Here is a 56,916-nt window from a genome sequence, read left to right on the forward strand (position 1 = left end):
TCCGTGTGCACCAGCGTTCCTATGAACAGCTCGGTGACCTGGGGAGGTGTCAATGGCTCTTGTGCTTGTGCGCCAGCCACCATGAAAACGGCGATGAACGATGCGGGTAATGCTTTGATGAAACTCATTGGCCTGATGAAAAAAGTCCGATGCTTCGCTTATAGCCGCATTCACCCAGGCTGCCGTGCGAACCGCGGGGCATTTCCTTGAATCACGTGGATTCGCCGCGCTGACCGGACGCATCCAGCACGCCTTTCAATGCCAGTTTTTCCAGCAGCACCAGTTGTTCCCGCTGCAGCGCAATCAACTCCGTCCATTGCTGCTGCTGCAGCAAGTCCATTTTTTCGTGCAGCATCATGATTTCCAGCTCGGCCTTGAGATTGACTTCGTAGTCGTGCTCACCGCGGATGCGATCCCGCTCGGATTCGCGGTTCTGGGACATCAGGATGATGGGGGCCTGGATCGCGGCCAGCATCGACAGGAACAGGTTCAGGAGAATGTACGGGTAGGGATCGAACGTGCTGCCGTGCAGCAACAGCAGCACCGCATTCACCACCACCCAGGCCAGCATCGTTGCCGAAAACAGACCCACAAACGTCCAAGACCCGCCAAACCGGGCCACGGCGTCGGCGGCGCGCTGGCCCAGCGTGGACGGGGTCGCAGACGCATCCTCCAGATTGCGCGAAATATGCTTTCGCTTGGCAATGTGCTGGGCCACCTTCAAGGTGCGCGCGTCCAGCGACTCGCTGGGACGGCCCAGCAAGCGCTCAACGGCAGGGATAGACGTATGCATGTGCATCTCCGGGTGAAAGGCCGTGGCCGCGTTCAATCATCCAATACGAATACGCTTTGGCCCAGCAATCGACTTTAAACGCAATGCACGCTTGTCCCCCTGCCCGCAAGCAGCCCATCACGCAGCTCATCCACCGTTGGGCGGCACCCGGAAATTGTCAGTGACGCGCTTTTGTGCACGCTCCAGAACAGACCGGGCTGATTCCAGCCATGCTTGCCACCGCTCGCCCGGGGAAGGCGCGGCCGCTGCGTTTTGTTGCGTGGAATCAGCAGACTTGCTGTGCGATGGGGGGTAGGTTTCGTGGGACATGGCAAGCCAATGCTCAGCTTTGCCTTAACATCTGTAAAGTTGAATTCAATGAACATCAAAGTCAGAAATCCTGATGCGTAACCTGAATCTTGATCAGCTGCAAACGCTGATTGCCATCGCCGATCTGGGCACGTTTGCGGCCGCCGCCCAGGCCCTGCATCTGGCGCCGCCCACCGTCAGCCTGCACATCAAGGAGCTGGAGTCACGCCTGGAGGCCACGCTGCTGGTGCGCGGCCGCAGACAGGCCGAGCTGACCCCGGCGGGTGAGGCCCTGGTGCAGGAGGGGCGCAAGCTCCTGGCCGCCAGCGACGACCTCATCGACCTGGTGAAGCGCCGCGCCACGGGCCGCGAAGGCCTGGTCAGGGTGGGCGTCTCCGCGGGTGTCAGCACGCGGCTTCTGCCCATGATGCTGGAAGCGCTGGCGCAGCAAAACCCGGGCGTCGAAATCAAGCTGGAGGCCGTGGGCTCCGCCGAGACGATGCAGCGCCTGAAGGCCGGCACGCTCGACATAGGCATCGTCGCCAGCCCGCAGCCGGTTGTCGCGGAAATCCGCATGACGCCCTGGCGCAATGACCCGATGGTGGTGCTGCTGCCGGCCTCCTGGGATGCGCCGGAGCGGGTCACGCCCGGATGGCTGGCCGGCCGCCGATGGGCCTCATTCGCCCCGGCGACGCAAATGCACGGCCTCGTCTCGGCCTGGTTCGGACAGGCCGGGTTCAATCCCCGCCCCTTTCTGACGCTGAGCTACCCGGGCGCCTTGAAAAGTCTCGCCGTGGCCAGCCAGAGCGCAGCCCTGCTGCCGCTGGAAGAGGTGGAAGATCTGCAGCACTCCGCGGAGGTACAGATCCGCCATCTGCTGCCGCAGCTCATGCGTCCCATGGCGATCGCGCATCGCCAGGCGGCAGCCCCCACGGGGGCCGTGGCCGCCGTGTTGAAGGTGCTGCAAGACTTTGGCAGCGCACGCACTTGATCCTGAGCGCAAGCTGGCGGCACAGACCGGGCATTCCCGAGTGTTTTCTTGCGGTGACGGCTGTTTGGCTTGCGTTTTGTTACCACCGGCGCTAGATTGCACGCTCGCCTGCCATGTGCAGCGCGTCTTTTCTCATGCTGCGACGTGCCTTGCCAAGGGCGCGCCTTCGCCGCCCCGTCTGTTGTGACGTGACCCGTGCGGTCCTGCAATGGTGTGGCGATGGGCAGTACGAGGCACCAGAGTCCAGGGCTGTCCCTGCTCGCCAAGCGCCTTCGCCGCGCTTGTAAACCTAACGCCCTCCATGGTCATGGGAGCGCGGTTGAAAAAGTAGAGTGCGCCGGATGATTCACGCAAGACAACAGTGGCCGTCACGGCACGCCACAAGCACGTCCGTGCCGCCCTCTGTGCTTCCCGAAAGTCCATCGACTTCAACGCCAATGCGAACGCCTGTGCGCTCCTGGCGGACGCTGGCTTTGGGCTTGCTGCTGCCATGCCTGGCCGGTGCGGCCGGGGCCCAGGAACTCTCCAAGCCCTCCGTCTCGCTGCTCGCCGGCACCTGTGTGAACTGCCATGGGCAAAGCGGCAAGTCGACCAACTCCATCCCCAGCCTCGCGGGCCAGCCCCGGGACCGCCTGCTCGAACGCATGCAAGCCTTCAAGGCCGGCACGGCCCCGGATGCCACGGTCATGACACGCCTGATGAAAGGCTATGACGCGCAGCAGATCCAGGCCTTGGCGCAATGGTTTTCGGAGGTCAAATAATGAACACACTGCCCTCCCCCGTTTCCCGCCGCCAGGCGCTTGGCAGCCTGGCCGCCGGCGGCGCGGCGCTGGCCATGCCGGCACTGGTGCGTGCCCAGTCCGCATCGGCCCATGTGGTGGTCGTTGGCGGCGGCTTTGGCGGCGCCACGGCCGCGCGCTATCTGCGCCTGCACCAGCCCAAGCTCAAGATCACGCTGGTCGAGCCGGCAGCGCGCTTCTACACCTGCCCGTTCTCCAACCTCTACCTCGCCGGCCTGCGCGAGTGGGAAAGCCTGGGCCATGGCTTTGAAGCTTTGCGTGCCATGGGCATCGAGGTGGTGCATGCCACCGCCCAGGACGTGGATGCCCAGGCCAGAACCGTCTCCCTGTCGAACGGCCAGCGCCTGGTCTGGGACAAGCTGGTGCTGTCGCCCGGTGTGGACATGCGCTGGGGACAGTTGCAAGGCTACGACGAGGCCGCGGCCAAGCTCGCGCCCCATGCCTGGAAGGCCGGCGCGCAAACGCAGCTGCTGCGCCGGCAGATGCTGGCCATGCCCGACGGCGGCACTTTCGTCATGGTGATCCCGGAAAACCCGTTCCGCTGCCCGCCCGGCCCCTACGAGCGCGCGGCCATGGTGGCCCACTACTTCCAGCAGCACAAGCCGCGCTCCAAGATCCTGCTGCTCGACGCCAAGGACGATTTCTCCAAGAAACCGCTGTTCCTGCAGGGCTGGAAAGCCTTGTACGGCAACATGATCGAATGGGTGGGGCAATCCGATGACGGCCAGGTGATGCGCGTCGATGCGCAGCGCCTGGAAGTGGAGACCGCGTTCGGCGCCGTGCACAAGGCCCAGGTGCTGAACGTGATTCCGCCGCAAAAGGCCGGCTTCATCGCCGAGCGCGCGGGCGTCACCGATGCCAGCGGCTGGGTGCCGGTCAAAGGCAGCAACTTCGAATCCACGCGCGTGGCCAGCGTGCATGTGATCGGCGATGCCACCATCGCCGCGCCCATGCCCAAGTCCGGCTTCAGCGCCAACACGCAAGGCAAGGTGGTGGCCGCGGCCATCAGCGCCGAGCTGCAGGGCCTGGCGCCGCCGCAGGCCGCGTACGCCAACACCTGCTACAGCCTGATCGGGACGGACTACGGCATCTCGGTGGCCGGGGTCTACCGCGCGCAGAACGAGAAGATCATCGAAGTGTCGGGCTCGGGCGGCGTCAGCCCGCTGCAGGGCGATGCGCCATTCCGCGCGGCCGAAGCCCGCTACGGCGCGGCCTGGTACGCAGCGATCAGCGCCGACATCTGGGGGGCCTGAGCGGCATGGAGAAAATCACGGCCGGGCTGCTGCTCGGGGCCGCTTTCGGCATGGCCGCGCGCTGGGGCCGCTTTTGCCTGCTGCGCGGCGTGCGCGGTCAGCTCAAGGATCAGGACAGCGCCCCGCTGCGCGCTTTTGCGCTGGCCATGGCCGTGGCGCTGCTCGCCAGCCAGGCATTGCAAGCCCTGGGCAGCGTGGACCTGGCCACGGCCTTGCCCATGCGCGCGCAGTTTTCGCTGGTCGGCGTGCTGCTGGGCGGCCTGCTGTTCGGCCTGGGCATGGTGTTGGCCAACAGCTGCGGCGCGCGGGCGCTGGTGCTGCTGGGTGGCGGCAATCTGCGCTCCCTGGTGGTGCTGGTCTGCCTGGGGCTGGCCGCGCAGGCCACGCTCACGGGCGTGCTCGCGCCGCTGCGCGCACAGTTGCAGACACTGGGCGTGGTTTCGCCGCCCGCACCGGATCTGGCCCAGGCCTTGGCCCAGTGGCTGGGCACGGCCCAGGCGCCGACAGCGCTGTGGACGGCCGGCCTGCTGGCCCTGGCATTGGCCTGGTTTGCGCTGCGCCCGGCCCCATCCAGAAACACACTGCCCGTCCTGGCCAGCGCCGCCGTGATCGGCCTGCTCGTGGCCGCGGGCTGGTGGATCACCGCCCATGTGGGCGCCGACCCCTTCGATCCGCTGCCGCTGACGTCGCTGAGCTTCGTCGCGCCCACGGGCGACAGCCTGCTGTACCTGATGCTGTCCACGGGCCGGCCCGCCGACTTTGGCGTGGCGCTGGTCGCCGGCACCTGCCTGGGCGCGCTGGCCCTGGCGCTCGCGGGCAAGACGTTTCGCATCGAAAGCTTCAGCTCCACGCCACGCCTGCTGGCCGCCATCGCCGGCGGCGTCTGCATGGGTTTTGGCGGCGTTCTGGCCCTGGGCTGCTCCATAGGCCAGGGCCTGGCCGGTTTCTCCTCCCTGGCCCTGGCCAGTTTTGCGGCCCTGGCCGCCATCGTCGCCGGCATTGCGCTCGGCCTCGCCGCCGAACGGCAGCTCTCGCATTACAAGGAAGCACAATAATGCTCAATCGACGGATTTTTCTCGCCGCCCCGCCGGCACTCGCGCTCGGCGCGGCCACCCTGCCCACGGCCGGCCTGGCCTTTCCCACCGCCATCCATAGCAAGACCCAGCTCTTGCCGCGCACCGGCAAGGGCCCGCGCATCGTGATCTGCGGCGGCGGCTGGGGCGGCATGACCGCGGCCCGCTACCTGCGCGAACTGATTCCCCAGGCCGATGTGGTGCTGCTGGAGCGCAACCCCAGCTTCTGGTCCGGCCCCATGAGCAACAAGTGGCTGATCGATATCGTCAACACCGATTTCGTCAACCGCGACATGCTGGGCCCCGCCAACAAATACGGCTATACGCTGGTCAATACCGAAGTCACGGGCTTCGATCGCGACAAGAAGATCGTGCGCACGGCCCAGGGCAACGTCGATTACGACTACCTGATTCTGGCTGGCGGCATTCGCAACGCCTATGACGCCTGGTTCGGCAACGACCGCAAGGCCAGCGAGTACACCCGCACCCATTTCCCCAACGCCTACATCCCGAACGGCGAAATGTTCGCCTTGAAGCGCAAGCTCCACGAGTTCAAGGGCGGCGTGATGGTGATGACGCTGCCGCCGCCGCCGCACCGCTGCCCGCCCTCACCCTATGAGCGCGCCTGCCTGATGGCCTGGCACATGAAGAAGAACAAGATCCCGGGCAAGATTCTGATCCTTGATCCCAAGCCCAAGATCGGCCCCATCGGCGAAGGCTACCGCGCCGCGTTCGGAGAGCTGTACCCGGACATCATCACCCATGTGCCCAATGCCGGAGTCAAGGAAGTCGACCCTTTCAACAAACGCATCAAGACAGCCGCGGGCGATTTCGATTTCGACGATGCCGTGCTGATGCCGCCCCACCAGGCCTCGGACATGGTCTGGCATGCGGGCCTGATCGGCAAAGGCGCCGACGGCAAGCCCACGGGCTGGGCCGACATGCACCCGCGCCTGTTCACGGCCAACTCCGATGACAGCGTGTACTTCGTGGGCGACTTGATGGGCTTTGTTTCCAGCCAGTTCGGCCATTACCCCAAGAGCGCGCACGTGGCCAATGCCATCGGCAAGATCGTCGCGCGCAATATCGCCGAACGCGTGTCGGGCAAGGAAGTCGTGGCCGTGTTGCCCGACAACCTCTGCTACATGATGGTCAACGGCGACCCGCAGGAAGAGATTTCCGTCAAGTTCGAATACGAGCTCGACGCCAGCGGCCGAGTGCTGCAAAACCAGATCGACATGGATGTGCGCACCAACGATCTGGTCAAGGACGATTTCGCCTGGATCAACGGACGCTTCAATGACTTTCTCTGACACCACGACCCTTTCACGCCGCCGCCTGATGGAAAGCTCGGCCCTGGGGCTGGGCCTGGGCCTGTTGTCGCCGGCGGTGCTGGCCCAGACCAGTCCGGCACCCGCCCTGACAGGCGCCAATCCCGCGGAAATCCTGCGCATCACAAACGCTTTTTCGCGCGGCGCGCAGCCGCTCAAGCAAGGCCTGAAACTGGAGCTGCCGGTGCTGGGTGACAACCCCGCGTCCGTGCCGGCCAAGGCCAAGGTCGAACTGCCCATGACGCCCACCTCCTACTGCGAGGCGATGATCGTCATTGCCGAAGGCAACCCCCATCCCCTGGCCTGCAGTTTCGAGTTCACGCCGCATGCGGGCACGGCCGAAGTGGGCATTCGCCTGCGCCTGATCCAGTCGCAAGCCATCCAGGTGCTGGCCCGCATGAACGACGGGCGTGTGCTGGTCGCGCGCCAGCACATCAGCGTGACCGCCGGCAGCTGCGGCATGTAAGAACGCGTTTACGATCTTCTTCGGGGATGCGCATGTAGCCCACGGCGCGCCCTTCTAGGCGCACGCTGCAGCCCATACGGACGTATGGGCAAAGTGGGCAACGACGAAGGGCGGGGTGTGGGCTGCATGCCCTTCGGGTTACCCCCTCCTGACGGCCCATGCTGCGTTGCCCGTCCTCGATGCACACCAGTGCATCCTGCGGCGTGCGCCTTGCCTGAACCGCCAGGAGGGGGCAACGCACCCCGAAAAAGATCGTAAACACGTTCTAAGGACTGAAGATGCAAAAACCACCCCGTATCTGGATCAGCAACGCCGCGCCCAAAGCCGGCGACGTCGTGCGCGTGCGCGCCCAAATCGAGCACCGCATGGAAAGCGGCCTGCGCATGGACGCCAAGGGCCAGCCGATTGCGCGCAACATCGTCACCCGCTTCGAAGCCCGGCTGGACAATGACCTGCTGTTCACCTGGTCGCCCGAGACCGCGATTGCGCAAAACCCGTTCCTGGAATTCACTTTCATGGCCCGCCAGTCGGGGGAACTGAAAATGCTCTGGCGCGATGACGAGGGCCTGACGCTCACGGCGAACAAGGCCTTACAAGTCAGCAGCTGAACCGCGGCGCTTTTGCTCTGGAGCATGAAGTTTGGGGGTTAACATCCCCGCAGATGACGAAGAGCCCCCGTACAGCCAGCAAGCGCAAGAGCGCCTCCCCCGCCTCCAAGAAGAACACCTCCAACCGCCGCCGGTTCTGGCTGGGCCTCGCGTCTTCCGCGGCGCTGAGTTTCCAGCTGGGCAGTTGCGGGCTCAACCCGAACTGGAATGACCTGGGCCTGGCCAAGGCCGTGGCACCCGTGCTGGCCTCGCTGTCAGGCCTCACGGCCTTGCTGCATGCCACCCGGCCCCATCCCGGCACGGTCACCAGCGCCAGCACCGTCCCGGCCAGCAGCCCCGGCAGCAGCACGGCCACCCGGTTTTCGCAGTGCCGCCAGCATTTCCCACAAGGCACGCCGCCCATCGTGCCCCAGGCCACCGGTCTGCGCGAGCTGTGCTACGGCAGCTTTGCCGTGCTGCACAGCGGCAGCCACAAGACGCCGGTGTTCGTGGCCGAACGCCTGAGCCGCGCGAGCATCACCCAAGCCAAGGGCCTGCAGCGCACCGACAAGTTCTTTGCCGACGCGCGTCTGCCGCGCGCCGAGCGGGCCGAGCTGAGCGACTACCAGGGTTCTGGCTATTCCCGCGGCCACATGGCTCCGGCGGGCGACATGTCCAATGCCGAAGCCATGGCCCAGAGCTTCAGCCTGGCGAACATGGTGCCGCAGAACCAGTCGCACAACGCCGGGCCCTGGAGCCAGATCGAGCAGGACACGCGCAAGTACGCGCAGCGGGCGCAAGGCGATGTCTATGTGTTCACCGGACCGGTATTTTCCGGCCCGACCAAGACCATCGGCCCTGGCAAGGTCCAGGTGCCCAGCCATTTGTTCAAGCTGGTGTATGACGCCAGCAGCGGCAAGAGCTGGGCCTACTGGCAGGCCAATGCGGCCGGTACCCGCGCCAGCGCGCCCATCAGCTACGACGAACTGGTGCGCCGCAGCGGCATACGGTTCCTGCCGCTCTGAGCGCCAGGGCGCTCAGCCCCCTGGGGCCAAGCATCAGGCAATCGGCTGGCTTATTTCTTCAGGCACTGGCTCATGAAGGCCTTGCGGTCATCGCCTTTCTTGCCCGTGGCTTCGGTGTTGCAGGATTTCATGCGCTCCTGCTGCAGCTTCTTGCCGTCCGACAGGCAGTCCTTCATGAAGGCCTTGCGCTCATCACCTTTCTTGCCCGTGGCTTCGGTATTGCAGGTGCCCATCAATTTCTGCTGGGGGGTGGGCTGTTTGTCCGCCGCGAAGCTGGCGTTGGCAGCCAGAGTCAAAGCGGCGATGGCGATGAATTTTCCGACGAGTTTCTGCATGAAAGTACCCCGAAGTACGCTGACGGCCAGCGCCATTGCATTGCACCACAGGTCAAGGTTCTTCGGGCAATTTACGCGACACGCCGGCCTCCAAATTGGCCGAAAAGATGCAGTGCCGCGCACTTCAGCTGTAACCGGCAATCATGGGCAGCACCATCCGCACGATGCGGATCACCGCGGGCCCCAGCACGACCATCACGATGGCCGGGAAGATGCACAGCACCAGGGGCAGCAGCATCTTGGTGGGAATCTTGGCGGCGAGTTCCTCGGCGCGCATTTGCCTCTTGTGGCGCAGGTCGTCCGAGAACACGCGCAGCGAGTCGCCGATGCTGGTGCCGAACCGGTCCGCCTGCGTCAGCATGGCGGCGAAGCTGTGGACCTCCTCCACGCCCGTGCGCGCGGCCAGGCTGTGCAAGGATTTCTCGCGCGGGCTACCGGCACGCATTTCCAGATTGGTCCAGTGAAGCTCTTCCGCCAGGGCCTCGCTCTTGATGCGGATTTCCTCGGTCACCTTGCCCAAGGCGGCATCCAATCCCATGCCGGCTTCCACGCACACCAGCAGCAGATCGGCGGCATCGGGAAAGTTCTCGAAGATCTCGCGTTTGCGGCGCGCTGCCATCCAGCGCAGCCCCAGATTGGGCAGATAGCAGGCCACCAGCGCTGCCACCACCGTGGACAACAAGAGTTCGGTGCTGTCCGTGATTCCCGCAGCCAGCATGAGCGAATACACGGCCGCCGCCGTGGCCACGGGCAGCAGCGTCTTGGCCCCGAAGTACAGCAGCGGCGCACTCTCATGGCGGATGCCGGCGTTCAGAAAGCGCAGGCGCAAAGGCGTGGCGTCCATGCCCGCGGTGGGCGATGAAAAGTGGGCGAACGGGCCTACCAGTTTGACCACGGTTTCTGTCCAGCCTCTGTCCGGGGAACTGGGCGTCAATGCCTGCAGGCGTTGTTCCGTGGCGGTCGGCGTCACCCAGAAGAACAAGGCGCATGCGGCCAGCATGACGGCGGTGAAAGTAAGCAGAGCGAAGATCAGCATGGCGAGCTCCTTGCGTTCAAGACATACGTCATACCCGGATACGGACAATGTGGCGCAGCAGCAGCACGCCGACCACCATCAGTACCACCAGCCATTGCAGGATCGTGATGCCCATGGGGTCGGTCCACAGCGAGGACATGAATTCCGGGTTCAGAAAATTGAGCAATGCCACCAGTCCGAACGGCATGAGACCCAGAATCCAGGCCGACAATCGCCCTTCGGAAGAAAGCACGCGCACCCTGTCGTGGAGCTTGAGGCGCTCGCGAATCAGGCGACTCAGATTGCCCAGCATTTCCGTGAGATTGCCGCCGGATTCACGCTGTATGAGCACCGCCACGACAAAGTAGCGCAGGTCGGTGATGGGCACGCGTTCACTCAGGTTGGTCAAGGCCTGTGCCAGCGAAGTACCGTAGTTGATCTCGTCGTGCACCAGGCGCAGCTCGCCGGCGATGGGCTCGGACAACTCCTCCCCCGCCATCTGCAAGCCTGAGGAAAAAGCATGGCCTGCGCGCAGCGCACGGGTGATCAGATCCAGCGCTTCGGGGAGTTGGCGCTCCATCCGCGCCAGGCGCCGATTTCGCTTGCGCTGCAGGTACAGCCACGGCAATGCACCCAGCGCGACGCCCACCGCAATGGCCAGCACCACGGGCTGTCGCAACATGAGCCCCCCCAGAACGCCAACAGCAAACAGTATCGTGCAAGCGAGCAGCAGGCCCGAGACCGTCCAGTCCAGGCCGGACTGCACCATCAGGCGATCGAGTCGGTAGGCGCGCGGCATGCGCTGCAGCGCGCGCTGCAGCTTGGGTATATCGCTGAGCACGCGCTCCTTGACCAGATGTGTCGGTGTGCTCAGGTCATGGGCTGCGGACAACGCCTGCAGACGGCGTGCAAGCCGCTTTGCCTCGGGACCCTTGTATTGCTTCCACAGCATGCGCAGTGCTTCCAGCAGCAGAAATACGGCCGCAAACACCAGTACGATGATCACGAAGATCGAATGGGATGAAAAAAAGGACGACATGGCGACTCCCTCTTCTGCTGATCACTGATAGTGCCGCTCGGGATCGAAGACCGATTCCGGCAGCACGATGCCCTGCCCCAGGAATCGGTCTACGAACTTGGGCCGCACGCCCGTGGCGTGGAAGTACCCTTGCACATCCCCCTCCTTGCCGACGCCTGTCTGGGTGAAGGCGAAGATCTCCTGCATGGTGACGATGTCGCCCTCCATGCCCGTGATCTCCTGGATGCTGGTGATCTTGCGTTTTCCGTCCGTCAGCCGCAGCACCTGCACGATCACCGTGATGGCGGACGCAATCTGCTGGCGCGCGGCCTGGTGCGGCAGATTCATGCCCGCCATGCCGACCATGTTCTCGAGCCGTGCGAGCGAATCGCGGGGCGTGTTCGCATGGATCGTCGTCAACGAACCTTCATGCCCGGTGTTCATGGCCTGCAGCATATCCACGGCCTCGGCACCACGCACCTCACCGATGATGATGCGGTCCGGCCGCATGCGCAGGGCATTGCGCACCAGTGAGCGCTGGGTGATCTCGCCGCGGCCTTCGATGTTGGGCGGACGTGTCTCCATGCGCACCACATGCGGCTGCTGCAGCTGCAGTTCGGCCGCATCCTCGATGGTGACCACACGTTCCGCCGCGGGGATAAAGCCCGAGAGGATGTTGAGCAGCGTCGTCTTGCCGGCGCCCGTGCCGCCGGAGATGACCATGTTCACCTTGGCCTTGGCCAGCGCCTCCAGCACCAGGGCCATGCCCGGCGTCAGGCTCTTGAGATCATCGATCAGGTTCTCCATGCGCAGCGGCGTGCGCGCAAAGCGCCGGATCGACATCATGGGGCCGTCCAGCGCCACCGGTGGAATCACGGCATTCACCCGCGAGCCATCGGGCAGTCGCGCATCGACCATGGGGCTGGATTCATCGATGCGCCGGCCTATGCGCGAGACGATCTTGTCGATGATGCGCAGCAGGTGCTTCTCGTCGGTGAAGACCACGGGCGTGAGCTCCAGCCGGCCATGGCGCTCCACATAGATCTGGTCGTGGCGATTGACCAGAATGTCCGATACCGCCGGGTCGGCCATCAGCAGCTCGAGAGGGCCGAAGCCCAGCATCTCATGCTGGATGTCCCGGATCAGCAGCTTGCGCTCCAGATCGTTGATGGCCTCGGGGTCCTCCTCCAGCAGGCGCTCGGTCATGGTCGCGATTTCCTGCTGCAGCGTCTGGGTCGACAAGGACCCCAGCACAGCCAGATCAAAGCGTTCCAGCAGCTTGGCATGGATGCGGCCTCTGAGCGCCAGATAGGCGGCGGAGTGGCCGTAAAGCGGCGCGGCCGGCGTTGGCGGCGTCTCCGCCGCGGCAGCGATAGGCCTGTCCTCTGGTTCGGGGACTGCCTGCAGCACAGGCTTGGAACCGCGGGTCGCGGGCGTGGCGAGCAAGTCTCTGAGTGACATGACCATCTCCTTCAATGCAGCGGTGCTCAGGCCCGGCGAAAGAGCCGGGTCAAAATGCCACTGCCTTCTTCATGGGCCTGGGGTGACAGCACATCGGCCCATGCCGTCAGTTCGCGCACCACGGTGCTGCCGCGGCTGGATTCGGCCAGCGGCACTCCCGCGTTGATGGCGGCCTGCACTTCATGGGTGGCTTCGGAAATGCTGTGCCATTGCTGGGCCAGTCCCAGCGTCTTGCTCACCTCAGGCAAGCCGATTTCACTGCGCCTGTCCACCCGGTTCAAGACCGGATGCAGGCGGCTTTCCGAATAGCCCAGATCGCGAAACATGCGCAACAGCTTTTGCGCATTGCGCACGGCAGGCACATTGGGCAGCAGCACTGGCGCGATGATCTGGGCCCTGTCCAGCACGCGCAGGGCCAGCGGGTCCAGAACGCGCCCCATGTCCAGCAACACGAACTCATAGTGCGCGGCGGCCAGTTGCAAGATGGCGTCCACATGCAATGGATCCACCTCCATGGCATGCATGGCATCTTCAGGCGCCGCCAGCACATGCAGGCGGGGCGTGACCTTGACCGTGCTGGCCGTGAGAAAGGAGGCATCCAGCCTGCGGATGTCGCGCGCCACATCGGCCAGGGTCGACGCGGGCTTGCCTTCGTGCAGATAGCCCAGCGCATCACCGAACTGCAGATTCAGGTCCATGATCAGCACCGAGTGGTTGCGCGCCAGCATCCAGCCCAGATTGGTCGTCAAAAAGGTGGCGCCGCTGCCGCCCTTGCAGGACAGAAAGGCCATGATCCGGCCCTTGGGGCGCTCGGCCGTGCTGTCCTGCAATTTGGCGCCGATGCGCCGCACGGCATCCACCAGGGACTGCGGCGACGCGGGCGAATTCAGTACTTCGCGTACGCCCGCCCGCATGGACTGCAGCAGGAACTCGGGGGTCTGCTGGGCACACAAGAGCACTACGGCCGTGCGCGTGTAGTGGGTGGTCACGTATTCCACCGGCGCCAGATCGGCAGGATCGCAGCACATGCCGTCGACCAGCATCAGATCCGGCCGCTCCTGCTCGGCAATGGTCGGCATGCGCGTCTTGCCGCCCTCGAAGGTCTGCACCTGATGCGAGTGCTCCTGCAGCGCATGGGCCATCTCCTGGAGGTGGGCTGGGTTGGGGGAAATGATGGCGATTTTCATGAGAATTCTCGCTGGTCAGGAATTGCACTCCGAACTGGCATTGACGACGGGATCCTGGTGCATGATTTCGCGCGGCAAGGTGGTGGAAAACTGGGGCACATCGATGGCGGCCCGCAGGCCGGAACCCACGATGGGCGCAATCCACTGGAACTTCAGCCCCCCTGCGGGAATGCTCACTGTCACCCCTTGGCAGCTGCTCGTGGTGCAGCCACTCGGGACCCAGGCAATGTCCACCGCGCTGATCTGTGGCAGGCGTGCCTGCATGTAGGCAAGCACGTTGGCTTGCCGCGTCTGGTCGTCGCACACCACGGCATAACGCGCGCCAGCCCGCGTGGCCTCGCTGGCAGCCCCCCAGGTGTAAAGCATGCGGCTGAAATCCACGATGCCCAGGAAGAACATCAGGAAGATGAGCAATCCCAAGGCAAACTCGATGATCATGGCGCCGCGCTGTGTGAGGTGTTTCATGTCTGTGTCCTCATCGTTGCGGAGATGGCGCCAAAGGTAATGCCGCCATTGGTCAGTGGCGTGCCGAACACTCCGTTCACCATCGATTGAAAGCGGTAGCCGGTCACCGTGACAGTGACGGTATTTATCAGCGGAGAGGCTCCAACAGCCTGCCAGCTGCAACTGACGGCGTTGGTCTTGAGCCCCGGCGCCAGCGGCGTGCTGCCGGCGACTGTGCTGCCGTAGACCACCAGGTTCTGCGCGTTGCCGCACAAGGTGTTGGGTGTCTGTGCCGACAGATAGCGGACCGCATCGCGTACCGACTTGGTCACCGTGTTGTACTCGTACAGCGCACGGCCGAACTCGATGACGATCAGGCTCAGCAAGAGCATCAAGGGGATGATCAGCGCCAACTCGATCAGCGCCGCTCCCATTTGTTCACGGTGTTTGCGCATGTGCTCACCTCACTAACGTGGGTACCAGCGGGCCGATCGTGCCGCCCGGCAGGCCGGTGGTGGTGCAAGGGCTGTCGGGTTCGCCTGCGTGGCCACGGAATTCGAGCTGGATGTCGTCCTTGACCGGCGTGGCTATGGGCTGCAGCATCAGCATGCAGGCGAAATCCACCACGGTGCCGCCGGCACTGACCACCGGCAGCAGTACCAGGCGGCGGTCAGCGCCATAAACTTGGAGTTGGCCAGCCCCTAGCGCGACTTCACTGCCTTGGGCAGGACAGTTGGGGCCGCAAGGTGCAAAGACCTGGCGTTGCGCCCTGAAGTCAGCGTATGCATCGCGCCCGGCAAGCCAGTTGGCGGTGGGCCTGCTGGGCGTGGACACGGCGTTGTAGCTATAGCCCGTGAAATCCGGGCGGCCCGCACTCGGGTCATTGGCTGGCGTTCCGGCATTGTTTTTGTAGATGCCAAAGCGATGATTCCAGTACTCGAAGACCGAGGCTTTCACGCCAGCGGTGCCAATGGGATCGCCCAGCTTGGTGCTGCAGTACTTGCCTTCCATTTCTGCCCATGTTTCGGTTGCACTGGTGCTTCCATCCAGGTTGGCCCAGCCAAAATCGCTGCCGCTGGCTCCTGATTTATCCAGAACAACGACCCAGTCGCCCTTGTTCAGGGTAGCGAACTTGGCTTGCTTCAGTTGCACGGGAATCGGGCAGGCGCTTTGTGCAACAGCCCGCGTGGCCACCGCGCGCGCGCCGACGGCGCCCGTACTGGGCCAGGTGACGCTGTCGCCCGTAAAAGCCCCCATGGCCTGCAACAGCCAAAGCTTGATGCCGTTCATGGTGAACTGGCATTCGGCATACCGGGCCTGACTGCCCGATGTGGTGGCGACGTAATTCAGATCGCGGAAGGTAATGTCGGTGGCGGTGAGTTGCCCCTGCCCGCTCCAGGTGGCGGATTGCAGATTGGCGCGGTTGCCGTTGCCGGCCACCATGCCCGCGCTCCGGGCGCGAACGATGGCGTCAGTCTGTCCGTTGAGCTCGCGCGCTGCCGCCAGGGCGCAACTGTCCATGGCGGTCTGCAACTCGGACTTGACGACGAACAGCCGGCCAAAATCCAGCGCGATACCCATGAACCCCAGCAGGAACAACAACGCCAAGGCCAGGGTAATGATGAAGGCCCCGAACTGCTGGCGTCTTGGATGGCGACGGCCGTTTCCTCCAGCGCGCTGCGCCAAGGTCGGGGCAAGAATTCGGGTGCTCATGGTGTTTTCTCGTAGTACAAGACACAACAAACACAGGTCTGCCGGAGGCGGCATGGCAGCAACGCTGCCATGCCGGGGCCGCAGGAAAACCTGCTACTGCACGCAGCTAGCGGGCGTCGAAAGGCAGGTACTCACCTTGGTCATCCAAGTGCTGAATCCACCGCCGCTATCCGTGAGCGCCTTGAGCGCCACGATCAATGCCAAGGACACGACGGCGATGATCAATGCATACTCGATGATCTGTGCGCCTTCCTCGTCCTGCATGAAGTGGCGCAGCTGGCTCTGCCATTGAGAAAGTCGGAGCATGGAGCTCTCCTTCCATATGCTTTGAGAGACTCGGGCGGCGTTATTGCGCGCAGCTCGCTGGAGTGCTCAGGCAGGTCGTGACCTTGGTGATGAAAGTGCTGAATCCACCGCCGGAAGCCGTGAGTGCCTTGAGTGCCACGATCAACGCCAGGGACACGACAGCGATGATCAGTGCGTATTCGATGATTTGCGCACCTTCCTCGTCCTCGAAAAAGGACTGCAGGGAATTACCAAATTGTTGAGCGATATTGGTCATGATGACACCTCAAAAGTGAATGAAAGGCCGGAAACATGTGCATGTGCTGCATGCCGGTTTGCCGAGCCGGCGGCTGATGGCGTGCAAGGCCGGTATGCGGTCTGGACTCCTTTCGCTTTCAAACTCAATCCACTGAATAGGCAAGCCTGTGGGCGGAAATTTCACGGGCTATGGCGCTCCGCTGCTGCTGTTGTTGTTCAGCGAGCCGCCGATATTGATGACATTGACCGCCTGTGGCGGGCTCTTGTAGCTTTGCTCATAGCGCTCCATGGTGTGGCGCGTGGCCCGGCCGTCCATGCCGGTGGCGCCATCCGCGCCCAAGCCCACGGCCGTGCCTGCATCGGGGTTGATGGTCATTTGCATGCGGGCATTTCGCACCGCTTCGCCAAAACGGGCGTCGTAGTGAGGGGTCATGCTGCCGCAGCCGGCCAGCAACGCGGTGGCGGCCAGGGGAAGCCAGAGGGTGCGAGTGATCATGGCGGACCTCCGTTTCATGAGGGTGGATTCTGTGGATCAACGCGGTCGACCGGAGTCTCGACGGGCGGCATGGGCTGCAGCGGTGTGGGCACTGCGGCTGGAACGGGTGCTGTCGTCGCTGGCATCACAGCAGGCTGCGGTGCCGGCGCTGCGGGCGCAGGTTTGGAGCTTTCGAGTGCGCCGTTGAAGTACACCTCGCCGCGCGAAGGCGCCACATGGTTGTCGGTGGGTACGCGCGGTGCTTCGGCCAGTGCCTGCACCAGGCGTGGAGTGATGACGAACATCAGCTCGGTCTGGTCGGTCTGGAACTCGGTGCTGCGCGCCAGCGCGCCGAGCACGGGTATTTCGCCCAGCCCCGGAAAGCGCTTGACGGCTTCGGTGATGTTGTTCTTGATGAGGCCGGCGATCACCAGGCTTTGTCCGTCATTGAGCTGCACCGTGGTGTCCGCGCGCCGCACGGTGAACGAAGGAATGATGGAAGTGACGCCGTTGATCGAAGTGAAGGGCGAGCCGGTCTGCGACAGGTCGGACACTTCGGACACCAGTTTGAGGTTGACGCGCGAGTTGCCCAGTACGGTGGGCGTGAACTTGACGCCGATACCGAACTCCTTTTCCTCCAGCGTCATTACCGGTATGCCGTTGGTATTGGTCTGCGCCACGGGAATGAAGATCTTGCCACCCGAAAGAAAGCTGGCCTGCTGGCCGCTGATGGCCATGATGTTGGGTTCGGCCAGAATGCGTACCAGGCCGTCGTCCTTCTGGCCGTCGATGCTGAGCATGCCCCTGCCTATGCGCATGGCGCTCAGCAGCCCGCCACCATTGCTCAGGAAGTTGGAGATGATGGAAGAGGTGTTCATGCCGCCGCTGCTGATGCGCTGGGCATTGATGCTGGCGCCGAGCTTGTCGAGCAGGGTCTTGCTGACTTCAGCGATCTTCACTTCCAGCATCACCTGATGGGGCGAAGTGCTGCGCATCAAGTTGACGATCTTCTTGTTGTCGTTGTAGGCGCTGGCCAGCATCATCACGTCATCCAGACGCAGCGGATTGCTGATTTCACCGCTGAGCACCAAGGCGTTGTCGGCGCCTTGTACACGGATGCCGCGCTCCTCGGGCATGAGTTCGCTGAGTTTGGCCTGCAGCGGGCCCGGGTCGATGGTGACGACCACATCCTTGATGAAGCAGGTACCCTGGGCGTTCTGCAGGATGACGTTCATCGCACCGGACTTGCGGCCGCGAAAGAACAGGTCCCGGGGGCTGAGCAACTGCACTTCGATATCGCCTATGCCGTCCTGTACCGGCACCTGCGCCTGGGCCTGGCCACCCGTCGGTAGGGGCGCACCCGCCTGTGCGGATCCTGGCGTCTGCCCACTGACCAGAATACGCGCCATGGGAGCGCTCAACGGGATGACGACGGACTTGCCCAGCGTGACGGTGGCGGGGTCTTCCATGCGTATGGCCGTGCAATGCCTGGCGGGCATTGCGCTGCGCGTTGCAGCGGGAGTCGCCACGGCCGTGGTGCTTGCCTTGGTAGGAGCAGCCGCAGGCGGGGCGTCGGCGGCCAGGGCCGGGACGGCGCTGGCTAGCAGCAAATAAGCTGCCTTGTACAGGTGATGGTTATGCACGGCCGGCCTCTCTGAGTTGTTGGTTGTTCGAGAATCAGAAGCAGCTGAAGCTGCGGGATCCGCCCTGGATGACCTCGACGCAAGTGGCTGCCGAGGGCTGAGAAGCGGGCCGGGCGCGCTGCACTGCCGGCTTGGCAGCTGCTGCGACCTTGACCGGTGCGCTTGCAGGGGCTGGTTCGGCGGTGCCAAACAGCTGGTTCTTGGTGATGCCGGCCGTAGTCACCGCGTCCTTGTCGATCTGGTTGCGCAGCACCAGCGACAGACTGCCTACGCTGCGTGCCAGGTCCAGCTTCTCGGCATCTCCGGGGCTGAGTTCCAGCGTGACGGCGCTGACGACCTTGGGCTTGGTCTCGTCACGGCCCGCTTCCTGCGCCACGGCCAGGACCAGCACGTTTTCCAGCACGGTCATGCTGATCTGGCGCTTCTCCTGCGGCTTGCCGCCCTGCTCCTGCTCGGCATTGACCAGTACGTCCACGTAGTTGCCGGGAAGGGCAAAGCCCGCGACGCCGACGACATCGTTGACGCGCACCGACATGGCCCGCTTGCCCGGAGCGATGATGGCGGCCAGCCCGCCCTTGGTCCCCTCGGGGGCCAGCTTGCCCTCGAGCACGGCTTCGCCGCGCAGGACGCTGACCTTGACGACGCGATCCTGCAGCCGCTGTATATCCTTGAAGGCACCTTCAGGAACCGAGCCGCGCGGCCAGTCCGAGGTACTCAGCATGGTGGGAATGATTTTGCTGCCCAGCGGAATGTCGGTAGCCGCGACGACCACCTTGTCGGTGTCCATGCTGCCCCGCCCTGCGACCCAACTCGCCGCGTAAACCGCTGCTGCCAGGCTGACGAGCGCAGCCAGGACGAACAGACCCAGAGCTTTGATGTTTTTCATGGGAACTCCCTGAGAAGTCGTTGTACGTGTTACACCCAAGTGAACTGCCGGGCCACCAGGAACGCCGCGGTCCCCAGGGCGATGCTGACGCCGTAAGGCAAACTGCCTATCGACTGCGCCGTGCTAGCACGGGCGTCGGGGCGCATGCCCGCGGCGACCGTCATGAAGAAAAGTTGCACCGTCTGCTCCGTGTTGCGCAGCAGCTTGCCCATCACGCGGTGCCACAGCGCATAGACCACGGCCAGCAGGCCGCCCACGATGAAGACGAAGATCACGGCCTCCCAGGCGCCTTGAGGACCGATGAAGCTGCCGGCCATGGCCATCAGCTTGACGTCGCCGGCCCCCATGGCGCGCAGCAGGTACAGCGGCAGCATGAGTGCCAGCCCTATGCCCAGCCCGCCCAGCGCCCACAGCAGACCGCCGCTGTGCGCGGGGGCCACCAGGCTGTAAAGCAAGGCCGCGGTGGTGCCACCAAAAGTCAGCCAATTGGGGATGCGGCGGGTGCGCAGATCGCAGATGGCAGCTGCCAGCAAAAGCGAAAGCAGGGTCAGCGAGCGCGGTTCGGCAAAAAGCGTTCCCACCAGCTCGGCTGCGGCTCGGAGTTCTGAAAGTTCCACGGCCAACCTCCAATCGTTCTGCCCAACGGGCCGCGTGTGCAGCGTCGACGATGCCATGCGGCTGGCTTGCCGCCTTGCAACCATCGGTGCTGTATTCACACGCTTTGATTTGCAGTTTCAACATGCAACAAAATAGATAATTTCTATCAATAATTGCAAGTTGTTTTATTTAGAAAAAATCCTATTCCGCTGTTTTTGTTTGTCAAGCAGATTTCGCGCAAGTATCCCCAGGCGGGAAAAAAATCCGCCTGCTTCGCTTGCGATTCGCGTTGCCACAAGCGCCCCCAAAAATCCATACCAGATCTCACAATGGTGCTCATAAATCAGGTAGGCGATAGCGCTTCCACGGGTGCTTTCCGGGCGAAACATCGAAAACGTAAATCAGTCCGTTGACGGGGGATTTTCTCGATTGACCATCTATGAGCAATGGATATTTCCGGCCCTGTTTTGCAGCGAACAGGACGGCAAAAATAGCCTCGGCGCCTCACGCCACAGGCTTGGTAGCAATGGCCTATCGGGTAGCGCGAGTGCGCATCGCAGGCGGATTGGCTACCAGTGGTTACCGGAATTTTCCAAGGAGCTGGCCTGGGCCCACTCACAGACCTTGGCCGCCACCCGCCTGCCAGCCGCCGCCCAGCGCCTGGTACAAGGCAATCACGTTGTCCAGCTGCGACTGGCGCAGGCGGATGACTTCCTGCTGTACCGCAAAAAGATTGCGCTGCGCGTCCAGCTCTTCGAGGTAGGAGGCATAGCCCGCCTGGTAGCGGTCGTGGGCAAAGCCCAGGGAACGTTGCAGCACCTGCTGGCGCTCCCGCGCCTGTGCCATCTGGGTCTGCAGCAGCTGGCTTCCCGCCAAGGCGTTTTCCACCTCGGCCAGGGCCTGAATGACCACGCCGCGGTAGGCATAGGCGGCCTGGTCGCGTTGCGCCACCGACACGCCAAACTGGGCTTTTAGACGCCCGGCATCGAACAACGGCGCGAGCACGCTGCCGCCCAGGCTCCAGACCGTGGCCGGGTTGTAATCCAATGCATTGATCAACAGACTGCCCGCGCTGGCGCTCAGCCGTACTTGCGGCAGGAAAGCCGCGCGCTGGGCGGCCAGGCTTTGATCGGCCGCGGCCAGCTGCCACTGCGCGCGCGCAATGTCGGGGCGGCGCTCCAGCAGTTGCGACGGCAAGGCCACGGGCAGCCGCGGCAGTTGCAGCGCCTCCAGGTCCGGCGCGCCCTCCCCGGGCCAATGCAGCGCGGCCGTGCCCGGTGCGGCGCCATCGGGCGCTTCCCAGCCCACCAGAATGCGCAAGGCATTGCGCTGGCGTGCCAGAGAATGCCGCAGCAGTTCGATGCTTTGCAGCACGCTGTGGTACTCGGACTGGGCCTGGGTGAGCTGCAGCTGCGAGATGTAGCCGACGCGCGCCTGGTCCGCCGCGAGCTGCAAGGCATGCTCACGCGAGACCAGCGTGGCCTGGGCGCTGCGCAACTGGGCCTGCAGCGACAGCAATCCCACATAGGCCTGGGCCGTGGTGGAGGCAACGCTCAGCGCAATGGCGTCCCGGTCGGCCTGGCTGGCCTGGTAACGCAGATCCGCGGCGCGGCCCAGCGCATCGAGGCGCCCCCAGAGATCGATTTCCCAGCTGGCCTGCACGCCGGGCTGCAGCGAGCGCAGATGGGTCATGCCCGTACTGCCCAGGCTGCGGCCGGAGGACATAGGCAGCACGGCGTCCAGCACGGGCCGGCCGGCCGCGCCCGCCAGCTGGATCTGAGCGCGCGCCTCGTCGATGCGGGCGCGGGCCGCGAGTACGTCGTTGTTGTGCGCCAGGGCCTGCTCCACCCAAGCCGACAGCTGTGGATCGCCCAGCGCCTGCCACCAGCGGGCGTCGATTGCCGCCGTCTCTGCGGTGCCCGTGGGTGCCTGCCACTGCATGGGCTGGGGCGGCTGGGCCGCGGCCGGCACGGCCGGGGTCAACGGTGCGCAGGCCGTCAGCGTCCAGGCCAGCACGGCCACCAGCGCGGGCGTGCGCAGCGCCGTCATGGTTGCACTCCCTTGTCGGCGGCGGATGCGGCCTGGGTGTCCAGGTGCACGACCACCGACATGCCGGCGCGCAGACGCTTGGCCAGATCCTGGTCGGGATCGATGGCGATCTTGATCGGCAGGCGCTGCACCACCTTGGTGAAGTTGCCCGTGGCATTGTCGGCCTTGAGCACGCTGAATTCCGAGCCCGTGGCGGGCGCGATTTCCTGCACCTTGCCGCGCAGCTCGGCTCCCGCCAAGGCATCAACGGTGAAGCGCACGGGCTGGCCCAGCTGCATTTTCGCGGTCTGGGTTTCCTTGAAGTTGGCGATCACCCACAGGCCCGGCGGCACCACGTACAGCAGTTGCGAACCCGCGGCCACGTACTGCCCCTTGCGTACCGACACTTCGCTGACCTGGCCGTCGCTGGGCGCGTGCACGGTGGTGTTGTCCAGGTTGATCTGCGCCTGGCGCACCAGCGCATCGGCGATCGCGACCTGGGCTTGCAGCGCTCCACGGTTCACATTGGTGGCCTTGATGGTTTCGCTGTCGATGGCGATCTGCGCCTGGGCCTTGGCCACATTGCTCGCCGCCAGGCGCGCCGTGGCGCGGACCTTGTCGCGCTCGTTGAGCGACACCGAGCCGCGCTGGGCCAGCTCCTCCACGCGCTGGAGTTCGGCACGGGCGCGCTCGGCCTCGGCCTGCGTCGCGCTCAGGCTGGCGTGGCTGGCCGACAGACTGGCGCGGTTTTGCGCTTCGGTCTGAACGGCATTGGCCAGCAAGGCCTGGGCATTGGCGCGCTGCGCCTGGGCCTGGGCCAGCGTGGCCTCGTAGCTGCGTGCGTCGATCTTGACCAGCGGCTGGCCGGTCTTGACGGTCTCGTAGTCCTTGACCAGCACGTCGGTCACATAACCGCTGACCTGGGGCGCGAGTATGGTCACTGCGCCGCGCACATAGGCGTTGTCGGTGGACATCACCGCGCTGCTGAACGGCCACAGGCTCCAGGCCCGCAGCACCAGCACGATGCCGACCAGTGCCACGACCAGCGCCACCATGACGCCGGCGAATGAAGGCCGGATGGTCTTGGGGCTGGGCGACGGACCTGCGGCAGATGCTGCAGGTGCCGCAGCCGGCGTGGCTGGGGAAGAGGAAGTGGGCTGATCACTCATGGAAAGCCTTGGTAGAAAAATGCAAAAACAAACATGGCGGGGTTCATGCCGGGCGCTCAGGGGCCGGTGCCGGTGCCCGCGCCGGCATCCGTCGCGCCAGCGGCGGCGCGCTGGTCACTGCTTTTCAGACTTTGCTGATTCAGCAGCGCCGCGGTCCGGCGCGCATGGCCGGCCAGCGCCAGCGACCACAGTAGGTACAGCACGGCGATCAGCGCCGTCAGCGCAAACACATCGTTGTAGGCGCGCACATTGGCTTCACGCCGCACGACTTGCGCCAACTGCGCCATGCCCTGGGCCGCGCGCAGGCTGGGGTCGGTGATCTGCCGCGCATAGAGTTGCTGCTGCAGCTTGAGGCGTTCGGCCACGACGGGCCGGGTCGGGTCCAGCCCGGCCACGATGCCGACCGAATACACCTGTTCGCGGTAGGTCTGGTAGGTACTGAGCGTGGCCGCCCCCACCAGCGCGCCCATGGCCTGGGTCATGGAAATGGTCAGGATGCAGGTCACCATGTAGTTGGGCCCGAACTTCAGCCCCTGCACCACGCCGGTCAGCATCAGCGGCCCCATGAACATCCCTGCCCCCACGGCCAGCAGGAACTGGCTGACGAAAAAGTCCTGCGGGCGCGCCAGGCTGGTGCGGTTGTAGTCGAGCAGCGCCGCGACGGCAAACAGCACGATGGCGGCCAGCAGCTGCTTGCCCAGATGCGGCAGGCCGAACGTGGCCGCCGACAGGATGATGCCCACCACGGTGCCGATCAGGATCACCACGAACAAGGGCTGCATCTGGTCGATGGTCATGCCCAGCGTGCGCTGCAGTCCGACCACGCCATAGCTTTGCTCCACGGTCAGGAATCTGAGCAGCAAGGCGCCAATGACAAAGCGCAGCGTCTCGCCCTGGGTGAACCAGCGGGTCTGGAACAGCGGGTTGACGCGGTGGTGCTCGATATACAAGGCCGTTGTCAGCAGCGTGATGGCGCCTATCAGCATCCAGGCCAGGCGCGGCGCGTCCAGCCACCAGAGGTTGTAGCCCTGCACCAGCACGGCAATCAACAACCCCACGCCGGGCACCATCAGAAAGAAGGTGACGAAATCCAGCTTCTCGAAGACCTTGACATAGACGCCTGGCGGCAGCTTGACCAGCACCACGCCGGCAAACGCCAGCAAGGCCAGGCCGGCCTCGAACAGGTAGAGGTTGTGCCAATCCGCATTGAACAGCAGGCTGGGCGAAATCACCCAGGCCAGGGGCGTGCAGATCTGCCCCACCCCGACGCCTATCACCAGCATCTTCAAGGTGTGCTGGCGCGGCATGGATTGCAGCATGTACAGCGTGCCCAGGGTGGCGCAGGTGGCGCCGGCCAGACCGCTGGCCGCACGCAGCAGGATCAGACTCTCATAGCTGCCCAGCACCAGGTGCAGCAGCGTCAAGAGCGCATAAAGGCCCAGCCCGATTTCGGTGAACAGGCGCATGCCGAACTGCTGGCGGAACTTGTACAGCAGCAGGTTGGCCGTCATGTTCATCATCACATAGGCCCCGGTGAGCCAGGCCGCCTCGGTGGCGGTCAGGCCCATCTGGCCCTGGATGGTCGACAGGTTGGCGCTGAGCAGCGCATTGCCCAGCCCGCCGCTCAGGGCCACCAGCATGGCCACCAGCGCATAGGCCACGCGCAGCGCGGGCGTGTGCACCGGCATGGCCGGCGAGCCCGGCAAAGCGGGCTTTTCGTGCTCTTCCCAGTCGGGCGGGCGGCGCAGATAAACAGTGGACATGGGGTGGAGACTCAATGTGCGGGGGCGGCGCGCCACAGGGGCAGCGCGGCCACGGCGTCAGGCCCGCAGACCTTCCAGGATGAAGTGCAGCGCGCGGCGCGCCAAGGCCTGGCGCTGGCTGGGAGTTTCGCCACGCAGCGAGGCGCCCAACATGCCGAACACCAGCAGCAGATCGCTGCGCGACAAGGCCGCACTGCACAGCCCGGCCTCCACGGCGCGCTGCATGGGTGCTTGAAAAACCTGCCACAGACGGTTGCGCGCCAAAGCCATGATTTCATCCCCCCGCTCCACGGTCCGCCAATAATCGACGAAAGGTGGGGAAACCGCAATGCGCTCGGCCACGCGCTGCAGCAGCTTGAAAAACGCCTCGTCGTCGTCCTCCAGCTGATCCGCAACCTCCTGCGTCTGTTGCAGCGAGCGCTCGAGCAGCGCCAGCATGATGGCGCTGCGATCGGGGAATTGCCGGTACAGCGTGGCGCGCCCGACGCCGGCCTGCGCCACCACCAGTTCCAGCGGCGCGGTCACGCCATGGGCAGCAAAAACCGCATCGGCCGCGTCCAGCAACTGGGCACGGCGGGTGGCGGCATCGGGACGTTTGGTGGACATGCCAACGATTATCGGACAATTTTGTCCGTTTTCTCAGCCAAAAAATGCCGCCCTGAAAACGGCATGGGTATCCACGGCAACCACCTACAGAGGCTCAGTGATCTATGGGCGCACGACATTCACCACCTATGAAACTGGCGCGCCCCAGCAAGGGGACACCGAGCAAGGGCCGCCCCGCAGCGACGGTGTCGTCCCCCTCAGGGGGAAGCCGCGTTAGCGGCTCAGGGGGGGGCCTATCAGCCTGCGCCGGCTTTCAAAAGTGCGGCGTTCGCCCGTGCGTGGATCGTCAAAGGCCAGCGAGCGCGCCAGCAGTTGCAGCGGGTTCGAGAAATCGCCCTCGGGCGCGTCGTTGACCTCGGGGTACAAGGTGTCGCCGACCAGTGGCAGGCCCAACGCCGCCATGTGCACGCGCAACTGGTGGCGCTTGCCGCTCACGGGCGACAGGCGGTAGCGCGCCCAGTCGCCGGCGCGCTCCAGCACTTCCATGCGCGTGAAGCTGTTGGGCTCGCCCGCCACTTCGTGCATGCGAAAGAAGTGCCCGCTTTCCTCCATGCGGCTCGCATGCTCGCGCGGAAATTCCAGTGATGCATTCCAGGGAGCGACGGCCTCGTAGGTCTTGGTAATCACGCGGTCGCGGAACATGCCCTGGTAGAGGCCGCGCGTGGCGCGCTGCACCGAAAACAGCACCAGGCCCGCGGTCTCGCGGTCGATGCGGTGGATGGGCGACAGCTCGGGCAGATCGAACTCCCGCTTGAGCCTGACCAGCAGGCTGTTTTGCAGGTAACTCCCGGCCGGCACCACGGGCAGAAAATGGGGCTTGTCGGCGACCAGCAGGTGCTCGTCACGGAACAGCACCTGGGCCTGGAACGGTATCGGCGTCTCGTTGTCCAGCGTGCGGTAGTAGTACAGGCGCAGGCCCGGCACCAGCGGCCGCTCCGGGGTTGCGACCTGGCCGTGCTCGTCGACGACTTCGCGCGCCAGCATGCGCGCCTGCCAGGCGGCACGCGAAACAGCGGGCAGGCGCTGGGCCAGAAAATCCAGCATGCTGCCTTCGCCCTGGTGGGGCAAGACAATGCAGCTGGGAGCGACCCCATTGCGCAGGGGCAGAACTTTGGGATCGTGCGGGTTGTGCATGGCGGCGCCATTTTAGGGCAGCCGGGCTGGGCCACTGGCCCGCCACAGGCCTGTGCCTGTAAGCCAATGGCCCGAGCCTGGCCCCAAACCTTGGGTTAGGCCGCCGGGAGGGCTAGGATGCAGACAGCAGCCGTCTTTGGCCGCCAACGCCTGGTTTCTGCCGGCCCGGCCCACCCACCTGTAATGACCCCACCCCTCTCCTCTTCCACTGCCACTGCCTCCAGCGCAACCCCTCAAGCCTCGCCTTCCGGCCGGGTCCGGCTGCTGCGCTGGCTTGGCGGCCTTGCCGTGCTGCTGCTGGCATTGCTGGTCGCTGCCGTGCTGCTGATCGTCTATGCCGACCTGAACCGCGCCAAACCCTGGGTCGAACAACAAGTGAGCGAAGCCACGGGCCGCAGTTTTTCCATTGCCGGGCCGCTGACCGCGCAATGGCAATGGCCGCAGCCGCTGGACACCGGCTGGCGGCATTGGGTGCCCGGCGTGACGCTCACCGCCGAACAGCTGGCACTGGGCAATCCCGTGGACTTCAGCACGCCCGAAGCCCCGCAGCGCCCGGCCACCGGACTGCCCGCCTTGCCCGCGCGCAAGGCGCTGGAGACAGCGCGCGCCCAAGACCATGCCAAGGCGGCCCCGACCGAGCCATCCGCCCGCGATCCGCAGACCATGGGCAGCATTGCGCGCGCCAGTGCCTCGCTGCGCCTGTGGCCGCTGCTCGCGCGCCAGCTGCAAATCGATACCCTGGTACTCGAAGAGCCGGACATCGTTTTCGCCCGACGCAAGGACGGCAGCAGCAACTGGCATTTCGAGCGCCCGCAGCCCCAAGGCCTGCCCTGGCAGTTCGAGGTAGGCCAGCTGCAAATCCTGCACGGCTGGCTGGGCTACGTCGATGGCGTGACCGACCTTTCCGTGCGTGCACGCCTGGCGACGCTGACCGACGCTCCCGCGGACAGCCCCTACGGCCTGGGCTTTGCGCTCACGGGCCGCTATGGCAAGGCCCAGGTCACGGGCCATGGCAAGGCCGGGCCGGTGCTGAGCCTGCGTGCCGAGAAAGTCGACTATCCGCTGCAATTCTCGGCCGGCGCAGGCAGCATCAAAGCCACGGTCGAAGGCATCCTGGCCAACCCCGCGTCCTTGTCGGGCCTGGACTTCGACGTCACGCTCCAGGGCGCGAGCATGGCCGACCTCTACCCGCTCACGGGCCTGGTGCTGCCCAACACGCCGGCGTTTCAAACGCGCGGCCATCTGGTCGGCAGCCTCGCACCGAAAAAAGCCGTCTGGAAGTACGAGGACTTCCGCGGCAAGGTGGGCCGCAGCGACCTGCAAGGCAACCTCACCTATACCTCGGCCCAACCCCGGCCGCGGCTGGTGGGCAATATGCGCTCGCAGCAATTGCGGCTGGCCGATCTTGCGCCCGTGCTCGGCACCTCCGAGGCCCAAGCGGAAAAAGCCCAGGCCACGGGCGGCAGGATTCTGCCCGACGCGCCGTTCGACATAGTCCGCTGGAACGCCATGGACCTCGACCTGCAATTCGAAGGCCAGCACATCGTGCGCTCGGAAAGCCTGCCCATCGACGCCGTGAGCGCGCATGCCGTGCTGGAAAACGGCGTACTGCGCCTGGACCCGCTGCGCTTTGACGTGGCCAAGGGAAGATTCAACACCGCTGTGGTGCTCGACAGCCTCAAGACGCCGCTGCAGGCCCAGATCAAGGGCACGGTGGCCGGCCTCAAGCTCTCTGAGCTATTCCCCAAGGTAGCGCTGATGGACAAAAGCCTGGGCCAGATGGATGGCGCCGTGGCGTTGAGCGGCCAGGGCAACTCCATCGCCAAGCTGCTGGGCACGAGTTCGGGAGAATTCAGGCTCTATGTGCGCAACGGTACCTTGAGCCGGGAACTGCTCAATCTCGCCGCGCTCAACGTCGGCTCCGTCATCGTCGCCAAGCTGTTCGGCGACGACACGGAAGTGCAATTGCGCTGCGCCGTGGCCGATTTTTCGGTGCGCCAGGGCCTGGCGCAAACCCGGGTCGTGAAGCTCGCCACCCCCGAAGCCAATGTCGAGGCCACGGGCAGCATCGACCTGTCGCGCGAACTGCTGGATCTGCGCATCAAGCCCGAATCACTGAAATGGAAGTTTTTCTCGCTGCGCACACCGCTGTATGTGCGCGGCAGTTTCTCCCAGCCCAAGGTGGGCCTGGAAACCGGGCCCTTGCTGCTGCGCGCGGGCGCCGCCGTGGCGGCGGCAGCGGCCGCGCCTTTGGCCCTGGCGCTGGTGCCGATCACCGTGCCGGCCGCCGAAGACGACGTCCACTGCAGCCAGCTGCTGGCCCAGGGTCAGGCCGCCGTTCGCGCCGGCCCGCAAGGTGCCAAGCGGAAGTAGGCGGGCACGACTTCAGTCAGCCGCGTCGGCCTGCCCTGCGCGGGCGCAGGCTTCGCACCAATCGGCCAGCGCATTTTCCACCGGCCCGGTGCGCTCCTGCAGTTGCGGCCAGCGGCGCAGGCAGTCCTGCATGATGGTGTCCAGCTGCCACAAGGCTTCGCGGTGCAGCAGCACCAGTTCGGCCATGCCGTTCACATCGCCGCGCAAATAGCCCAGCAGGTCGGCCAGTTGCTGTGGATGCGACCCCGCCTGAGCCAGCTCCTTTTGCAGGGCTTTGAGCCGCGCATCCAGCCATTCGACGGCGCGGTCCAAAGGCTGGACCGGTCCTGGCTCCGGCGCCGGCAAGCCCGCCCGCAATCCATCCCACAGCGCAAAACTTTCGCCCAGGCGCGCGCCCGTGGAATGCGCCTCGGCGACCAGGGGCTCCATCTCCAGGCCGGATCCAGCCTCGCTGGCCAGCAAGGGCAGGATTTTCTGCACCAGCTCCGTCGGGTAGCGGCGGTGATTCATGCGCAGCATCAGCGACAGGCGCGGGCCGGGCATGTCGGCATATTTTTCATGAAAGGCCGAGACCACTTCGGCCAGTATCAGGATCTGGCCCATGGGTGAAATCTTCTCGCCCGAGAGGCCGCGCGGATAGCCGCTGCCGTCCATGCACTCGTGGTGCTCCAGCACCGCGAGCACCACCGCACGCGGGTACACCTTGTGTTCGCGCAGCACGTAGGCCGCCGTCACCGAATGCGCGACCAGCTGTTTGCGCTCGTCCGTGGTGAGCTTGTGGCGCGAATCGGTCCAGGCCGGCGGCATGTACAGCATGCCGATGTCGTGCAGCAGCCCGGCCACGGCCAGGGGAACACATTCGCGCTCGGTCCAGCCGGACTCCTGGGCCAGGTACAGCGCCACCAGCATCATCTGCAGGCTGTGGCTGTAGAGTTCGGCGCGCTGCTCGCGCATCAGCGTGAGCTTGAAGGCGATGGGCATGGGCAGAGGCACAAAGCGCAGCGGCGCCAGCAGCCGGTCCACGCCTCCCAGCGCCTGGGCCAGGCGCCGGATCAGCGGAATGGTCTCGCATTGCACCAGGGCCTCGGCCTCGATGGATTGCACGCAGACCATGTTGTCCACCATCAAATGGTGATCAATGGCCTCACGCAGCGGAGCCTGCACCAGGCGGTCATACAGGCGGCTGTCGATGCGCGCCCCGCTTTCGACCAGCTTGATGCCTTTGTCGGTGTAGATGGGGCTGTGGGTAATGACATTGTCCTGTTCGGCCAGCTGCGTAATCGCGCGCAGGAAATGCACGCTGTCGCGCAGATCGTCCTGGCCTGGGAGAGCACTTATTGACATTCGTTCTACTGTGTTGGGATAGCCCTCAAATGTACGGCCTCGCCAGGATCTTGCGCAAAGCCCGCCCCAGCGGTCTTACGAATCAGCATTTACTTATAAAGAATCTCTATTTAATGAAAAAAAGTTTTAAACCTAAGATCAAACCCGCAGGCTGACGGCTCCATCGCCGGCCGGCCTTCGCCCGCTTCAGGCGTGCAAGCCTTGCCACCAGACACTTTCTTCGAATCCCATACGCCCATGACACTCGCCTTTCTGCTTCGCTCCCGTACCACGCTTACCGTGGGCGCATTGGCCGCGCTGGCCTTCACCGCCTCCACGGCCTGGGCTGACCAGCTGGCGGATATCCAGAAAAAAGGCGAGCTGGTGATAGGCGTGCTCGGCACCGCCGAGCCCTACAGCTTCATCGATCCGGCCACGCGCGAAATCGTGGGCTACGAAGTCGACATCGGCCGCGCGGTGGCCAAGGCCCTGGGCGTCAAGCCGGTGATCAAGCAACTGGCCGTGGCTGCGCGCATTCCCGAGCTGCAGCAAGGCCATGTCGACCTGCTGGCCGCCGCGCTGGCCAAGACGCCCGAGCGCCAGGAACAGATCGACTTCTCCGTCCCGACCTTCGTCACCGGCCAGAAAGTCCTGGTCAAGAAGAGCAGCAGCATCAGCACGCTGGAACAACTGGCTGGCAAGCGCATCGTGACCGTCAAGGGCGGCACGCAGGAAGCCAACATCAAGAAGGCCGTGCCCAGCGCCTAGGTCGTGACGTTCGAGCAGGCCCCCCAGGCCTTCCAGGCACTGCTGCAGGGCAAGGGCGTGGGCTATATCGATGACGAAGCCGCGCTGGTCGATGCCGTGGCCAAGTCGGGCAAGGCCGGCGAGCAGCTGCAACTGGTGCCGCAGAACGTCAGCACCACCATCGTCGCCATCGGCCTCAAGAAGAACGAAACCGCGCTCAAGGCGGCCGTCAACCAGGCGCTGAACCAACTCGAAAGCTCGGGCCAGGCCGAGAAGATCTTCTTCCAGTGGTACGGCCCCCAGACCCGCCACGCCTACAGCCAGCGCCATTTCAAGTTCGCCGAGCGTTGAGCCCGGCGACCGCCCAGCTGACCTGTGAGCAACACGCCTTGGGGTCGCATGGTCGGCATGGCTGCGTGTTCGCGCGCGGCCCTGCCTGCCGTGAACGCGCCCTCTCTCCTGCTTCGCCATGCCCTCTTTTGATTTCAGCCTGATCCTGTCGGGCCAGTACCACGACATGCTGCTGGCCGGGCTGCGGCTGTCGCTGCAGTTGCTGGCCTTCTCGCTGCTGCTGTCGCTGCCGCTGGCCATCGTGGTGGCGCTGATGCGCATGTCGCCGTCGGCGCCGCTGCGCGCACTGGCCGCGACCTATGTCGAAGTGGTGCGCAGCATTCCGCTGCTGGCCCACATGCTGTTCTGGTATTTCGCCGCCCCCGAGCTGCTGCCAGAAGCCGCGCGCGAGTGGCTTTACGCTGGCCCGGTCGAAGCGATCTGCGCCGTCATGGCGCTGGTGACCTATACGGCGGCCTACATGGCCGAGGACATCCGCAGCGGCATCCGCGCCATTCCCGCCGTGCAGATGGAAGCCGGCCGCGCGCTGGGCCTGGGCTTCTTGCCGACCATGCGCCATGTGATCCTGCCGCAGGCGCTGCGCGCCACCGTGCCGCCGCTGATTTCCCAGACCCTCAACCTGTGGAAGAACACGTCCATCGCCACCGTCATCGGCGCCGCCGAAATGATGTACCAGGCCGCGCAGATGGAAAGCGACACTTTCCGCAGCTTCGAAGCTTTTGGCTTCGCCAGCCTCGCCTACCTGAGCCTGTCGCTCGCCATCACCGGGCTCGCCGCCTGGTTCCAGCACCGCTTCCCGGTGCGCACGATGTAAGAGGCGCAGATGCTGGAACTGATCCAAACCTACTGGCTGTACTTTCTCATCGGCCAATACCCCAACGGTCCGCTGGGCGGCCTGGCGATGACGCTGATCCTCGCCAGCTGCGCGCTGGTGCTGGCCTTGCCGCTGGGCATTGCCTTCGGCCTGGCCCGGGTCTCGCCCTGGCGCTGGCTGCGCTGGCCGGTGACGGCGCTGGTCTATCTGGTACGCGGCACGCCGCTGCTGATGGTGGTGTTCTGGGCCTATTTCTTCCTGCCCAGCATCACCGGCCACAAGACCGACCAGTTCTGGACCATGCTGATCGCGCTGGTGGTGTTCGACGCCGCCTACCTGGCCGAGATCGTGCGCGCCGGCATCCAGGGCCTGCCCAAGGGACAGATGGAGTGCGCGCGCGCCCTAGGTCTGCCTTATCTGGCCGCGATGCGCCGCGTGATCCTGCCGCAGGCCCTGCGCACCAGCCTGCCCTCGCTGGTCAACCAGTTCATCTCGACCATCAAGGCGACGTCGCTGGGCTACATCATCGGCCTGTCCGAAGTCACCTTCATCGCCACCCAGATCAACTCCATCGTCTTCAACAAGCCCACGCAGGTCTTCGTGATCCTGGGCCTGACCTATTTTGTGCTGTGCTTCGGCCTGTCGCGCTTTGCCTACTGGCTTGAAGGCTGGCTCGCGCGCCGCGGCATGCGCCCCCTTTCGAGAACTTCCGCATGATCGATCTGCGCAACGTCAACAAGTGGTACGGCGACTACCACGCCCTGGTCAATGTCAGCGAGACCATCGCAACCGGCGAAGTGGTCGTGGTCTGCGGGCCTTCGGGCTCGGGCAAGTCCACGCTGATCCGCACGCTCAACCGGCTCGAACCCATTCAATCGGGCGAGATCCTGCTGGACGGCAAGAACATCCATGACCGCGACGTCGACGTCAACGTGCTGCGCTCGGGCATTGGCTTCGTGTTCCAGCAGTTCAACCTGTTCCCGCACCTGACGGTGCTCGCCAACTGCACGCTGGCGGCGGTGCAGCTGGGCAAGCTCAGCGCGCGCGACGCGCAGGAGCGCGCCATGGCCCTGCTCGACCGCGTGGGCCTGGCGCACAAGGCCCAGGCCCTGCCCAATGCGCTGTCGGGCGGGCAGCAGCAGCGCGTGGCCATCGCGCGCGCGCTGACCATGCAGCCGCCGCTGATGCTGTTCGACGAGCCCACCAGCGCCCTCGACCCGGAAATGGTCGGCGAAGTGCTGCTGGTGATGCGCGACCTGGCCAAGGACGGCATGACCATGGTCTGCGTGACCCATGAAATGGGCTTTGCACGTGAAGTCGCCGACCGCGTGATCTTCATGGACCAGGGCGCCGTGGTCGAACGTGCGACGCCCGAGCAGTTCTTCAACCGCCCGCAGCACCCGCGCACGCAGAAATTCCTGGCCGATATCCGCTCGCCGTTCGACCGGCCGGCCGCGTAGGCGCCCTCTTCCTCTTTCTTCCTGGTGAACCCGACATGACCCACACCAATGCCCCCGCAGGCCTGCCGCTGATCGACGTCAGTGCCCTCGTCGCCCAGTCGCAAGAACGCGCCGCCGTGGCCGCGCAGATCGGCCAGGCCTGCCGCCAGCACGGTTTCTTCTACGTCACCGAGCACGGCGTCTCGCCCGCATTGATAGAGCGCCTGCGCAGCTTGAGCGAACGCTTTTTCGCCCTGCCCGAAGAAACCAAGATGCGCTGGCGCATGGCCCTGGGCGGGCGCGCCTGGCGCGGCTACTTTCCGCTGGGCGGCGAACTGACCTCGGGCCGGCCCGACTGGAAACAAGGCCTGTACCTGGGCACCGAGCTGCCCGCCGACCATCCGCTGGTACTGGCCAAGACCCCGGTGCACGGCCCCAACCTGTTCCCCGACCTGCCCGAACTCGCCGGCTTCAAGGAAACCATCCTGGAATACATGGCCGCCGTGACCCAGCTGGGCCACCGGCTGATGGAAGGCATTGCGCTGAGCCTGGACCTTCCGGCCGACTATTTCGCCGCGCGCTACACGGCCGACCCGCTGATCCTGTTTCGCATCTTCAACTACCCCAGCCAGGCCGTGCCCGAAGGCCTGGACGTGGCCTGGGGCGTGGGCGAGCACACCGACTACGGCCTGCTGACCATCCTCTACCAGGACGACGTGGGCGGTCTCACCGTGCACACGCCCCAGGGCTGGGTGACGGCGCCGCCGGTGCCGGGCTCGTTCGTCTGCAATATCGGCGACATGCTCGACCGCATGACCGGCGGCCTGTACAAGTCCACGCCGCACCGCGTGACGCGCAATAGCTCGGGCCGCGAACGCTTTTCCTTCCCGCTGTTCTTCGACCCGAATTTCGCAGCGCGCGTGCAGCGCATCGAAGGCCTGGCCGGCGCGCCCGACCGCGACGACAGCGCCGAGCGCTGGGACCAGGCCAACGTTCACGCCTTCAACGGCCGCTACGGCGACTACCTGCTGGCCAAGGTCAGCAAGGTGTTCCCGCAGCTCAGGGACGAAGTGCTCTGAAACGCACGACGGCCCTCGCGGGCCGTCGGGGTCCTATCGGGCCGTCCGGGCCCTCCTGGGCCGTCGGGGTCCTCGCGCAGGCCTCAGCGCAGCAGCGTCACGCCGGTCTGGGCCTGCACCTGGTCGAAGTCCACGCCCGCGGCCAGCTCTATCACCTTGAGGCCCGCGGGCGTCACGTCGAACACGCCCAGGTCGGTGATGATGCGATCGACCACGCCCACGCCCGTCAGAGGCAGAGTGCATTGCGGCAGGATCTTCAGATCGACCGTGCCGTCCTTCTTCTTGGCCACATGTTCCATCAGCACGATCACGCGCTTGACGCCGGCCACCAGGTCCATGGCGCCGCCCATGCCTTTGACCATCTTGCCCGGAATCATCCAGTTGGCCAGATCGCCCTTTTCGCTGACCTGCATCGCGCCCAGGATGGACAGGTTGATCTTGCCGCCGCGGATCATGGCGAACGACTGGTCGCTGCCGAAGATCGCCGAGCCCGGGAGGGTGGTCACGGTCTGCTTGCCGGCGTTGATCAGGTCGGCGTCGACCTGGTCATCCGTGGGAAAGGGGCCGATGCCCAGCATGCCGTTTTCCGACTGCAGCCAGACTTCCTTGTCACCGGTGTGGTTGGCCACCAAGGTCGGAATGCCGATACCCAGGTTGACGTAAAAGCCGTCTTCGAGTTCTTGCGCCGCACGCGCGGCCATCTGGTCTTGGGTCCACGCCATGGTCAGGCTCCTTGCTTTTCGGTGATGGTGCGCTTTTCGATGCGCTTTTCCGGATTCGGGTTGTGCACGATGCGGTGCACGTAAATGCCTGGCAGATGCACGTCGTCCGGCGCGATTTCACCGATCTCGACCACTTCTTCCACTTCCACGATGCAGACCTTGCCGGCCGTGGCGGCAGCGGGGTTGAAGTTGCGCGCCGTCAGACGGAACTGCAGGTTGCCGCTCTTGTCGGCGCGAAAAGCCTTGACCAGGGACACGTCAGGCACCAGCGAACGCTCCATGATGTAGGTCTCGCCATCGAACTCGCGCAGTTCCTTGCCTTCGGCCACCAGCGTGCCCACGCCGGTCTTGGTGAAGAAGGCCGGAATGCCCGCGCCGCCGGCACGCAGCTTTTCGGCCAGCGTGCCCTGGGGCGTGAATTCCAGCGCCAGCTCGCCCGCCAGGTACTGGCGCTCGAACTCCTTGTTCTCGCCCACATAGGACGAGATCATTTTCTTGATCTGGCGCGTTTCCAGCAACTTTCCCAGTCCGAAGCCGTCGACGCCGGCGTTGTTGGAAATCACCGTGAGGTTTTGCACGCCGCTGTCGCGCAAGGCGTCGATCAATGCTTCGGGAATGCCGCACAGGCCGAAACCACCGACTGCCAGCATCTGGCCGTCAGCGACCACGCCTTGGAGCGCTTGCGCTGCCGAGGGGTAAAGCTTTTTCACTCTTGTCTCCTTGAACTGGGTATGCGCTACGATACTACGTAGCGAAGTACGTAGTTTTTCGTAAAGACTTGCACTATGAACAGACCTTATGACTGAAGATTACCGGTTGGCGTTCGAGATGGCGCCCGTGGGTTTGGCCATCTCGCGCAACCGCATCATGACGGACTGCAACCAGCAGCTGTGCGCCATGTTTGCTGCATCGCGCGAGCTGCTGATCGGCCAGTCCTTCCAGATTCTCTACCCTTCGGTGGAAGAATACGAGCGCCAGGGCGCGCGCATGGCGCCCATCCTCAGCGCCACCGGCCTGTATTCCGACAGCCGCATCATGCAGCGGGCCACGGGCGAAGCCTTCTGGTGCCATGTCTCTGGCCGGGCCCTGGAGCGCGGCAGCCCGCATGCCGTCGGGGTCTGGAGCTTTGAAGACCTCAGCGCCCAACGCCCCGTGAAGACCGGCCTCACCGCCCGCGAGCGCGAAGTCGCGGCCCGCCTGCTCGAAGGCCTGACCTCCAAGGAAATGGGCAAGGTCCTGGGCATCAGCCATCGCACGGTGGAAATCTACCGCGCCCGGCTGATGCGCAAGTACGGCGCAGCGACTTCGGCCGACCTGGTGCGCAAGCTGGCTTTAGGTTAGCCCCCACGCTCGCGCGCTGCGCTGCGTCAACAAATTTTCCTATGAATGCCTTATAAACATGCAATGGGTTTTGGCTCGCCAACCCATAGGTTACGACGAATAATTATCAGAACCTGATAGTTATTTCGCAATCCACACCACGAAAGGCCTCGCATGAACAAACTCACCACGGTAGCCGGCGCACCCGTAGCCAACAACCAGGACTCGCTGACGGCAGGCCCACGCGGCCCCATGCTGCTGCAGGACCTGTGGCACCTGGAAAAGCTGGCCCACTTCAACCGCGAAGTGATTCCCGAGCGCCGCATGCATGCCAAAGGCTCGGGCGCTTTCGGCACGTTCACGGTGACGGGCGACATCACGCGCTTCACCAAGGCCAAGATCTTTTCCCAGATCGGCAAGACCACGGAAATGTTCGCCCGCTTCTCCACCGTGGCCGGCGAGCGCGGCGCGGCCGATGCCGAGCGCGACATTCGCGGCTTTTCGTTGAAGTTCTATACGGAAGAAGGCAACTGGGACATGGTGGGCAACAACACGCCCGTGTTCTTCTTCCGCGACCCGCTCAAGTTCCCCGACCTGAACAAGGCCGTCAAGCGCGACCCCTATACCAATATGCGCTCGGCGGAAAACAACTGGGACTTCTGGACCGGCCTGCCCGAAGCCCTGCACCAGATCACCATCGTGATGAGCGACCGTGGCATTCCCAAGGGCTACCGCAACATGCACGGCTTCGGCTCGCATACCTATAGCTTCTACAACGCCCAGGACGAGCGTTTCTATGTGAAGTTCCACTTCGTGTGCCAGCAAGGCATCGAGAACTACACCGACGCCGAAGCCGCGGCCGTGGTCGCAGGCGACCGTGAAAGCTCGCAGCGCGACCTGCTGGGCGCCATCGACCGCGGCGATTTCCCGAAGTGGAAGCTGTGCGTGCAAGTCATGCCCGAAGCCGAAGCCGAGCACTACCGCTTCCATCCCTTCGATCTGACCAAGGTCTGGAGCAAGAAGGACTACCCGCTGATCGAAGTCGGTGTCATGGAGCTCAACCGCAACTCGCAGAACTACCACGCCGACGTCGAGCAGGCCGCGTTCACGCCGGCCAATCTCGTGCCCGGCATCGGCGTCTCGCCCGACCGCATGCTGCAGTCGCGCCTGTTTGCCTACGGTGACGCCGCCCGCTACCGCCTGGGCGTGAACCACCACAGCATTCCGGTCAATGCGCCGCGCTGCCCCGTGCACTCCTACCACCGTGACGGCGCCATGCGCGTGGACGGCAACTACGGCGCCGCCATCGCCTACGAGCCCAACACCAAGGGCGAGTGGCAGGAGCAGCCCAAGTTCGCGGAGCCACCACTGGCCTTGAACGGCGCCGCCGCGCGCTGGAACTACCGTGAAGACGACGACGACTACTTCACCCAACCCGGCGACCTGTTCCGCCTGCTGACGCCCGATGCCCAGCAGCGTCTGTTCGACAACACGGCGCGCAACATCAACGGCGTGTCCGAGCACATCGTGAAAAAGCACATTGACCACTGCACCCAGGCCGATCCCGCCTACGGCGCCGGCGTGGCCAAGGCCATCGCGGCGCTGAAGGCCGGCAAGTAAGCCCGCCGGTATCCACCTCCGTGCAAGCCCCCACCGGCCCAGGCCTGTGGGGGCTTGTTTGTCAGCGGGGTTCCCTTGGGCGATACCCGCCAGCGCCGGGCCGCCCCAAGCTGGCGGACGGCCCCCCTGGGGGGCAGCGGCTACGCGAAGCGAGCAAGCGTGGGGGCGATATTTTCTTACCTGAACCTATGGATTGTTCCCATGGCCCGGAGCTCTGCGCCGGGCTAAGCTGGATCTCCCCTTAGGAGAACACTGCCGATGACGCCCCGCTACCCCTTTCCCGACGTGAACACCCTGCCCGAAGACATCCGCGCGCGCATTCTGGAAGTCCAGGCCAAGGCCGGCTTCATCCCGAATGTGTTTCTGGGCTTTGCCCGACGTCCGGCCGAGTGGCGCGCTTTCTTTGCCTACCACGATGCACTGATGCTCAAGGAGGAAGGCACGCTGACCAAGGGCGAGCGCGAAATGATAGTCACCGCCACCAGTGCCACCAACCAGTGCCTGTACTGCGTCGTGGCCCATGGCGCCATCCTGCGCATCTACGAGAAGCAGCCGCTGCTCGCCGACCAGTTGGCGGTCAACTACCGCAAGGCCGACATCACGCCGCGCCAGCGCGCCATGCTGGACTTCGCGATGAAAGTCTGCACGCAAAGCCATGAAATCGAAGACACCGACTTTGCGCGGCTGCACGCCTATGGCTTTGACGACGAAGACATCTGGGACATCGCGGCCATCACCGCGTTTTTCGGCCTGTCCAACCGCATGGCCAGCTTTGCGGGCATGCAGCCCAACCCGGAGTTCTTCCTGATGGGCCGCGTGCCCAAGGTCAAGGCCTAGGCGTCACGAAACCACCGCGCGCATCCAGTCTGGCAAGGGGCTGGCCTTTTGCAGCGCCGCGTCCACCCAGATCACGGTCGCTCCGCCGGCCGCGCAAACCACGCCCGGCTGGCTTTCGCGCTCTATCGTGCACCAGCTCTCGAACGTGGTGCGGCCCGGGTCGCTGACATAGGTGGTGAGCAGCAGCTGATCGGGATGGGCCAGCTGCTGGTAGAAATTGCAGAACGCATTGACGATGACGGGGCCCTGACCAAGCGGCGCCGGCTGACAGCCAATGGAGCACATCCACTCGATGCGCGCCGTCTCCATATAGCGAAAATGCTGGGAATTGTTGACATGGCCCATGGCGTCCATGTCGCCCCAGCGCACGGGAAAACGCAGTTCGTGGACCCGCTTCTTGACTTGCGGTATTTCGATTTTCATAAGCCTGCCTGTTGATTTTTCATAGCTTCGAGCATCTCAGGGATGGCCCCAGCCAGCCGCCGCACAGGCGACAGGCCACACGGGAGCGGCGCAGAAAAACACCGACGTGACTTGAACGCCCAGGCGCTGCGCATAGAATCAGCCGCTGCTGGAGCGCGCCCAGGAGGGCTGCGCCACGTTACGCCTTCCTTCATGATCAAAAAAGAGACGCCCGATGACAAATGATGAAATCCTGGCCCAGTACGGCCCGCGCGAAGCCATGGAATACGACGTGGTGGTGGTTGGCGGCGGCCCCGGTGGCCTGTCCACCGCCATCCGCCTGAAGCAACTGGCCGCCGAAAAAGGCCAGGAACTGTCGGTGGTGGTGCTGGAAAAAGGCTCTGAGCCTGGTGCCCACATTCTGTCGGGCGCCATCATGGATCCCAAGGCCCTGACCGAGCTGATCCCCAACTGGAAGGAACTGGGCGCGCCGTTGAACCAGCCGGTGACCGACGACGCCATGGTCTTCCTGAGCGAAAAGTCGTCGATGCGCACGCCCAACATGCTGCTGCCGGGGTGCTTCCAGAACCATGGCAACTACATCGTCAGCCTGGGCAATGTGGTGCGCTGGCTGGCCGAGCAGGCCGAAGCCCTGGGCGTGGAAATCTTCCCCGGCTTTCCCGCCGCCGAAGTGCTGTACAACGAAGACGGCTCGGTGAAGGGCGTGGCCACGGGCAATATGGGCGTGGGCAAGGACGGCGAACCCACGGGCGACTTCCAGCTGGGCATGGAATTGCACGGCAAGTACACGATCTTCGCCGAAGGCGCGCGCGGCCACCTGGGCCGCCAGCTGATCTCCCGCTACAAGCTCGACGAAGGGCGCGACCCGCAAACCTACGGCCTGGGCGTCAAGGAACTGTGGGAAATCGACCCGGCCCGCCACCAGCCCGGTTTCGTGCTGCACACCGCCGGCTGGCCCATGGCCTCGGACACCTACGGCGGCGCCTTCCTGTACCACATGGAAGACAACAAGGTCACGCTGGGCTTCATCACCGGTCTGGACTATTCCAACCCCTACCTGAGCCCGTTCGAGGAAATGCAGCGTTGGAAAACCCATCCCAACATCCGCTACTACCTTGAAGGCGACGAAGCCAAGGGCATCAAGCCCGCCAAGCGCATAGGCTACGGCGCGCGCGCCATCACGGCCGGCGGCCTGATGTCGCTGCCCAAGTTCGTGTTCCCCGGCGGCGCGCTGGTGGGCTGCGACGCAGGCTTTCTCAACGTCAGCCGCATCAAGGGCAGCCACGCCGCGATCAAGACCGGCATGCTGGCCGCCGAAGCGGCGTTCGAAGCCATCCAGGCAGGCCGCCAGGGCGACGAACTGAGCGCCTATGTGACCGCGTTCGAGAACAGCTGGCTCTACGAAGAGCTCAACAAGAGCCGCAACTTCAAGGCCTGGTTCAAGAAGGGCCTGACAACGGCCACCATCATGAACGGCCTGGAGCAGTTCGTGCTGCGCGGCAACATCCCCTGGACGCTGCACCGCGACAAGCCCGACCACGCCTACCTCAAGCCCGCGGCCGAGTGCAAGCCCATCGTCTATCCCAAGCCCGATGGCAAGCTCACGTTCGACCGCCTGTCCAGCGTGTTCATCAGCAACACCAACCATGCGGAAAACCAGCCGGCCCACCTCACGCTCAAGGATGCGAGCGTGCCGGTGGGCATCAACCTGGCGCGCTACGCCGGGCCGGAGAGCCGTTACTGCCCGGCCGGCGTCTATGAGTTCGTGCCCGACGAAGCCAAGGGCGGCGACGCCCAGCGCCTGCAGATCAACGCGCAGAACTGCGTGCACTGCAAGACCTGCGACATCAAGGACCCGACGCAGAACATCGTCTGGGTGACGCCTGAAGGCGGCGGCGGTCCGAACTATTCGGGCATGTAAGCCTCACCCCCTCCAAAAGGCCTGCCATGCAGGCCTTTTTTTTCGTTTGCTCGTCCATTCACCCCTGCTTGCGCCAGGTGGATGGACACCGCTTGAACGGACTGGCCACAGATTTTTCCGGATGCGGCGGCCTCCTACAAATCAAGCCTGCGGCCGCCATCCACACTAGCGCACAGCCATGCAGGCCGGATTTTTCCAACACCTGCGCAGCCACAAGAGGTGTCCATGCCACATTTCTCCCACGATGCGCCTTTCTCCATGCGCAGGCGCGACTGGCTAGCAGGCGCCGCCGCAGCCACGACCCTGGTGGTCATTCCCTGGAAATTCGCGGGCTCGGCCGAGCCGCCCCCAGGCCAGACCGGGTTCATGCGACTGAGCCAATATCTGACAGGGCGCTCCACCCTCGACACCGGGCTGGGCCAGCGCATCTATGCCGCCTTGCTGGGCAACAACCCCCAGTTTCCCGAGCAAAGCCAGCAACTGCTGCGCCTGATCGAAAGCCGCAACCTCACCACCGACAGCCTTGCGGGCGCACTGAGCAGCGAGAAACCGGAGTTGGGCCCCCTGCCCGGCCAGATCATGACCGCCTGGTACCTGGGTGTGGTGGGCTCGGGCGTGCAGGCCCGCGTACTGGCCTTCGAGCATGCGCTCAATGCCCAGGCCGTGGCCGACCAGCTCAAGCCCCCGACCTATGCCTATGGCGCTCCAGGCAGCTGGAGCCTGGCCCCCCACCGTTCTTCTTGAGGCGCTTTTATGGCTGAAACACGTGCTGCAGATTTTGTGGTGATCGGCTCGGGCATCATCGGCGCGCTGCTGGCGCGCAAGCTGGCGTTGGCCGGCGCCTCGGTGCTGATCCTCGAAGCCGGCCCCTGGGTCAAGCGTGCCGAAATCGTCGCGCGCTTTCGCAACTCGCCGCGGCGCAGCGACTGGATGTCGCCCTACCCGCCCGCACTGTGGGCGCCGCATCCGGTCTACCAGCCCGAGGACAACGGTTATCTGGTGCAAGGCGGCCCCTATCCCTACAAGGCCGAATACATCCGCCAGGTGGGCGGCACCAGCTGGCACTGGGCGGCGCAGGCCTGGCGCAATCTGCCCAACGACTTCCACATCAAGTCGCTCTACGGCGTGGGCGTGGACTGGCCTTTCGACTACAAGGCGCTCGAGCCCTACTACCAGGAAGCCGAAGAGATCATGGGTTGCTGCGGCTCGACCGAAACCGGCTCGCCGCGCAGCCAGCCGTTTCCCATGGACCCGGTGGCCGAGCCCTATTCCATGACGCGCCTGCGCGAACGCCTGGCCGGCACCTTCGCCGTGGTGCCCAACACCGTGGCACGCAACAGCCGCAGCTATGGCGGCCGCCCGCCCTGCTGCGGCAACAACAGCTGCCAGCCCATCTGCCCCATCGACGCCCAATACCATGGCGGCATCGCCGTCGATGCAGCGCTGGCCGCCGGCGCCAGGCTGCAAGCCCATGCCAATGTGTTCAAGCTCGAACATGACGCTTCGGCACGCATCGTCGCCGTGCATTACTACGATCAGGACAAGCAGATACACAAGGTCACGGGCAAGACCTTCATCGTCGCCGCCAACGGCATCGAGTCGCCGCGCCTGCTGCTGCTGTCCAAGAGCGACAAGTTCCCCAACGGCATCGCCAATGCGCGCGACATGGTCGGCCGCCATCTGATGGACCACCCCAGCACTTCGCTGACTTTCGACGCCGACGAGGACGTCTGGCTGGGCCGCGGCCCGCAAAGCCCCAACTCGATCAACACCATGCGCGACGGCGCTTTCCGCAGCGCGCACGCGCCCTACCGCCTGGACTTCACCAACATCTCGCGCGTCGACGGAACGACCCGCTCGCTGCTCGCCGAAGGTGTCTACGGCGTGGAGTTCGACAAGCGCCTGCGCTACTCGGCCGCGCGCGAAATGAATGTCAAGAACGTGCTCGAAGTCCTGCCCGACCCCGAGCGCCGCATCATGCTCAGCGACCAGAAGGATGCCTTGGGCCTGCCCAAGCCCATGACCCATTACTCCATCGACGACTACACCCGCGCGGGCCATGAGCGCTCACTGGCCGATTTCAAACGCATCGCCGAACTGATGGGCGCGACCAATCTGCGCCCCAGCAAGGACGGCGACTTTGCCAACAACCAGCATATCTGCGGCACCATGAGCATGGGCACGGATCCGAATGTCTCGATCTGCGACGGCTGGGGCCGCGCCCACGACCACGACAACCTGTTCTTCGCGGGCACGGGCGTGCTGCCCACCTCCGCGACCTGCAACTCCACGCTCAGCGGCATTGCCGTGGCTTTGCGCACCGGCGCCCACATCCTGTCCGAACAGCCTGCCCGCCCAGCGGCGGCATCTGACGCCCCCGCGGCGTTCAAGGGGTGAGCATGCGGTCCATCCATACTTTGACGCCGGCCCTGACCCTCTGCGCCGTGGCGCTGGGCCTGGCCCTGCCGGCGGCGGCCACAGCGGCAGCGCCCGCAGCCGATATCGCAGCCGGCGCCACTTCCAGCGACCCCGTGGCACGCGGACGCTACCTCGCCACGGCTGGGGACTGCGTGGCCTGCCACACGGCGCCCGGCGGCGTGGACATGGCCGGAGGACTCGCCCTGGCCAGCCCCCTGGGGCCGATCTACTCGACCAACATCACGCCGTCCAAGACCCATGGCATAGGCAACTACACGCTGCAGCAGTTCAGCGACGCGCTGCGCCACGGCAAGCGGGCCGACGGGGCCTATCTCTACCCCGCCATGCCCTATACCGCCTATGCCAAGACCACGGACGTGGACATCGCGGACATGTACGCCTATTTCATGCAAGGCGTGCGCCCCGTGGACCGGGCTTCGCCCCCCACCGCGCTGCCGTTCCCGTTCAATATCCGGCTGTCGATGGGGGTCTGGAATGCCATGTTCCATGACGACAAGGCCTACCAGGCCAACGACCAGCAGCCGCCCGAATGGAACCGCGGCGCCTACCTGGTGCAAGGCCTGGCGCACTGCAGCACCTGTCACACGCCGCGCAATGCGTTGATGGCCGAAATCGGCAAGAAGGCGCTCAGCGGCGGCGAAGTAGGCCCCTGGTACGCGCCCAACATCACTTCGGACACCAAGGACGGCATAGGCGAATGGACTCCGCAAGAGCTGGTGGATTACATGCGCAATGGCCATGTGGTCGGCAAAGGCAGCAGCGGCGGCCCCATGGCCGAAGCCATTGACCACAGTCTGAGCCACCTGAGCGATGCCGACCTGCGGGCCATTGCCGGCTACCTGCACACCGTGCCGGCCGTGTCCGAAGGCTCGACCCAGCCCGCGTTTTCCTGGGGCAAGGCCAGCGACCAGCTGGACAGCATCCGCGGCGTGGCCCTGCCCAAGGACATGAATGCCATGACCGGGCCCCAGCTCTACGACGGCAATTGCGCCAGCTGCCACCAGGCCCAGGGCCAGGGCAGCAGCGACGGCAAGCTGCCGGCGCTGTTCCACAACAGCACTTTGGGCCACAAGAACACCAACAATCTGGTGCTGGCCATTCTGGAAGGCGTGCCGCGCCACGGCCGCGACAGCATCATGCCAGCGTTCGCCCACGAGCTGAGCGACCAGCAGATCGCGACCTTGAGCAATTACCTGCTGCAAGCCTATGGCCGGCCCGATGCCAAGGTCACCACCGACCAGGTTCAGCGCCTGCGCAGCGGCGCCCAGGACAACACGCTGCTGACCATGGCGCGCGTTGCCATGGCCGTGGGCGCGCTGGTGTTGCTGGCGCTCGTCATCTGGCTGTTCAGCCGGAGGAATCGGCCAAGCACCCCCTGAGCCGCTGACGCGTCTTCCCCCTCTCATCCTTCGGTGGAGGGGGACGGCAGCTTCGGTGCGGGGCGGCCCTTCCTCGCTGCACCTTGCTAGGGCGCGCCAGTTTCATGGACCGTCGATAGTGCACAGCGCCCCCCATCCAGCCGCTCCGCGAGGGCGGCTGGCCTGTTTCTGGTCCGCGCACGCTGGAAACCACGGGGGTCCGCAAGCTCCGCAAGCTGCCCTGGCTGCAGTAGACTGCGCTAAGAAGCTTTGCATGACAGCGCGCGACTGCGCTGCATGCGCTTCGGCCGCCTTGCCTGGCGGACACAATATTCATTCAGTGGTGGAGATATCAATGAAATACCTGTCTTTGGCGCCTCTGGGCGCAGTGGCCCTGGCCCTGGCATCGATGACATCGGCCTATGCCCAGCAAAAATCGGTGGCCGTGACGGCCATCGTGGAACACCCTGCGCTCGATGCCGTGCGCGACGGCGTGCAAGCAGGCCTCAAGGAATCCGGCTTTGAAGTCGGCAAGAACCTCAAGTGGCAGTACCAGAGTGCCCAGGGCAATACCGGCACGGCCGCCCAGATCGCACGCAAGTTCATCGGCGACAAGCCCGATGCCATCGTCGCCATCGCCACGCCTTCGGCGCAGGCCGTGGTTGCCGCGAGCAAGACCGTGCCGCTGGTCTTCTCGGCCGTGACCGACCCCGTCGCCGCCAAGCTGGTGCCCAGCTGGAACCCCAGCAAGACCAACGTGACCGGCGTGTCCGATCTGCTGGCCCTGGACAAGCAAATGGATCTGGTCAAGCAGGTCGTGCCTGGCGCCAAGCGCATCGGCGTGGTCTACAACCCGGGTGAAGCCAACTCCGTGGTCGTGATCAAGGAAATGCAAAAGCTGCTGCCCACCATGGGCATGACCCTGGTCGAAGCCGCAGCCCCGCGCTCGGTCGACGTGGGCAGCGCTGCCCGCAGCCTGATCGGCAAGGTCGACGTAATCTATACCAACACGGACAACAACGTGGTCTCCGCCTACGAAGCCCTGGTCAAGGTCGGCCAGGATGCGAAGATTCCGCTGGTGGCCTCCGACACCGATTCCGTCAAGCGCGGCGCAGTGGCAGCCTACGGCATCAACTACCGCGATCTGGGCGAACAGACCGGCCGCATGGTGGCGCGCATTCTCAAGGGTGAAAAGCCCGGCGACATCAAGCCCGAGATCAGCACCAAGATGGAGCTGTACGTGAACCCCGGCGCAGCGCAAAAGCAAGGCGTGAAGCTGTCCGACGCGCTGATCAAGTCGGCCGCGCAGGTGATCCAGTAAATCCCCCGAGCGGATAATTCCCCCCTCCGGCGGGGCTCCCATGGCAGGCAGCGTACGATGCGCGGGCCTGCCATTGCCTTTTTTCATTCGCCCTGCCAGCTGAGCTTCATCCCATGTCATTTTTCTCATTTCTTGGCGCCATCGAGATCGGCCTGATCTTCAGCCTGGTGGCGCTGGGCGTCTTCATCTCGTTTCGCCTGCTGCGCTTTCCCGACCTCACGGTGGACGGCAGCTTTCCGTTGGGCGGCGCCGTCTGCGCCGTGCTGATTTCCTCGGGCACCAACCCCTGGCTGGCCACGTTGGCCGCCACGGCCGTGGGTGCCTGCGCGGGTCTGCTCACCGGCTGGCTCAACGTCAAGCTCAAGATCATGGACCTGCTGGCCTCCATCCTGGTGATGATTGCGCTGTACTCCATCAATCTGCGCATCATGGGCGGACCCAATGTGCCGCTGATCAACGACGCCACGCTGTTCACCATGCTGCAGCCTGAAGGCATGCCCGACTACGTCGCACGCCCGCTGATCCTGGCGGTGATCGTGCTGGTCGCCAAGCTGGCCATGGACTGGTTCTTCTCCACCGAGCGCGGCCTGGCGATTCGGGCCACGGGCTCCAACGCCCGCATGGCCCGCGCCCAGGGCGTGAACACCGGCGCCATGATCCTGCTGGGCATGGCCGTCTCCAACGGCCTGGTCGGCCTGGGCGGCGCGCTGTTCGTGCAGACCCAGGGCGGCTCCGACATCTCCATGGGCATCGGCACCATCGTCATCGGCCTGGCGGCGGTGATCGTCGGCGAAAGCATGCTGCCATCGCGGCGCATCATCTATGCCACGCTGGCCGTGGTGATAGGCGCCGTGGTCTACCGCTTCTTCATTGCCGCGGCGCTCAACAGCGACTTCATCGGCCTCAAGGCCCAGGACTTGAATCTGGTCACGGCCGTGCTGGTGGCCGTCGCTCTCGTCATCCCGCAGCTCAAGCACAAGCTGTCCAAGCGCAAGCCGCGATAAGTCGGTCGGAGATCCCATGCTGAGTGCAAAAGACATTTTTCTCACCTTCAATCCCGGCACACCGATTGAAACCCGCGCGCTGCGCGGCCTGTCGCTGGAAATTCCCGCCGGCCAGTTCGTGACCGTGATCGGCTCCAACGGCGCCGGCAAGTCCACCTTCCTCAACGCCGTCTCCGGCGACCAGAGCGTGGACAGCGGCTCCATCGTGATCCACGACCAGGACGTCACGGCCTTGCCGGTCTGGGCGCGCGCCGAGCGCGTGGCGCGGGTCTTCCAGGACCCGATGGCCGGCACCTGCGAAGACCTGACCATCGAGGAAAACATGGCGCTGGCCCAGCGCCGGGGCAGCTCGCGCCGCCTCACGCGGGCCGTCCAGCCTTCCATGCGCTCCGTCTTCAAGGAACGTCTGGCGACGCTGGGCCTGGGCCTGGAAAATCGCCTGTCCGACCGCATCGGCCTGCTTTCCGGCGGCCAGCGCCAGGCCGTGAGCCTGCTGATGGCGGCGCTGCAGCCTTCGCGCATTCTGCTGCTCGACGAGCACACGGCCGCGCTCGATCCGCGCACGGCCGACTTCGTGCTGCAGCTCACGGCGCGCATCGTGAGCGAGGCCAAGCTGACCACCATGATGGTCACGCACAGCATGCGCCAGGCACTGGACGTGGGCGACCGCACCATCATGCTGCACCAGGGCCAGGTGGTGCTGGACGTCAGCGGCGAGGAACGCAAGCGCCTGGATGTGCCCGACCTGCTCAAGATGTTCGAAAAAGTGCGCGGCGAAAAGCTCGCCGACGACGCCTTGCTGCTGGGCTGATCGCCGGCAGTTCAATTTTCCTTAAGCCCCTTTAGGGTCTTGTGGGATTGAGCTGCCGACGCTGCGCAAATCACGCACAATTCCGCTTTTCATCGCCGGGCCGCCCCAAGATGAAACGTGCCCCCCTGGGGGGCAGCGACCACACACAGTGGGAAGCGTGGGGGCCATTTTTCAAGGGCCGCAGCAGTGCGGCCCTTTGCGTTGCCCGCCCACAAAGCGGCCGCGCAATGCCAGGACCACAGGAACAGAACCCATGAGCGACAACGCTTCCCCACCCAGCAGTCCGGCCGAACCCGGCCTGCGCCGCAGCCTCAAGGCGCGCCACCTGTCGATGATCGCCATCGGCGGCTCCATCGGCACCGGCCTGTTCGTGGCTTCGGGCGCCACGATTTCCCAGGCCGGCCCGGGCGGCGCCCTGCTGGCCTATATGGTGGTCGGGCTGATGGTCTACTTCCTGATGACCAGCCTGGGCGAAATGGCCGCCCACCTGCCCGTCTCGGGCTCGTTTGCGACCTATGGCAGCCGCTATGTCGACCCCGGCTTCGGCTTCGCCCTGGGCTGGAACTACTGGTACAACTGGGCCGTGACCATCGCCGTCGATCTGGTCGCCGCGCAGCTGGTGATGGCCTACTGGATTCCGGATGTCAACGGCATGGTCTGGAGCGCGCTGTTCCTGGCACTGATGTTTGGGCTCAACGCCATTTCGGTCAAGGGCTTTGGCGAAGCCGAATACTGGTTTGCCGCGATCAAGGTGGTCACGGTGATCGTCTTCATCGGCCTGGGCCTGGCCATGGTGCTGGGCATCATGCAAGGCGGCTCGCCCGACGGCCTGTGGGGCAATCTGGCCAACTGGACCGTGGGCGAGGCGCCCTTTGCGGGTGGCTTCGCCACGCTGATCGGTGTGGCCATGATCGTCGGCTTCTCTTTCCAGGGCACGGAGCTGATCGGCATCGCCGCCGGCGAGTCCGAAGACCCGGCGCGCAACGTGCCGCGCGCGGTGCGCAAGGTGTTCTGGCGCATTCTGCTGTTCTATGTGTTCGCCATCCTGATCATCAGCCTGCTGCTGCCCTACAACGACCCGCAGCTGTTGCGCAACGACGTCAGCGACATCAGCGTCAGCCCCTTCACGCTGGTGTTCGAGCACGCCGGCCTGCTGTCGGCCGCGGCGGTGATGAATGCAGTGGTGCTGACTTCGGTGCTGTCGGCGGGCAACTCCGGCATGTATGCCTCGACCCGCATGCTCTACAACCTGGCCTGCCAGCGCATGGCGCCGCAGATTTTCCGCCGCATCAACAGCAACGGCGTGCCGATGATGGCCCTGCTGGCGACCACGGCCGTGGCGGCCCTGTGCTTTCTGACCAACATCTTCAGCCCCCAGGCGGTCTACATCTGGCTGCTGAACCTGTCGGGCATGACGGGCTTCATCGCCTGGCTGGGCATTGCCATCAGCCACTACCGCTTCCGCAAGGGCTATCTGGCCCAGGGCCTGGACCTGGGGGCGCTGCCCTACCGCGCGGCCGGCTTTCCGTTCGGCCCGATTTTCGCGTTCATCCTGTGCCTGATCATCACCCTGGGCCAGAACTACCACGCCTTCACCCAGGACCGCATCGACTGGGGCGGCGTGATCGCCACCTACATCGGTCTGCCGGTGTTCCTGCTGATCTGGCTGGGCTACCGCCTGGTCAAGGGCTCGCGCATCGTCGATTACAAGGACATGCAGGTCAAGGCCGAGCCTTACTGAGGCCAGGCCCCGGTTTCCAAGCCAGCACCGCTTTGCCTGTGCTGGCTTTTTTTGCGCCGGCAGGCCACTCCAGCCCTCACGACGGCAGCCGCAGGAACCGGTAGGCGTTCTGCCAGAAGAACGCTTCCCGGTGCGCGGCATAGGCCGGGCGGTCCATCAGCGCCAGAAACACATCCAGGTAGCGGCGCGTGCGCGAGACCACATCGGGCATATGCCAGTCCGAGCCATAGGCCATCTTGTCCAGCAGTTCGTACGGCCGGCCCGCGGCCCGTGCCGACTCGCGCGCGCGCTGGAGATTTCTCTCGAAAACGGCCAGGCGCGCATCGACCAGCAGCTCGGTCATGTAGCCGACTTCGCAATAGACCTGGGGATAGGTCGCGCACAGCTCGGTCACGATGCGCGCGAAGTTGTCTTCCTCCTGCCACTGTGCATCGGTCTCGGCCATCCAGCCCGGCGAATGCAGCGGCCCGTTGGCCATGCGCCCACCGCCCGCATGGCCCAGGCACAGGCGCAGGCCGTGCCAGCGCGGCTGCTGCAGCACTTCGCGCCAGTAGCGCGGGTGGGCGTAGCCGCCGAGCTTGAAACGGGTCTGAAAACCCACGGGGGTGCAGTGCGCGAACACCGGCAGGTCGCGCTCCACGCAGAAGTCGAGGAAAGCATCGACCCGGGCCTGAATCATGGGCTCATTGCCCATGGGCTTGATGCCCATGCCGGGGTAGAACTTGAAACCGACAAAGCCTTTGGCCTGCGCTTGCAGGGCACGCTCCTGCCAATCCACACGCCGCGGATCGAAAGCGCTGAAGCCGAACAAGCGCGCCGGGTACGTGCGCTGCAAGGTCTGCATGCGGTCCTCCTGCACCGGATGCAAGGGATAGAACGGCGACTCGTGCCCGGGATAGGCCAGCTGCATGTCCAGCAGATAGTGCGCCGACTGCAAGGGCGGCAGACCCGGGCCGTAGCCCGCCCAGAGTTTGTGCAGCAACTGGTCTTCCGAATGCAGCAAGGTCAGGAAGAACGCCAGGTAGTTCGTGGCCTCGCCCCAGGCCTGGGGGTCCATCAGCCGGGTCACGATCCACAAGGCCCTCTTGACCACCTGCCTGGCCCAGCCCAGAAAGCCCGCGAACCGCCCGCCCGCCTCCAAAGGCTGCGCCGTGGGCATGGCCTCATCCGTCGGCAGCGGCACGGACCAGCCTTCGGCGGCGTAGTCCACGCGGTCCAGACTGTCGAGGATTTCCATCAGCTCCGATGCGCGCAATCGGTCGAACACCGGCGCATCCAGCGCCTGGTCCAGCAGCGGCGCCGGCCCCAGCTCCATGGCCGCCAGCGAACCGGTGCTGAGCAGCAATTCGTGCTCGGCGACACGCCAGATATGTTCCAGGCACTCCTCTTGCAGCGCATCCAGGGGCGACTGCGCGAACACGGCTTCGACCGGCACCGCCGCATAGGCCGAACCGGTCAAGGCCTGCAGCAGACGCGCGACCTGCTGGGCCAGGCGGCTTTCGTCCCGGCCCATGGCGTGGGCGATCAGGCTGGCCAGCGGCACATAACGCGCATTGAACAAATGCGTGTGCAGATCGAATATGCGTTCGGGCATGGGCATGGCATCTCTCCTGTGAAGAGGCCCGGCCCGCGGGCTAGGCCGGCACGCGCAGCAAGTGCTTTTGTATCTTGCCGCTGGTGGTCTTGGGCAGGCTATCGACAAAATGGTAGCGCCGCGGCCGCTTGTAGGGTGCCAGACGATCGCCCTGCACCAGGTAGGCATCGAGCAAGGTGGCGTCGGCCGGGGCCGCGCCCTTGCGCACCACATGCGCCACCACCACCTGGCCCCAGCGCGCATCGGCCTCGCCGACCACGGCCACTTCCAGCACGCCCGGATGCTCGATCAAGGCATCCTCGACTTCGCGCGGGTAGACGTTCTCGGCGCCCGAATTGATCATGTAGTCCAGCCGGTCGCGTATCCACAGGTAGCCGTCGGCGTCGAGATGGCCCATGTCGCCCGTGTGGTACCAGCCATGGGCCAGGGCGCGCGCATTGGCTTCGGGGCGGTGGAGGTAGCCGGCCATCATGCAGGGGCCGCGCACCAGGATTTCACCGACTTCGCCGACGGTGCAAGGCTGCGCCGGATCACTGGGGCTGCCGTCCGCGGGCAGCTGGGCCACGACCAGGTCATGGCTCAGCGCCGGCAGTCCGGCCGAGCCCGCATGCGACAGCTGCTCGTGCGGATAGAGCACCGACATGCAAGGGCCCATTTCGGTGGTGCCGAACACCTGGACCAGGCCCGAGCCCACCTGGCGCGTCCATTCGCGTATCAGGTGCGGCGCCATGGACGCGCCGCCATACTCCACCAGGCGCAGGCTGCGGGTGTCGCGCGCGGCGAGTTCGGGCGCGTTGAGCAGCATGGAGACCATGGTCGGCGCGGCAAAGAAGAAGCTGACTTTTTCTTCCTCGACCAGGCGCCAGGCCTCGGCCGCGTCAAAGCGCCGCTGCAGCACCAGCGTCGAGCCCACCTGCAGACGCGGCAGGAAACTGGTGTGCAGCTCGGCCGTATGGTTGAGCGGCGCCAGCGACAGGCCTACGTCTTCGCGCCTGAACTGCATCACCTGGTGCATCAAGGCGTTGTGCGCGATCTTGCTGCGGTGGGTGTGCAGCACGCCCTTGGGCCGGCCCGTCGTGCCGCTGGTGTACATCAGGATGCAGGGGTCGGTTTCGTCCACGGCGATGGCCGGCGCCTGGCTGGATTGGCCTGCGGCCAGCGCGCTCAGACGCGCTGTCGTGCCTGCGGGCGAGACATCGCCAACTCCCTCGTCGGCGTAAATCCAGTGGGCCACGCCGGCGCTCTCGCCCGCCAGCAAGGCCTGGGCACGGGCCACGACTTCGGCGCCTTCGCGCTCGAACACCAGAGCGCGGGCCTGGCCGTCGCCCAGGATGAAGGCCAGCTCCTGCGGCGCGAGCCGGTAGTTGATGGGATTGAACACGGCGCCTATGCGCGCCGCGGCCAGCAAAGTGAAGACAAAGGCCGGCGTGTTGTAGAGAAACGCGGCCACCACATCGCCGCGCGCCAGGCCCAGCGCCTGCAAGCCATGGGCGTGGCGGTTGACCTCGGCTTCTAGTTGCGCATAGGTCCAGGCGCGGCGCTGGCCCCCATCCCAAGCCACCAGGGCCGTCTTGTGGGGCAGGTAGCGCGCAGGCCATGACAGGGTGTCGCCCAGGGTGAGTGGCATTGCAAGTCTCCAGAGTATTGGCAAAATCTGGCGCCAGTGTAGGCACTGCCTTATCGCTGGCGGGAATTTGCATATGGGCAGGAAACCGGCGGTCCGTGCGCCCGGAATGCGCGCGAAGCCGGTAGAATTTGCGCTGTCAGGAGAGAGTGCTGCGCGGCCGCTGGCTGCACGTCGCACCGCCGAAGGCGCAGGAGCTTCCCGCCCCAAACGCTCAGGCAAAAGGACTGACCAACGTCCGCCATCGCGCGGGCGTGCCTGGCTGGAGAGAGGCGGCCGCCGGACACGGCACGGTCGCCCACCGAAGGAGCAAACCCACGCCCACCGGCGTCGGTGAATCTCTCAGGTAAAGCGGACAGCAGGGCATTCGATCGCCACGGACTGTGCCATGCTTGTGCATGCGCGGCCCCGGCGCCGTGCCTGCCTTGGAGAGACCGACCATGACCGCTGTGCCCTGCCCCTCCGCTCCCCATTTCCCCAGCGCCGCGCCGGGCGAGCTGCTGCACACACCGCTGCACTCCCTGCACCTGGAACTGGGCGCGCGCATGGTGGAATTCGCCGGCTACCACATGCCGGTGCAATTCCCGGCCGGCCTGATGGCCGAACACACCCAGACCCGCCAATCCGCGAGCCTGTTCGATGTCTCCCACATGGGCCAGCTGCGCCTGGTCGGCGGCGGCGCCGCTGCGGCGCTCGAATCGCTGATGCCCATGGACCTGCAAGACCTGGCCGTCAACCGCCAGCGCTACGGCCTGCTGCTCAATGACCAGGCCGGCATCCTCGACGACTTGATGCTGGTCAACCGCGGCAACGACTTCCTGCTGGTGGTCAACGGCGCCTGCAAGAAGGCCGACCTGGCCCATCTGCAAGCCCGTATCGCCAACCTCTGCGAGATCGAGCCCCTGGGCGAGCAGGCCTTGCTGGCCCTGCAAGGCCCGCTCGCCGCGAGCGTGCTGCAGCAGTTGGTGCCCGGCGTGCAGCAGCTGCTGTTCATGGACGGCGCGGCCTTTGTCTGGGAAGGCTGCGAGCTGTTCATCACCCGCAGCGGTTATACCGGCGAAGACGGTTTTGAGATTTCCCTGCCCGGCCCGCTGGCCGAAGCCTTTGCCCGGGCCCTGCTGCACCACCCCGAAGTCGCGCCCGCGGGCCTGGGCGCGCGCAACTCGCTGCGCCTCGAAGCCGGCATGTGCCTCTACGGCAACGAGCTCGACGCCAGCACCACCCCGGCCGAAGCCGGCCTGCTGTGGGCCGTGCAGAAAGTGCGCCGCTCAGGCGGTGCGCGCGCCGGCGGCTTTCCCGGCGCCGACCGGCTGCTCGCGCAAATCGACCAGCCCGCGCTGCGCAGCCGCCAGCGCGTGGGCCTGCGGGCGCTGGAACGCATACCGGTGCGCGAGCCTGCGCCCCTGCACGACGACAGCGGCCGCCAGATCGGCCAGGTCACCAGCGGCCTGCTGTCGCCCAGCCTGAACCAGGCCATTGCCCAGGCCTATGTGGAGCCCGCCTTTGCCGCGCCCGGCACCCGCCTGCACGCCCTGGTGCGCGGCAAGCCCGTGCCCATGGAAGTCATTCCCCTGCCTTTTGTGCCCAGTCGCTACCACCGCGGCTGAGCATGTCCGAAATACCCCCGGCGACGGGATACAGTGCGGACTGGCTTTTCTCACCCTGTCTTTTTTGCTTTTTCTTGGAGTCTTCATGAGCGTTCAATTTTCCAAAGACCATGAGTGGATCAACGCCGCCGACCAGGCCGCTGCTGTCGTCGGCATCACCGTGCATGCCCAGGATGCGCTGGGTGACGTGGTGTTCGTCGAGCTGCCCGAAGTCGGCAAGACCTTCGCCCAGGGCGAAGTCGCTGGCGTGGTCGAGTCCGTCAAGGCCGCGGCCGACATCTATATGCCCGTGAACGGCGAAATCGTCGAAGTCAACGAAGCCCTGCGCGACGACCCTTCGCTGGCCAATTCCGATCCACTGGGCGCGGGCTGGTTCTTCAAGATCAAGCTCAGCGATCCGGAGCAGCTGTCCGCCTTGCTGGACGAGGCCACGTACACGGCCTTTACACAAGAGTAATCCCCGCGGGGGAGCCGGGCTCACACCCGGCGGTCTGCTTTCGGTCTTTCGCTGCTTTCACAGGTTCTGCCATGACGATGCCTTCCACTCCCGCGCTACACACCCTAGAGAACCCCGCCGAGTTCATCGCCCGCCACATCGGGCTGAGCCCGGAAGATGAAGCGCTGATGCTGGCGGCGATCGGCGCCGAGTCGCGCCGCGCCCTGATCGAGGAGATCGTGCCGCCAGGCATTGCGCGGCGCCAGCCCATGCGCCTGCCCCCAGCCGTGGGCGAAGCCCAGGCGCTGGCCGAACTCAAGGCCCTGGCCGCTGGCAACCAGGTGCTCAAAAGCTTCATCGGCCAGGGCTATTACGGCACCCACACACCGGGCGTGATCCTGCGCAATGTGCTGGAGAACCCCGCCTGGTACACCGCCTACACGCCTTACCAGGCAGAAATTTCCCAGGGCCGGCTCGAAGCGCTGATCAACTTCCAGACCATGGTCTGCGACCTGACGGCCATGCCCATCGCCAATGCCTCGCTGCTCGACGAGGCCACGGCCGCGGCCGAAGCCATGACCTTGGCGCTGCGCATGACGGAGTCGACCAGCCGGCGCTTTCTGGTGGCCGGCGACACCCACCCGCAAACCGTGGAAGTCATTCAGACCCGCGCCGCGCCGCTGGACATTGAAGTGGTGCTCACGGATTCACCCCAGGCCTGGAGTAAAGCACTGGCCGGCGACTACTTCGCCGCGCTGGCCCAGTACCCGGGCACCGACGGACGCATCCGTGACTTCAGCGCCGACGCCATCCAGGCCCACGCACGCCAGGCCGCGTTCATTGTCGCCACCGACCTGCTGGCCTTGACTCTGCTGACCCCGCCCGGCGAATGGGGCGCCGACATCGTCGTCGGCAGCAGCCAGCGCCTGGGCATGCCCATGGGCGCGGGCGGCCCGCATGCGGCTTTCATGGCCTGCCGCGACAGCTACAAGCGCTCGCTGCCCGGGCGGCTGGTCGGCGTCAGCCTCGACAGCCAGGGCCAGCCGGCCTATCGCCTGGCCTTGCAGACGCGCGAGCAGCACATTCGCCGCGAAAAGGCCACCAGCAACATCTGCACCGCCCAGGTGCTGCCGGCCGTGATCGCCAGCATGTACGCGGTCTACCACGGCCCCCAGGGCCTGGAGCGCATCGCCCAGCGCGTGGCCAGCTACACCGCCATCCTGGCCCAGGGGCTCACAACGCTGGGCCATTCCGTGGCCGACCACGGGGCCTTCGACACCCTGTGCCTGCACACCGGGCGGGCGACGCGGGCCCTGGCCGCGCGCGCCGTCAGTCTGGGCGCGAATCTGCGCCTGCATTCGCCCGAGTCGTTATGCATCGCGCTGGAC

General features: G+C 65.1%; 54 protein-coding genes, 1 pseudogene and 2 riboswitches (2 of these 57 cut by a window edge). Of the genes and pseudogenes, 28 read left to right on the top strand and 27 right to left on the bottom strand.

The genetic code is table 11. From position 1 onward, the window contains the following. Positions 1-128, bottom strand: partial view of a hypothetical protein gene (locus N0K08_RS15555; RefSeq protein WP_261501301.1) — the beginning only. It extends 550 nt beyond the left edge of the window; the window shows 128 of its 678 coding nt (coding positions 1-128); it begins with the start codon at positions 126-128; the stop codon falls past the left edge of the window. 83 nt (positions 129-211) lie between these two features. After that, positions 212-793 (bottom strand): DUF1003 domain-containing protein, encoded by a 582-nt coding sequence (locus tag N0K08_RS15560; RefSeq protein WP_261501302.1) that lies wholly within the window; start codon positions 791-793, stop codon positions 212-214. Positions 794-1,175: 382 nt separating this feature from the next. Between N0K08_RS15560 and N0K08_RS15565 the strand changes: the two genes are divergently transcribed. The 8 genes from N0K08_RS15565 (at position 1,176) to N0K08_RS15600 (ending at position 8,607) form a co-directional block, all read left to right on the top strand. Continuing rightward, complete coding sequence (locus N0K08_RS15565; protein ID WP_261501303.1) at positions 1,176-2,072, top strand: LysR family transcriptional regulator; 897 nt, start codon at positions 1,176-1,178, stop codon at positions 2,070-2,072. A 449-nt stretch (positions 2,073-2,521) separates the two neighbouring features. Continuing rightward, on the top strand, positions 2,522-2,833 hold the full coding sequence (locus N0K08_RS15570; RefSeq protein WP_261501304.1) for a c-type cytochrome: 312 nt from the start codon (positions 2,522-2,524) through the stop codon (positions 2,831-2,833). Then, positions 2,833-4,125, top strand: a complete 1,293-nt coding sequence (locus N0K08_RS15575; protein WP_261501305.1) for an NAD(P)/FAD-dependent oxidoreductase — start codon at positions 2,833-2,835, stop codon at positions 4,123-4,125. Before N0K08_RS15570 ends, N0K08_RS15575 begins: the two co-directional genes overlap by 1 nt. Positions 4,126-4,130: 5 nt before the next feature. After that, entirely contained in the window at positions 4,131-5,180 is a 1,050-nt protein-coding gene (locus tag N0K08_RS15580) for a YeeE/YedE family protein (protein ID WP_261501306.1), read from the top strand. Then, positions 5,180-6,511, top strand: coding sequence for an FAD-dependent oxidoreductase (locus N0K08_RS15585; protein ID WP_261501307.1), 1,332 nt, complete (start codon positions 5,180-5,182; stop codon positions 6,509-6,511). Before N0K08_RS15580 ends, N0K08_RS15585 begins: the two co-directional genes overlap by 1 nt. Continuing rightward, positions 6,498-6,995 carry a thiosulfate oxidation carrier protein SoxY gene (locus N0K08_RS15590; protein WP_261501308.1) on the top strand — a complete coding sequence of 166 codons (498 nt, stop codon included), beginning with the start codon at positions 6,498-6,500 and terminating at the stop codon, positions 6,993-6,995. Before N0K08_RS15585 ends, N0K08_RS15590 begins: the two co-directional genes overlap by 14 nt. Before the next feature lie 278 nt (positions 6,996-7,273). Continuing rightward, entirely contained in the window at positions 7,274-7,603 is a 330-nt protein-coding gene (gene soxZ / locus N0K08_RS15595; protein ID WP_261501309.1) for a thiosulfate oxidation carrier complex protein SoxZ, read from the top strand. 53 nt (positions 7,604-7,656) lie between these two features. Beyond that, entirely contained in the window at positions 7,657-8,607 is a 951-nt protein-coding gene (locus N0K08_RS15600) for a DNA/RNA non-specific endonuclease (protein WP_261501310.1), read from the top strand. A gap of 50 nt (positions 8,608-8,657) precedes the next feature. On the opposite strand, the gene N0K08_RS15605 is transcribed toward N0K08_RS15600, so the two are convergent. From N0K08_RS15605 to N0K08_RS15695, 19 genes are all read right to left on the bottom strand, one after another. After that, on the bottom strand, positions 8,658-8,942 hold the full coding sequence (locus N0K08_RS15605) for a PsiF family protein (RefSeq protein WP_261501311.1): 285 nt from the start codon (positions 8,940-8,942) through the stop codon (positions 8,658-8,660). Between the two features lie 124 nt (positions 8,943-9,066). Further along, positions 9,067-9,978, bottom strand: a complete 912-nt coding sequence (locus N0K08_RS15610) for a type II secretion system F family protein (RefSeq protein ID WP_261501312.1) — start codon at positions 9,976-9,978, stop codon at positions 9,067-9,069. Positions 9,979-10,006: 28 nt separating this feature from the next. Then, complete coding sequence (locus tag N0K08_RS15615) at positions 10,007-10,996, bottom strand: type II secretion system F family protein (protein WP_261501313.1); 990 nt, start codon at positions 10,994-10,996, stop codon at positions 10,007-10,009. Positions 10,997-11,017: 21 nt separating this feature from the next. Next, entirely contained in the window at positions 11,018-12,436 is a 1,419-nt protein-coding gene (locus N0K08_RS15620; RefSeq protein WP_261501314.1) for a CpaF family protein, read from the bottom strand. A gap of 26 nt (positions 12,437-12,462) precedes the next feature. Continuing rightward, positions 12,463-13,623 (bottom strand): AAA family ATPase, encoded by a 1,161-nt coding sequence (locus tag N0K08_RS15625; protein WP_261501315.1) that lies wholly within the window; start codon positions 13,621-13,623, stop codon positions 12,463-12,465. A gap of 15 nt (positions 13,624-13,638) precedes the next feature. Then, positions 13,639-14,088 (bottom strand): TadE/TadG family type IV pilus assembly protein, encoded by a 450-nt coding sequence (locus N0K08_RS15630; protein WP_261501316.1) that lies wholly within the window; start codon positions 14,086-14,088, stop codon positions 13,639-13,641. Continuing rightward, a complete protein-coding gene (locus N0K08_RS15635; RefSeq protein WP_261501317.1) occupies positions 14,085-14,522 on the bottom strand; it encodes a TadE/TadG family type IV pilus assembly protein in 438 nt (145 codons plus the stop codon). The genes N0K08_RS15630 and N0K08_RS15635 overlap by 4 nt, the downstream gene beginning before the upstream one ends. A 4-nt stretch (positions 14,523-14,526) precedes the next feature. After that, positions 14,527-15,753 (bottom strand): pilus assembly protein TadG-related protein, encoded by a 1,227-nt coding sequence (locus N0K08_RS15640; RefSeq protein WP_261501318.1) that lies wholly within the window; start codon positions 15,751-15,753, stop codon positions 14,527-14,529. A gap of 120 nt (positions 15,754-15,873) precedes the next feature. Next, entirely contained in the window at positions 15,874-16,086 is a 213-nt protein-coding gene (locus N0K08_RS15645; RefSeq protein ID WP_261501319.1) for a Flp family type IVb pilin, read from the bottom strand. A gap of 40 nt (positions 16,087-16,126) precedes the next feature. Beyond that, a complete protein-coding gene (locus N0K08_RS15650; RefSeq protein WP_261501320.1) occupies positions 16,127-16,342 on the bottom strand; it encodes a Flp family type IVb pilin in 216 nt (71 codons plus the stop codon). A gap of 168 nt (positions 16,343-16,510) precedes the next feature. Next, positions 16,511-16,819 (bottom strand): hypothetical protein, encoded by a 309-nt coding sequence (locus N0K08_RS15655; RefSeq protein ID WP_261501321.1) that lies wholly within the window; start codon positions 16,817-16,819, stop codon positions 16,511-16,513. 14 nt (positions 16,820-16,833) lie between these two features. Continuing rightward, positions 16,834-18,408 (bottom strand): type II and III secretion system protein family protein, encoded by a 1,575-nt coding sequence (locus tag N0K08_RS15660; protein WP_261501542.1) that lies wholly within the window; start codon positions 18,406-18,408, stop codon positions 16,834-16,836. 67 nt (positions 18,409-18,475) lie between these two features. Further along, positions 18,476-19,327, bottom strand: coding sequence for a Flp pilus assembly protein CpaB (gene cpaB / locus N0K08_RS15665; protein WP_261501322.1), 852 nt, complete (start codon positions 19,325-19,327; stop codon positions 18,476-18,478). Positions 19,328-19,356: 29 nt separating this feature from the next. Continuing rightward, positions 19,357-19,944 (bottom strand): A24 family peptidase, encoded by a 588-nt coding sequence (locus N0K08_RS15670; protein WP_261501323.1) that lies wholly within the window; start codon positions 19,942-19,944, stop codon positions 19,357-19,359. Positions 19,945-20,539: 595 nt separating this feature from the next. Next, on the bottom strand, positions 20,540-21,973 hold the full coding sequence (locus N0K08_RS15675) for an efflux transporter outer membrane subunit (RefSeq protein WP_261501324.1): 1,434 nt from the start codon (positions 21,971-21,973) through the stop codon (positions 20,540-20,542). Further along, a complete protein-coding gene (locus tag N0K08_RS15680) occupies positions 21,970-23,121 on the bottom strand; it encodes an HlyD family secretion protein (protein WP_261501325.1) in 1,152 nt (383 codons plus the stop codon). The genes N0K08_RS15675 and N0K08_RS15680 overlap by 4 nt, the downstream gene beginning before the upstream one ends. A 56-nt stretch (positions 23,122-23,177) precedes the next feature. Then, positions 23,178-24,884, bottom strand: coding sequence for an MFS transporter (locus N0K08_RS15685; RefSeq protein WP_261501326.1), 1,707 nt, complete (start codon positions 24,882-24,884; stop codon positions 23,178-23,180). Positions 24,885-24,941: 57 nt separating this feature from the next. Next, positions 24,942-25,490 carry a TetR/AcrR family transcriptional regulator gene (locus N0K08_RS15690; protein WP_261501327.1) on the bottom strand — a complete coding sequence of 183 codons (549 nt, stop codon included), beginning with the start codon at positions 25,488-25,490 and terminating at the stop codon, positions 24,942-24,944. A gap of 213 nt (positions 25,491-25,703) precedes the next feature. Beyond that, complete coding sequence (locus tag N0K08_RS15695; RefSeq protein ID WP_261501328.1) at positions 25,704-26,624, bottom strand: pseudouridine synthase; 921 nt, start codon at positions 26,622-26,624, stop codon at positions 25,704-25,706. A gap of 183 nt (positions 26,625-26,807) precedes the next feature. On the opposite strand from N0K08_RS15695, the gene N0K08_RS15700 reads away from it, so the two are divergent. Then, a complete protein-coding gene (locus tag N0K08_RS15700) occupies positions 26,808-28,997 on the top strand; it encodes an AsmA family protein (RefSeq protein WP_261501329.1) in 2,190 nt (729 codons plus the stop codon). A gap of 12 nt (positions 28,998-29,009) precedes the next feature. Here N0K08_RS15700 and N0K08_RS15705 read toward each other — a convergent pair whose 3' ends face one another. After that, a complete protein-coding gene (locus N0K08_RS15705; protein WP_261501330.1) occupies positions 29,010-30,341 on the bottom strand; it encodes an HD-GYP domain-containing protein in 1,332 nt (443 codons plus the stop codon). A 237-nt stretch (positions 30,342-30,578) separates the two neighbouring features. Here N0K08_RS15705 and N0K08_RS15710 point away from each other — a divergent pair. From N0K08_RS15710 to N0K08_RS15730, 5 genes and pseudogenes are all read left to right on the top strand, one after another. Continuing rightward, positions 30,579-31,418: pseudogene (locus N0K08_RS15710) on the top strand (ABC transporter substrate-binding protein). Positions 31,419-31,536: 118 nt separating this feature from the next. Next, a complete protein-coding gene (locus N0K08_RS15715) occupies positions 31,537-32,232 on the top strand; it encodes an amino acid ABC transporter permease (protein WP_261501331.1) in 696 nt (231 codons plus the stop codon). A 9-nt stretch (positions 32,233-32,241) separates the two neighbouring features. Then, positions 32,242-32,949, top strand: a complete 708-nt coding sequence (locus N0K08_RS15720) for an amino acid ABC transporter permease (protein ID WP_261501332.1) — start codon at positions 32,242-32,244, stop codon at positions 32,947-32,949. Continuing rightward, positions 32,946-33,692 carry an amino acid ABC transporter ATP-binding protein gene (locus tag N0K08_RS15725; protein ID WP_261501333.1) on the top strand — a complete coding sequence of 249 codons (747 nt, stop codon included), beginning with the start codon at positions 32,946-32,948 and terminating at the stop codon, positions 33,690-33,692. The genes N0K08_RS15720 and N0K08_RS15725 overlap by 4 nt, the downstream gene beginning before the upstream one ends. 35 nt (positions 33,693-33,727) lie before the next feature. Further along, the gene (locus N0K08_RS15730) at positions 33,728-34,750 is read left to right on the top strand and encodes an isopenicillin N synthase family dioxygenase (RefSeq protein WP_261501334.1); all 1,023 of its coding nucleotides are present in this window, start codon (positions 33,728-33,730) and stop codon (positions 34,748-34,750) included. 83 nt (positions 34,751-34,833) lie between these two features. Here N0K08_RS15730 and N0K08_RS15735 read toward each other — a convergent pair whose 3' ends face one another. After that, a complete protein-coding gene (locus tag N0K08_RS15735; protein ID WP_261501335.1) occupies positions 34,834-35,472 on the bottom strand; it encodes a 3-oxoacid CoA-transferase subunit B in 639 nt (212 codons plus the stop codon). A 2-nt stretch (positions 35,473-35,474) separates the two neighbouring features. Then, positions 35,475-36,182 (bottom strand): CoA transferase subunit A, encoded by a 708-nt coding sequence (locus N0K08_RS15740; RefSeq protein WP_261501336.1) that lies wholly within the window; start codon positions 36,180-36,182, stop codon positions 35,475-35,477. An 88-nt stretch (positions 36,183-36,270) separates the two neighbouring features. On the opposite strand from N0K08_RS15740, the gene N0K08_RS15745 reads away from it, so the two are divergent. From N0K08_RS15745 to N0K08_RS15755, 3 genes are all read left to right on the top strand, one after another. Next, positions 36,271-36,813, top strand: a complete 543-nt coding sequence (locus N0K08_RS15745) for a PAS and helix-turn-helix domain-containing protein (RefSeq protein ID WP_261501337.1) — start codon at positions 36,271-36,273, stop codon at positions 36,811-36,813. 153 nt (positions 36,814-36,966) lie between these two features. Continuing rightward, on the top strand, positions 36,967-38,412 hold the full coding sequence (locus N0K08_RS15750; RefSeq protein WP_261501338.1) for a catalase: 1,446 nt from the start codon (positions 36,967-36,969) through the stop codon (positions 38,410-38,412). A gap of 258 nt (positions 38,413-38,670) precedes the next feature. Further along, positions 38,671-39,249, top strand: coding sequence for a peroxidase-related enzyme (locus N0K08_RS15755; RefSeq protein WP_261501339.1), 579 nt, complete (start codon positions 38,671-38,673; stop codon positions 39,247-39,249). A gap of 3 nt (positions 39,250-39,252) precedes the next feature. On the opposite strand, the gene N0K08_RS15760 is transcribed toward N0K08_RS15755, so the two are convergent. After that, positions 39,253-39,672: an acyl-CoA thioesterase gene (locus tag N0K08_RS15760; protein WP_261501340.1), complete on the bottom strand. Its 420-nt coding sequence runs from the start codon at positions 39,670-39,672 to the stop codon at positions 39,253-39,255. Between the two features lie 214 nt (positions 39,673-39,886). Here N0K08_RS15760 and N0K08_RS15765 point away from each other — a divergent pair, with 214 nt between their 5' ends. From N0K08_RS15765 to N0K08_RS15800, 8 genes are all read left to right on the top strand, one after another. Continuing rightward, positions 39,887-41,593, top strand: coding sequence for an electron transfer flavoprotein-ubiquinone oxidoreductase (locus tag N0K08_RS15765; RefSeq protein ID WP_261501341.1), 1,707 nt, complete (start codon positions 39,887-39,889; stop codon positions 41,591-41,593). A gap of 225 nt (positions 41,594-41,818) precedes the next feature. Beyond that, positions 41,819-42,337 (top strand): sorbitol dehydrogenase family protein, encoded by a 519-nt coding sequence (locus N0K08_RS15770; RefSeq protein ID WP_261501342.1) that lies wholly within the window; start codon positions 41,819-41,821, stop codon positions 42,335-42,337. A gap of 9 nt (positions 42,338-42,346) precedes the next feature. Next, complete coding sequence (locus N0K08_RS15775; RefSeq protein WP_261501343.1) at positions 42,347-43,990, top strand: GMC oxidoreductase; 1,644 nt, start codon at positions 42,347-42,349, stop codon at positions 43,988-43,990. A 2-nt stretch (positions 43,991-43,992) separates the two neighbouring features. Further along, positions 43,993-45,411: a c-type cytochrome gene (locus N0K08_RS15780; protein WP_261501344.1), complete on the top strand. Its 1,419-nt coding sequence runs from the start codon at positions 43,993-43,995 to the stop codon at positions 45,409-45,411. A 334-nt stretch (positions 45,412-45,745) separates the two neighbouring features. Next, a complete protein-coding gene (locus tag N0K08_RS15785) occupies positions 45,746-46,711 on the top strand; it encodes an ABC transporter substrate-binding protein (protein ID WP_261501345.1) in 966 nt (321 codons plus the stop codon). 113 nt (positions 46,712-46,824) lie between these two features. Continuing rightward, on the top strand, positions 46,825-47,715 hold the full coding sequence (locus tag N0K08_RS15790) for an ABC transporter permease (RefSeq protein ID WP_261501346.1): 891 nt from the start codon (positions 46,825-46,827) through the stop codon (positions 47,713-47,715). A 16-nt stretch (positions 47,716-47,731) separates the two neighbouring features. Then, the gene (locus N0K08_RS15795) at positions 47,732-48,526 is read left to right on the top strand and encodes an ABC transporter ATP-binding protein (protein WP_261501347.1); all 795 of its coding nucleotides are present in this window, start codon (positions 47,732-47,734) and stop codon (positions 48,524-48,526) included. A 253-nt stretch (positions 48,527-48,779) separates the two neighbouring features. Beyond that, positions 48,780-50,267: an amino acid permease gene (locus tag N0K08_RS15800; RefSeq protein ID WP_261501348.1), complete on the top strand. Its 1,488-nt coding sequence runs from the start codon at positions 48,780-48,782 to the stop codon at positions 50,265-50,267. A gap of 76 nt (positions 50,268-50,343) precedes the next feature. Here the strand turns inward: N0K08_RS15800 and N0K08_RS15805 are convergent, their stop codons facing one another. Further along, positions 50,344-51,867, bottom strand: a complete 1,524-nt coding sequence (locus tag N0K08_RS15805) for an amidohydrolase family protein (RefSeq protein WP_261501349.1) — start codon at positions 51,865-51,867, stop codon at positions 50,344-50,346. A 34-nt stretch (positions 51,868-51,901) separates the two neighbouring features. Continuing rightward, positions 51,902-53,488: a fatty acid--CoA ligase gene (locus tag N0K08_RS15810; RefSeq protein WP_261501350.1), complete on the bottom strand. Its 1,587-nt coding sequence runs from the start codon at positions 53,486-53,488 to the stop codon at positions 51,902-51,904. Positions 53,489-53,615: 127 nt separating this feature from the next. Beyond that, positions 53,616-53,725: riboswitch (glycine riboswitch) on the top strand. Positions 53,726-53,737: 12 nt separating this feature from the next. Then, positions 53,738-53,854, top strand: a riboswitch (glycine riboswitch). Positions 53,855-53,925: 71 nt separating this feature from the next. Here N0K08_RS15810 and gcvT point away from each other — a divergent pair. From gcvT to gcvP, 3 genes are all read left to right on the top strand, one after another. Further along, a complete protein-coding gene (gene gcvT / locus N0K08_RS15815; protein ID WP_261501351.1) occupies positions 53,926-55,092 on the top strand; it encodes a glycine cleavage system aminomethyltransferase GcvT in 1,167 nt (388 codons plus the stop codon). Positions 55,093-55,177: 85 nt separating this feature from the next. Further along, positions 55,178-55,549, top strand: coding sequence for a glycine cleavage system protein GcvH (gene gcvH, locus N0K08_RS15820; RefSeq protein WP_261501352.1), 372 nt, complete (start codon positions 55,178-55,180; stop codon positions 55,547-55,549). Between the two features lie 71 nt (positions 55,550-55,620). After that, on the top strand, positions 55,621-56,916 hold the 5' end (the start) of the coding sequence (gcvP, locus tag N0K08_RS15825) for an aminomethyl-transferring glycine dehydrogenase (protein WP_261501353.1). 1,605 nt of this gene lie beyond the right edge of the window; the window shows 1,296 of its 2,901 coding nt (coding positions 1-1,296); its start codon is at positions 55,621-55,623; the stop codon falls past the right edge of the window.

This window comes from Acidovorax bellezanensis, from assembly GCF_025421555.1.
Lineage (GTDB): Bacteria > Pseudomonadota > Gammaproteobacteria > Burkholderiales > Burkholderiaceae_C > Comamonas > Comamonas bellezanensis.

Coding starts and splice junctions, on each gene's coding strand:
- N0K08_RS15615 (WP_261501313.1), bottom strand. CDS start 10,996: ATGTCGTCCTTTTTTTCATCCCATTCGATCTTCGTGATCATCGTACTG.
- N0K08_RS15685 (WP_261501326.1), bottom strand. CDS start 24,884: ATGTCCACTGTTTATCTGCGCCGCCCGCCCGACTGGGAAGAGCACGAA.
- N0K08_RS15690 (WP_261501327.1), bottom strand. CDS start 25,490: ATGTCCACCAAACGTCCCGATGCCGCCACCCGCCGTGCCCAGTTGCTG.
- N0K08_RS15565 (WP_261501303.1), top strand. CDS start 1,176: ATGCGTAACCTGAATCTTGATCAGCTGCAAACGCTGATTGCCATCGCC.
- N0K08_RS15680 (WP_261501325.1), bottom strand. CDS start 23,121: ATGAGTGATCAGCCCACTTCCTCTTCCCCAGCCACGCCGGCTGCGGCA.
- cpaB (WP_261501322.1), bottom strand. CDS start 19,327: ATGAAAAACATCAAAGCTCTGGGTCTGTTCGTCCTGGCTGCGCTCGTC.
- N0K08_RS15625 (WP_261501315.1), bottom strand. CDS start 13,623: ATGAAAATCGCCATCATTTCCCCCAACCCAGCCCACCTCCAGGAGATG.
- N0K08_RS15775 (WP_261501343.1), top strand. CDS start 42,347: ATGGCTGAAACACGTGCTGCAGATTTTGTGGTGATCGGCTCGGGCATC.
- N0K08_RS15750 (WP_261501338.1), top strand. CDS start 36,967: ATGAACAAACTCACCACGGTAGCCGGCGCACCCGTAGCCAACAACCAG.
- N0K08_RS15790 (WP_261501346.1), top strand. CDS start 46,825: ATGTCATTTTTCTCATTTCTTGGCGCCATCGAGATCGGCCTGATCTTC.
- N0K08_RS15725 (WP_261501333.1), top strand. CDS start 32,946: ATGATCGATCTGCGCAACGTCAACAAGTGGTACGGCGACTACCACGCC.
- N0K08_RS15785 (WP_261501345.1), top strand. CDS start 45,746: ATGAAATACCTGTCTTTGGCGCCTCTGGGCGCAGTGGCCCTGGCCCTG.
- N0K08_RS15800 (WP_261501348.1), top strand. CDS start 48,780: ATGAGCGACAACGCTTCCCCACCCAGCAGTCCGGCCGAACCCGGCCTG.
- N0K08_RS15765 (WP_261501341.1), top strand. CDS start 39,887: ATGACAAATGATGAAATCCTGGCCCAGTACGGCCCGCGCGAAGCCATG.
- N0K08_RS15585 (WP_261501307.1), top strand. CDS start 5,180: ATGCTCAATCGACGGATTTTTCTCGCCGCCCCGCCGGCACTCGCGCTC.
- N0K08_RS15745 (WP_261501337.1), top strand. CDS start 36,271: ATGACTGAAGATTACCGGTTGGCGTTCGAGATGGCGCCCGTGGGTTTG.
- N0K08_RS15600 (WP_261501310.1), top strand. CDS start 7,657: ATGACGAAGAGCCCCCGTACAGCCAGCAAGCGCAAGAGCGCCTCCCCC.
- N0K08_RS15805 (WP_261501349.1), bottom strand. CDS start 51,867: ATGCCCATGCCCGAACGCATATTCGATCTGCACACGCATTTGTTCAAT.
- N0K08_RS15795 (WP_261501347.1), top strand. CDS start 47,732: ATGCTGAGTGCAAAAGACATTTTTCTCACCTTCAATCCCGGCACACCG.
- N0K08_RS15655 (WP_261501321.1), bottom strand. CDS start 16,819: ATGATCACTCGCACCCTCTGGCTTCCCCTGGCCGCCACCGCGTTGCTG.
- N0K08_RS15635 (WP_261501317.1), bottom strand. CDS start 14,522: ATGCGCAAACACCGTGAACAAATGGGAGCGGCGCTGATCGAGTTGGCG.
- N0K08_RS15715 (WP_261501331.1), top strand. CDS start 31,537: ATGCCCTCTTTTGATTTCAGCCTGATCCTGTCGGGCCAGTACCACGAC.
- N0K08_RS15630 (WP_261501316.1), bottom strand. CDS start 14,088: ATGAAACACCTCACACAGCGCGGCGCCATGATCATCGAGTTTGCCTTG.
- N0K08_RS15560 (WP_261501302.1), bottom strand. CDS start 793: ATGCATACGTCTATCCCTGCCGTTGAGCGCTTGCTGGGCCGTCCCAGC.
- N0K08_RS15730 (WP_261501334.1), top strand. CDS start 33,728: ATGACCCACACCAATGCCCCCGCAGGCCTGCCGCTGATCGACGTCAGT.
- gcvH (WP_261501352.1), top strand. CDS start 55,178: ATGAGCGTTCAATTTTCCAAAGACCATGAGTGGATCAACGCCGCCGAC.
- N0K08_RS15720 (WP_261501332.1), top strand. CDS start 32,242: ATGCTGGAACTGATCCAAACCTACTGGCTGTACTTTCTCATCGGCCAA.
- N0K08_RS15580 (WP_261501306.1), top strand. CDS start 4,131: ATGGAGAAAATCACGGCCGGGCTGCTGCTCGGGGCCGCTTTCGGCATG.
- N0K08_RS15770 (WP_261501342.1), top strand. CDS start 41,819: ATGCCACATTTCTCCCACGATGCGCCTTTCTCCATGCGCAGGCGCGAC.
- N0K08_RS15695 (WP_261501328.1), bottom strand. CDS start 26,624: ATGCACAACCCGCACGATCCCAAAGTTCTGCCCCTGCGCAATGGGGTC.
- N0K08_RS15780 (WP_261501344.1), top strand. CDS start 43,993: ATGCGGTCCATCCATACTTTGACGCCGGCCCTGACCCTCTGCGCCGTG.
- N0K08_RS15760 (WP_261501340.1), bottom strand. CDS start 39,672: ATGAAAATCGAAATACCGCAAGTCAAGAAGCGGGTCCACGAACTGCGT.
- N0K08_RS15810 (WP_261501350.1), bottom strand. CDS start 53,488: ATGCCACTCACCCTGGGCGACACCCTGTCATGGCCTGCGCGCTACCTG.
- N0K08_RS15755 (WP_261501339.1), top strand. CDS start 38,671: ATGACGCCCCGCTACCCCTTTCCCGACGTGAACACCCTGCCCGAAGAC.
- N0K08_RS15650 (WP_261501320.1), bottom strand. CDS start 16,342: ATGACCAATATCGCTCAACAATTTGGTAATTCCCTGCAGTCCTTTTTC.
- N0K08_RS15705 (WP_261501330.1), bottom strand. CDS start 30,341: ATGTCAATAAGTGCTCTCCCAGGCCAGGACGATCTGCGCGACAGCGTG.
- N0K08_RS15575 (WP_261501305.1), top strand. CDS start 2,833: ATGAACACACTGCCCTCCCCCGTTTCCCGCCGCCAGGCGCTTGGCAGC.
- N0K08_RS15735 (WP_261501335.1), bottom strand. CDS start 35,472: ATGGCGTGGACCCAAGACCAGATGGCCGCGCGTGCGGCGCAAGAACTC.
- gcvT (WP_261501351.1), top strand. CDS start 53,926: ATGACCGCTGTGCCCTGCCCCTCCGCTCCCCATTTCCCCAGCGCCGCG.
- N0K08_RS15605 (WP_261501311.1), bottom strand. CDS start 8,942: ATGCAGAAACTCGTCGGAAAATTCATCGCCATCGCCGCTTTGACTCTG.
- N0K08_RS15700 (WP_261501329.1), top strand. CDS start 26,808: ATGACCCCACCCCTCTCCTCTTCCACTGCCACTGCCTCCAGCGCAACC.
- N0K08_RS15675 (WP_261501324.1), bottom strand. CDS start 21,973: ATGACGGCGCTGCGCACGCCCGCGCTGGTGGCCGTGCTGGCCTGGACG.
- N0K08_RS15610 (WP_261501312.1), bottom strand. CDS start 9,978: ATGCTGATCTTCGCTCTGCTTACTTTCACCGCCGTCATGCTGGCCGCA.
- N0K08_RS15645 (WP_261501319.1), bottom strand. CDS start 16,086: ATGCTCCGACTTTCTCAATGGCAGAGCCAGCTGCGCCACTTCATGCAG.
- soxZ (WP_261501309.1), top strand. CDS start 7,274: ATGCAAAAACCACCCCGTATCTGGATCAGCAACGCCGCGCCCAAAGCC.
- N0K08_RS15590 (WP_261501308.1), top strand. CDS start 6,498: ATGACTTTCTCTGACACCACGACCCTTTCACGCCGCCGCCTGATGGAA.
- N0K08_RS15620 (WP_261501314.1), bottom strand. CDS start 12,436: ATGTCACTCAGAGACTTGCTCGCCACGCCCGCGACCCGCGGTTCCAAG.